Source organism: Streptomyces sp. CC224B (assembly GCF_030010595.1).
Lineage (GTDB): Bacteria > Actinomycetota > Actinomycetes > Streptomycetales > Streptomycetaceae > Streptomyces > Streptomyces longispororuber.
Genome location: NZ_JASCXL010000048.1, coordinates 1 through 57,671, shown reverse-complemented (window position 1 = coordinate 57,671; position 57,671 = coordinate 1). Strand labels below are relative to the sequence as shown.

39 protein-coding genes and 1 pseudogene are annotated in these 57,671 nt (G+C 74.5%); 36 read left to right on the top strand and 4 right to left on the bottom strand.

Annotated features, from left to right (window positions below; genetic code table 11):
• Nucleotides 1-137 precede the first annotated feature (137 nt).
• From QK440_RS20340 to QK440_RS20280, 13 genes are all read left to right on the top strand, one after another.
• The gene (locus tag QK440_RS20340; RefSeq protein WP_282794585.1) at nt 138-1,214 is read left to right on the top strand and encodes an NAD-dependent epimerase/dehydratase family protein; all 1,077 of its coding nucleotides are present in this window, start codon (nt 138-140) and stop codon (nt 1,212-1,214) included.
• Between the two features lie 91 nt (nt 1,215-1,305).
• Nucleotides 1,306-2,313: a glycosyltransferase family 9 protein gene (locus QK440_RS20335; RefSeq protein WP_282794584.1), complete on the top strand. Its 1,008-nt coding sequence runs from the start codon at nt 1,306-1,308 to the stop codon at nt 2,311-2,313.
• Nucleotides 2,314-2,356: 43 nt separating this feature from the next.
• A complete protein-coding gene (locus QK440_RS20330; protein ID WP_282794583.1) occupies nt 2,357-3,139 on the top strand; it encodes a DUF72 domain-containing protein in 783 nt (260 codons plus the stop codon).
• Between the two features lie 71 nt (nt 3,140-3,210).
• Nucleotides 3,211-3,726, top strand: coding sequence for a GNAT family protein (locus tag QK440_RS20325; protein WP_282794582.1), 516 nt, complete (start codon nt 3,211-3,213; stop codon nt 3,724-3,726).
• A 251-nt stretch (nt 3,727-3,977) separates the two neighbouring features.
• Nucleotides 3,978-4,124 carry a hypothetical protein gene (locus QK440_RS20320; protein WP_282794581.1) on the top strand — a complete coding sequence of 49 codons (147 nt, stop codon included), beginning with the start codon at nt 3,978-3,980 and terminating at the stop codon, nt 4,122-4,124.
• Between the two features lie 208 nt (nt 4,125-4,332).
• A complete protein-coding gene (locus QK440_RS20315) occupies nt 4,333-5,679 on the top strand; it encodes a helix-turn-helix domain-containing protein (RefSeq protein WP_282794580.1) in 1,347 nt (448 codons plus the stop codon).
• A gap of 137 nt (nt 5,680-5,816) precedes the next feature.
• Nucleotides 5,817-5,981, top strand: coding sequence for a lysine biosynthesis protein LysW (locus QK440_RS20310; protein WP_282794579.1), 165 nt, complete (start codon nt 5,817-5,819; stop codon nt 5,979-5,981).
• On the top strand, nt 5,978-6,844 hold the full coding sequence (locus QK440_RS20305) for a RimK family alpha-L-glutamate ligase (protein ID WP_282794578.1): 867 nt from the start codon (nt 5,978-5,980) through the stop codon (nt 6,842-6,844). The genes QK440_RS20310 and QK440_RS20305 overlap by 4 nt, the downstream gene beginning before the upstream one ends.
• Nucleotides 6,832-7,863 carry an N-acetyl-gamma-glutamyl-phosphate reductase gene (argC, locus tag QK440_RS20300; protein WP_282794577.1) on the top strand — a complete coding sequence of 344 codons (1,032 nt, stop codon included), beginning with the start codon at nt 6,832-6,834 and terminating at the stop codon, nt 7,861-7,863. Before QK440_RS20305 ends, argC begins: the two co-directional genes overlap by 13 nt.
• A gap of 19 nt (nt 7,864-7,882) precedes the next feature.
• Nucleotides 7,883-8,704 (top strand): [LysW]-aminoadipate kinase, encoded by an 822-nt coding sequence (locus QK440_RS20295; RefSeq protein ID WP_282794576.1) that lies wholly within the window; start codon nt 7,883-7,885, stop codon nt 8,702-8,704.
• Nucleotides 8,701-9,774 (top strand): M20/M25/M40 family metallo-hydrolase, encoded by a 1,074-nt coding sequence (locus QK440_RS20290; RefSeq protein ID WP_282794575.1) that lies wholly within the window; start codon nt 8,701-8,703, stop codon nt 9,772-9,774. The genes QK440_RS20295 and QK440_RS20290 overlap by 4 nt, the downstream gene beginning before the upstream one ends.
• A gap of 32 nt (nt 9,775-9,806) precedes the next feature.
• Complete coding sequence (locus QK440_RS20285; protein WP_282794574.1) at nt 9,807-10,742, top strand: transketolase; 936 nt, start codon at nt 9,807-9,809, stop codon at nt 10,740-10,742.
• Nucleotides 10,743-10,764: 22 nt separating this feature from the next.
• On the top strand, nt 10,765-11,727 hold the full coding sequence (locus tag QK440_RS20280; protein ID WP_282794573.1) for a transketolase C-terminal domain-containing protein: 963 nt from the start codon (nt 10,765-10,767) through the stop codon (nt 11,725-11,727).
• Nucleotides 11,728-11,743: 16 nt separating this feature from the next.
• Here QK440_RS20280 and QK440_RS20275 read toward each other — a convergent pair whose 3' ends face one another.
• On the bottom strand, nt 11,744-13,135 hold the full coding sequence (locus QK440_RS20275; RefSeq protein ID WP_282794572.1) for a DegT/DnrJ/EryC1/StrS family aminotransferase: 1,392 nt from the start codon (nt 13,133-13,135) through the stop codon (nt 11,744-11,746).
• Between the two features lie 216 nt (nt 13,136-13,351).
• Here QK440_RS20275 and QK440_RS20270 point away from each other — a divergent pair, with 216 nt between their 5' ends.
• From QK440_RS20270 to QK440_RS20190, 17 genes are all read left to right on the top strand, one after another.
• Nucleotides 13,352-15,136, top strand: coding sequence for a condensation domain-containing protein (locus QK440_RS20270; RefSeq protein WP_282794571.1), 1,785 nt, complete (start codon nt 13,352-13,354; stop codon nt 15,134-15,136).
• A 16-nt stretch (nt 15,137-15,152) separates the two neighbouring features.
• Nucleotides 15,153-23,129, top strand: coding sequence for a non-ribosomal peptide synthetase (locus QK440_RS20265; RefSeq protein WP_282794570.1), 7,977 nt, complete (start codon nt 15,153-15,155; stop codon nt 23,127-23,129).
• A gap of 43 nt (nt 23,130-23,172) precedes the next feature.
• A complete protein-coding gene (locus QK440_RS20260; protein WP_282794569.1) occupies nt 23,173-24,153 on the top strand; it encodes a helix-turn-helix transcriptional regulator in 981 nt (326 codons plus the stop codon).
• Between the two features lie 155 nt (nt 24,154-24,308).
• On the top strand, nt 24,309-24,521 hold the full coding sequence (locus tag QK440_RS20255; protein WP_282794568.1) for an MbtH family protein: 213 nt from the start codon (nt 24,309-24,311) through the stop codon (nt 24,519-24,521).
• A gap of 152 nt (nt 24,522-24,673) precedes the next feature.
• Entirely contained in the window at nt 24,674-25,417 is a 744-nt protein-coding gene (locus tag QK440_RS20250; RefSeq protein WP_282794567.1) for an alpha/beta fold hydrolase, read from the top strand.
• Nucleotides 25,418-25,427: 10 nt separating this feature from the next.
• Nucleotides 25,428-29,402 (top strand): non-ribosomal peptide synthetase, encoded by a 3,975-nt coding sequence (locus QK440_RS20245; RefSeq protein ID WP_282794566.1) that lies wholly within the window; start codon nt 25,428-25,430, stop codon nt 29,400-29,402.
• On the top strand, nt 29,399-30,679 hold the full coding sequence (locus tag QK440_RS20240; RefSeq protein ID WP_282794565.1) for an MFS transporter: 1,281 nt from the start codon (nt 29,399-29,401) through the stop codon (nt 30,677-30,679). The genes QK440_RS20245 and QK440_RS20240 overlap by 4 nt, the downstream gene beginning before the upstream one ends.
• A gap of 128 nt (nt 30,680-30,807) precedes the next feature.
• Nucleotides 30,808-31,779, top strand: coding sequence for an aspartyl/asparaginyl beta-hydroxylase domain-containing protein (locus QK440_RS20235; RefSeq protein ID WP_282794564.1), 972 nt, complete (start codon nt 30,808-30,810; stop codon nt 31,777-31,779).
• Between the two features lie 75 nt (nt 31,780-31,854).
• Nucleotides 31,855-32,631: a 2OG-Fe dioxygenase family protein gene (locus QK440_RS20230; RefSeq protein WP_282794563.1), complete on the top strand. Its 777-nt coding sequence runs from the start codon at nt 31,855-31,857 to the stop codon at nt 32,629-32,631.
• Nucleotides 32,632-32,710: 79 nt separating this feature from the next.
• A complete protein-coding gene (locus QK440_RS20225; protein ID WP_282794562.1) occupies nt 32,711-33,751 on the top strand; it encodes a hypothetical protein in 1,041 nt (346 codons plus the stop codon).
• 17 nt (nt 33,752-33,768) lie between these two features.
• Nucleotides 33,769-34,611: a fumarylacetoacetate hydrolase family protein gene (locus QK440_RS20220; RefSeq protein ID WP_282794561.1), complete on the top strand. Its 843-nt coding sequence runs from the start codon at nt 33,769-33,771 to the stop codon at nt 34,609-34,611.
• 100 nt (nt 34,612-34,711) lie between these two features.
• Nucleotides 34,712-36,511 carry a non-ribosomal peptide synthetase gene (locus QK440_RS20215; RefSeq protein WP_282794560.1) on the top strand — a complete coding sequence of 600 codons (1,800 nt, stop codon included), beginning with the start codon at nt 34,712-34,714 and terminating at the stop codon, nt 36,509-36,511.
• Between the two features lie 4 nt (nt 36,512-36,515).
• Nucleotides 36,516-38,291 (top strand): asparagine synthase (glutamine-hydrolyzing), encoded by a 1,776-nt coding sequence (gene asnB, locus QK440_RS20210; RefSeq protein ID WP_282794559.1) that lies wholly within the window; start codon nt 36,516-36,518, stop codon nt 38,289-38,291.
• A 96-nt stretch (nt 38,292-38,387) separates the two neighbouring features.
• Nucleotides 38,388-39,188: a phytanoyl-CoA dioxygenase family protein gene (locus QK440_RS20205; RefSeq protein WP_282794558.1), complete on the top strand. Its 801-nt coding sequence runs from the start codon at nt 38,388-38,390 to the stop codon at nt 39,186-39,188.
• Nucleotides 39,185-40,702: an AMP-binding protein gene (locus tag QK440_RS20200; protein ID WP_282794557.1), complete on the top strand. Its 1,518-nt coding sequence runs from the start codon at nt 39,185-39,187 to the stop codon at nt 40,700-40,702. The genes QK440_RS20205 and QK440_RS20200 overlap by 4 nt, the downstream gene beginning before the upstream one ends.
• A 253-nt stretch (nt 40,703-40,955) precedes the next feature.
• On the top strand, nt 40,956-41,129 hold the full coding sequence (locus QK440_RS20195) for a hypothetical protein (RefSeq protein ID WP_282794556.1): 174 nt from the start codon (nt 40,956-40,958) through the stop codon (nt 41,127-41,129).
• A gap of 352 nt (nt 41,130-41,481) precedes the next feature.
• The gene (locus QK440_RS20190; RefSeq protein WP_282794555.1) at nt 41,482-41,997 is read left to right on the top strand and encodes a hypothetical protein; all 516 of its coding nucleotides are present in this window, start codon (nt 41,482-41,484) and stop codon (nt 41,995-41,997) included.
• A gap of 31 nt (nt 41,998-42,028) precedes the next feature.
• Here the strand turns inward: QK440_RS20190 and QK440_RS20185 are convergent, their stop codons facing one another.
• Nucleotides 42,029-43,123 carry a LuxR family transcriptional regulator gene (locus tag QK440_RS20185; protein WP_282794554.1) on the bottom strand — a complete coding sequence of 365 codons (1,095 nt, stop codon included), beginning with the start codon at nt 43,121-43,123 and terminating at the stop codon, nt 42,029-42,031.
• A 493-nt stretch (nt 43,124-43,616) separates the two neighbouring features.
• On the opposite strand from QK440_RS20185, the gene QK440_RS20180 reads away from it, so the two are divergent.
• The 3 genes from QK440_RS20180 to QK440_RS20170 all read left to right on the top strand — a co-directional run bounded on the left by QK440_RS20180 (nt 43,617) and on the right by QK440_RS20170 (nt 47,261).
• On the top strand, nt 43,617-45,023 hold the full coding sequence (locus tag QK440_RS20180) for a DEAD/DEAH box helicase (RefSeq protein ID WP_282794553.1): 1,407 nt from the start codon (nt 43,617-43,619) through the stop codon (nt 45,021-45,023).
• Between the two features lie 258 nt (nt 45,024-45,281).
• Entirely contained in the window at nt 45,282-46,373 is a 1,092-nt protein-coding gene (locus QK440_RS20175; protein WP_282794552.1) for a hypothetical protein, read from the top strand.
• 24 nt (nt 46,374-46,397) lie between these two features.
• Nucleotides 46,398-47,261, top strand: a complete 864-nt coding sequence (locus QK440_RS20170) for a DUF3592 domain-containing protein (protein ID WP_282794551.1) — start codon at nt 46,398-46,400, stop codon at nt 47,259-47,261.
• Nucleotides 47,262-47,355: 94 nt separating this feature from the next.
• Here the strand turns inward: QK440_RS20170 and QK440_RS20165 are convergent, their stop codons facing one another.
• Nucleotides 47,356-49,272 (bottom strand): RiPP maturation radical SAM C-methyltransferase, encoded by a 1,917-nt coding sequence (locus QK440_RS20165; protein WP_282794550.1) that lies wholly within the window; start codon nt 49,270-49,272, stop codon nt 47,356-47,358.
• Nucleotides 49,273-49,618: 346 nt separating this feature from the next.
• Nucleotides 49,619-49,861, bottom strand: a complete 243-nt coding sequence (locus QK440_RS20160) for a ferredoxin (RefSeq protein WP_282794549.1) — start codon at nt 49,859-49,861, stop codon at nt 49,619-49,621.
• A gap of 406 nt (nt 49,862-50,267) precedes the next feature.
• Between QK440_RS20160 and QK440_RS20155 the strand changes: the two genes are divergently transcribed.
• The 3 genes and pseudogenes from QK440_RS20155 to QK440_RS20145 form a co-directional block, all read left to right on the top strand.
• A complete protein-coding gene (locus QK440_RS20155; RefSeq protein ID WP_282794548.1) occupies nt 50,268-56,663 on the top strand; it encodes a non-ribosomal peptide synthetase in 6,396 nt (2,131 codons plus the stop codon).
• A gap of 6 nt (nt 56,664-56,669) precedes the next feature.
• A complete protein-coding gene (locus tag QK440_RS20150; protein ID WP_282794547.1) occupies nt 56,670-57,452 on the top strand; it encodes an alpha/beta fold hydrolase in 783 nt (260 codons plus the stop codon).
• Nucleotides 57,449-57,671 (top strand): annotated as a pseudogene (locus tag QK440_RS20145) (hypothetical protein); the annotation flags it as partial. The gene QK440_RS20150 and the pseudogene QK440_RS20145, both read left to right, overlap by 4 nt.

The following is a 57,671-nucleotide window of genomic DNA, read 5'->3' as shown; positions in this document are numbered from 1 at the left end:
GGGCCGGGCCCACCCGCACCGACCACCGCGGTCGGACCGCCCCGCCCGGACCACCCCGCCCGCTCCGCTGCCACCCCTCTGTCCGTCGTCCCCGTCTGTCCGTCGTCCCCGTCGCCGGGGGAAGGAAGGACGCTCCCATGGGCTCCACCAGGACGTTCCCCGCCGCGCCCGCGGCCCGGCCGCCCTGGGGCCGCGCCCTGGTGACCGGGGGCGCCGGGTTCCTCGGCTCCCACCTGTGCGAGCGCCTGACCGGCCTGGGCGTCGCCGTCGACTGCGTCGACAACCTGTCGACCGGGCGGGCCGAGAACATCGCGCCCCTGGCCGCCCGCCACGGCTTCCGGTTCCTGGAGCACGACCTCACCCGGCCGGACAGCGTGGCCGCGCTGCCGGGCCCCTACGACCTCGTCCTGCACTGCGCCTGCCCCGCCGCGCCCGCCGACTGCCGGCGGCTGCCGCTGGAGACGCTCGACGCCGGCAGCGCCGGGACGCGCCACGCCCTGGACGTCGCCCGGCGCGACCGCGCGCGGCTCCTGTTCGCCTCCACGTCCGCCGTCTACGGGGACCCGCTGGTGTCCCCGCAGCGCGAGGACTACCGGGGCAACGTCGACCCGGTCGGCCCGGACAGCGCCCGCGCCGAGGCCCACCGGTTCGCCGAGGCCCTGGTCACCGCCCATGTCGCGGCCCACGGCACCGACGCGGGGATCGTCCGGCTCTTCGGCACCTACGGGCCCCGGATGCGCGCGGACGACGGCCGGCCGGTCCCCGCCCTCGTCGCCCGGGCGCTCGCCGGGGCCCCGGTGACCCTCGCGGGGGACGGGCGCAGGACACACTGCCTGTGCTACGTCGACGACGTGGTCGACGGGGTGCTGCTGGTGGCCGCGAGCCGCTCGGTGCGGCCCGTGAACCTCGGCGGCGGCGACGTCGTGACCGAGGCGGAGCTGGCCCGCCGGGTGATCGAGCTGACCGGCTCGACGTCACGCGTCATGTGCGTCGGCGCCGCCGACGGCGGGCCGCGGGACCACCTGCCCGACACCGGTCTCGTCCGCGAGCTCTTCGGCTGGGCCCCGGTGACCGGGTGGGAGGAGGGGCTCGAGCGGACCATCGGCCACCGCACCGGCCCGGCCCTGGACGGCGGGCCGGCCCCCGGGCCGTACGAGGACATCGCAGCGCGCTCGGCCGCCGCCGGGCCGGGCCCGGGGTGCCGACCGTGCTGACAGGGGTGCCGCGCAGGCGGTACGACCACGCCCGCCGCCCCTGCGGGCCCGCGCCGGGGACGGCGCCCGCAGGCCGGGGGGAGGGGTCCCGGTGAAGGCACTCGTGGTCTGCGGGGACGACTTCGGCGGCGTGCTCCTGGCCGGTCCGGCCGTCCGGGCCGTCGCCGCCCAGGCCTCCCCGGTGACGCTGATGACCGGGCCGCGCGGCGCGCCCGCCGCCCGGCTGCTGCCCGGCGTCGACGACGTCCTGGTGGGGGAGGTGCCCTGGGAGGGCGCCCGCCCGCCCGCCGTGGAGGACGCGGACACCGACGGCGTGGTGCGGCGCGTGCGCGAGGCGGCGCCCGACGTGGCGCTGATCCTCGCCCCCGACGGCGCGAGCCCCCTGCCCGCCGCGCTGCTGCTGCGGATGGCGCACGTCCCCCGCATCGGTGCCGCGTGCGACGAGCCCGCCGGGACCCTCCTCGACGTCCACCACCGGCGCCCGCCGGACCGGCACGAGGCGCGGGCCGCCCTCGACACGGCCGCCGCCCTGGGCTTCCTGCCCCGGACCGGGGACGACGGCCGGCTGCGGGTCCTTCCGACGCCGGACACCACCGCCCTGACCGGCAACGGGCCGTACGTCGTCCTGCACCCGGGGGCGGGCGCCGCGGCCCGCGCCTGGAGCCCGGACCGCTGCGCGGAGGCCGTCGAGCTGCTCGCGGACGCGGGCCACCGCGTCGTCGTCACCGGCGGCCCGGACGAGACCGCCCTCACCCGGCACGTCAGCGGGGCCACGGCCGTCGACCTCGGCGGCCGTACCGACCCGCGGCACCTGGCGGGAGTGCTGCGCGCCGCCGACGCCTTCGTCGGCGGCGACACCGGGGTCGCGCACCTGGCCGCCGCGACCGGCACCCCGGTCGTCTCGCTGTTCGCGCCGGTGTTCCCCGCGGAGCGGTGGGCGCCCTACGGCGTGCCCGGCGTGCTCCTCGGCGACCAGGGGGCCGCCTGCGCGGGCACCGGCGCCCGCCACTGCCCCGTGCCCGGCCACCCCTGCCTCGACGAGGTCACGCCCCAGGACGTGGTGAGCGCCGTGCACAAGCTCCTGAGGGCAGGCGCGTGACCGGCGACCGGCCCCGCGCGGGCACCCGTGCTTCGATGGCCGCATGCCCCTCTCCGTCGGCACCTCGGGATGGCAGTACAAGGACTGGCGCGGCGTGCTCTACCCGCAGAAGCTGCCGCAGCGGCTGTGGCTGGAGGAGTACGCGCGGGCGTTCGCGACCGTCGAGAGCAACAATGCCTTCTACCGGCTGCCCACGCGGGAGAACTTCGCCGCCTGGCGCGACCGCACCCCCGACGACTTCGTCATCGCGCTCAAGGCCAGCCGGTTCCTGACGCACGTCAAACGGCTCCGCGAACCCGAGGAGCCCGTGCGGCGGCTGCTCGACCACGCCGAGGGCCTCGGCGACCGCCTCGGCCCCGTCCTCCTCCAGCTCCCGCCCACCCTCCGGGCCGACCCGGCGCTGCTCGACGGCTGCCTGCGCTGCTTCCCCGCCGACGTGCGCGTCGCGGTCGAATTCCGCCACGCCTCCTGGTGGACCCCCGCGATCCGCTCCCTGCTCGACGCCCGCGGCGCCGCCCTGTGCTGGGCCGACGTCGGCTCGCGGCCCGTCGCGCCGCTGTGGCGCACGGCCGGCTGGGGCTACCTGCGGCTGCACTCGGGCCGCGCCCGCCCCTGGCCGCGCTACGGCAGGCAGGCGCTCGCCACCTGGGCCCGGCGGCTGACGGACACCTGGTCCGACGCCGAGGACGTGTACGTGTACTTCAACAACGACCCGGGCGGCGCCGCCATCGACGACGCCACCGCGTTCGCCGCCGCCGCGCGGACGGCCGGCGCGACCGTGACGCGGACCCCGCCACGACGGCCACCCGCACCGGACGGCGGGTGAGGCCACGCCCCGACGCCCCCCCTCGTAAATCCAGTTGAGGACCGCGGGCGCGCACGCGTACGTTACGTCCTGTGACGGAACCCTCACGGCCCCGGGGCGAGGGGCCCGACCTCCGGACCGACCTACCCGGGCTGGTCCTGCGGCCGCTGACGGTGGACGACGCCGACGCGTACTACGCCCTCCTCGACCGCAACCGTGACCACTTGGGCCGCTTCGGCGACTACCAGGCGGAGCGCCGCGCCACTCCCGCCTGGGTGCGCGCGCACCTGCGCGAGGACCCCGCCCCTGGCCTGCGCCACGGCATCCGCCTGCACGGCGAGCTGATCGGCCGGGTCGACCTGATCGCCGTCGACCCGCCGCGCTACGGCACCGGCTACTGGCTGGACGCCGCCCACCTCGGCGCGGGCCGCGCCACGGCCGCCTGCGCCGCCCTGTACGCGTACGCGGCCCGCGCGTTGGGCGCCACCGACATCTACGCGGGCGTCACCCACGGCAACCACCGCAGCGTCGCCCTGCTGACCCGGCTCGGCTTCGAGCCGGTGGCGGACTTCGCGGACTACACGCGCTTCCACTGGTCGCCCGCCTAGCCCCGGACGGGGGCACTCCACCGGTGCGGGCGGCGTCCCGGACGGTCCCACCCGTCCGTCTTGCCGCCAATTGCGGCCCGATGGGCGTTGTGCGCACCCCTCGCTTTGGTGCCGGAGGACTTGGTGAATGGCTCCGCCGGTGGATCCCGGGACGGGTGCCGACCATGCTGGAAGAGCGGAAGGGAAACAGCCGGACGGCATCGGCCGGGACTTTTCCGGTATTCCTCAGTCTGAAATTCCCAGGAGAATCCATGAAGTCTGTCCGCGCGTTCGTGGTCGCTGTCCTCTGCGCCCTCACGGTCGGCGCCGTCGCCGGAACCGCTGCCGCCGGCACCGCCCGCGCCGACTCCCGGCCGGCGACCGCCATCCTGCTCAACGGCGACAGCGGCTGGGGATGACCTGCGGATACGCAAGGGAAAGCCGGCTCGTGATGGGTTCCCGGAGCCTGCCACCGCAGGAGACGGAACGCGGAAATCGTACAGAGAGAGGGCGCCCGAATCCGTGAGCAACAAAGTGCGGGAAGCAGTCCGCGACATCTGTGACCGGGAAAGAGAACCGCTCGGACGGGCCGTGTACGGGGACCCCCACGGGGAGACCGGCCGGCGCGTGAACGGCGGTCCGCGCCCCGCCGGAAAGAAGCAGAACCCCAGACCCCCGCTGCGCGACCGCGCGGCCCGCGGCCGACCGGAGCAGCCGGCCCCGGCCCCGGCGCAGGGGAGCGCCGCAGCGGTTCCCTTCGCCGAGCTCCTGAAGCGCCATCGGGGCCGGTCCGGACTGACCCAGCAACAACTCGCGGACTTCGCCACGTTGAGCGTCCGGGCCATCCGGGACCTGGAGAGCGGCCGGGTGCGGCGGCCGCGGCGGGAGAGCGTGGGGCTCCTCGCCGACGCGCTGCGCCTCGGCGACCCGGAGCGCCTGCAACTGCACGCCGCCGGGGGAAGCCCGGCGGACCACCGGGGCGCGCTGTTCACGCTGCCCGCGCCACCCGCCCCGCCCGGCGCGCTGGTGGGCCGGGAGGCGGAGTTGCAGGTGCTGCTCGACCAGGTGACGGTGCACGGCCACCGCCTGGTGAGCGTGGTCGGCATCAGCGGCATCGGCAAGACGCACCTGGTCCTGGAGGCGGCCAGGGTGCTGCGTGCCCGGGGCCGGCGGGTCGTGTGGCACTCCCTGGCGGGGGACCGCCCGTGCTGCGGCGCGGCCCCGGCCGCCGACCGGGGCACCGGTGAGCCGCCGGCGGGCGCCACCGGCCTGACCGACGACATCGCCGGGGTGATCGGCGAGAGCCACGAGCTGCTGGTGGTCGACGGCGACGACGCTCCGGGGCCCGGCCGGGTGGACGTCGCCGCACTGCTCCGGCGCTGCCCGAACCTGAGCGTCGTGGTGACCGGCCTGGCGCCGCGCCACGTGCCGGGCGAGCGCGTACTGCCGCTGACGCCGATGGCCGTGCCGGAGGAGGCGCCGGACCACGACCACGCCCGGCTGAGCGAGGTCGCGTCCGTGGCGCTGTTCCTGTCCCACATGCGCCGCTCACGGCCGGGGTTCCGGCTGCGGCAGGACAACGCGGACGCGGTGGTGCGGCTGTGCCGACGGCTCGACGGCGTACCCAGGGCGCTGGAGTACGCGGCGGGCTGGTGCCTGGTGTACTCGCCGGAGGTCCTGCTGGCCCGGGCCGGCCGCGACGCGCACCTCCTCTCCTCGCCGGCGGGCTGCGCCTGCCAGAACCTGCTGCGCTCCCTGGCCCGCAGCGTCGACGTCGTGGCCGAGCGCCACCGCCACGTCCTCGCCGAGGTGGCGGACCGGCCGCACTGGACGGTCGCGGACATCGCCCACCTCGTCCCGGACCCGGCCGCCGCCCTGCACGCGCTGCTGATCCACGGCCTCGTGCGGCCGGCGGGCGCCCACCTGCCGGAGCAGTTCACGGCGCTGGAGCTGGTGCGGCTCCTGTACGCGTAGGACCGCGCCCCGCCCCGGGGCCCCGACGGCGGGCGGGGGCCTGGCCGTTGAGACTGCCGCTGGTTCTGCCTGTCGGGGCCCGGAACGGCTCTTACGTTCTACCCGTATCCCTTGGCGGCCGACGAAAGGAACGGGACATGGTCACCTGCCCCGAATGCGAGAGCGCGGTGGTTCCCGCCGGAACACCGGTGATCGGCGAGATCGTGGAGTGCGGTGAGTGCGCCAGCGAACTGGAGATCCTCACGCTGGACCCGGTACGCGCCGCGCTCGCCCCGGAGATCGAAGAGGACTGGGGCGAGTGAGCCGCGCCGTGCCCCTCGCCGTACTCGCCTCCCGGGTACGGGCCAGCGAGAAGAGCATCCTCGAAGCCCTCGGGCGCAGGAGGATCGCCCACCAGCACATCGACAGCCGTCAGTGGTGGCACCAGCTCGGCGACCGCGGCCCCCGCCCGACCGTCCTGAACAGGGAGATCGGGCTCGCCAGGGCGACGTACGCGGCCCACGCGCTGGAGTCGGCGGGAGCGACGGTGGTCAACTCGGCGCGGGCCACCGAGCTGTGCGGGGACAAGTGGCGCACCTCCGCGGCGCTGGTCGAGGCCGGGCTCCCGACGCCGCGCACGGCCCTCGCGCTGACCCCGGAAGCGGCGCTGACGGCCCTGGAGACCCTCGGCTACCCGGCCGTGGTCAAGCCCCTCCAGGGCTCGTGGGGACGGCTGGTCGCCGCGCTGCCGGACCGGCGGACCGCGGAGACCGTCCTGGAGTACGTCGCCGCACTGCCCTCGCCCCAGGCCCGGATCGTCTACCTCCAGGAGTGGATAGCGAAACCGGGGCGGGACATCCGGGTCGCCGTGGTGGGCGGCGAGGCGCTCGCCGCGACCTACCGGCGCAGCGAGGACTGGCGGACCAACGTGGCGCGGGGCGCCGTGAGCGAACTCTGCGCCCTCACACCGGACATCGCGAAACTCGCGGTCAGGGCCGCACAGGCCGTGGAGGCCGAGATCGCCGGTGTCGACCTGATCGAGGACGGGACGGGAGAGGTCCTCGTCCTGGAGGTCAACCACGGCGTCGAGTTCTCCGGCCTCCAGCAGGCCCTCGGTGACACCGTCTCCGTCGCCGACCGCATCGTCGACCACCTCCTGACGAAGGAAGACCCATGCTCCGCGTAGCGATCGTCGGGGCGTCCGGCTACATCGGCGGCGAACTGCTCCGCCTGCTGCACGGCCATCCGCGGGCCACGGTCGTGGCCGCCACGTCCGACCGCCTCGCCGGGCGCCGGGTCGACGGCCCGCACCCCAACCTGCGCTGCCACACGGACCTGAGCTTCGTCGGCCACGACGCCGTGGAGCACGTCGACGCCGACGTCCTCTTCCTGGCCGCCCCCCACCGGGAGACGATGGGAAGGATGGCCGGCTTCCTGAAGCTGGCCGAGACCGTCATCGACCTGTCCGGGGACTTCCGCCTGCGCGACCCCGACACGTACGCGTCGTACTACGGGGTCCCGCACGCCGCACCGCACCTCATCCCCGGATTCACCACCGGGCTGCCGGAGTGGCACCGCGCCGAACTGGCCGCCGCCGACCGGATCTCCGTGCCCGGGTGCATGGCCACCGCCGGCATCCTCGCGGTCCGGCCGCTGGCCGAGGCCGGTCTGATCGAGGGCCCGGTCCAGGTGGACGCCCGCACCGGGTCCAGCGGGTCGGGGGCCTCCGGCGGACCCGCCGCCGCCCACGCCGAACGCAGCGGCGCCCTCCGGGTGTTCGCCCCCTCCCGGCACCGCCACGAGGCCGAGATCGCCCAGGCCACGGGGCACACCGTACGGATGACCGCCACCGGCGTCGAGGCGGTCCGCGGCGTGCAGGTGGTGTGCCACGCGCGACTGGCGTCCGGCGCCTCGGAGCGGGACGTCCGGGCCGCGTTCCGCGCGGCGTACGAGGACGAGCCGTTCGTCCGGGTCGTCGCCCGGCGCCAGGGCCTGTACCGGCTGCCGGAGCCGAAGATCCTGACGGGCTCCAACCACTGCGACGTCGGCTTCGCGGTGTCCGCGGACGACGGCACCGCGGTCCTCGTCGGCGCCCTGGACAACCTGGTCAAGGGCGGCGCCGGCGGCGCCGTGCAATGCCTGAACGTCCGCTTCGGCTGGCCGGAGCGGACGGGACTCGAATTCCCCGGACTGCACCCGAACTGACGTGAGGTCGATCAAGCGCATGCGGGACATACTCGTGGTCAAGTGCGGGGGCAACGCCGCCGTACGGTCGGAGGAGATCTGCGCGGACGTCGCCGCCGCGCACCGCGCCGGCAGGCAGGTGGTCCTCGTCCACGGCGGTTCGGCCGACATCGACGGCCTCGCCGTACGCCTGGGAGTGCCTTCCCGGCGGCTCGTCGCCCCGGACGGGGTGTCGACCCGGTACACCGACGAGCGCACGCTCGAAGTGGTGCAGCTCGCGCTGGCCGGCTCCGTCAAACCCCGGCTCCTGACCGAGCTGCGCGCCCGCGGGGTGGACGCGGTCGGGCTGACCGGCCTGGACGCCGGGCTCCTCGTGGCCGCGCGCAAGCCGGCGCACCGGGCCCTCGTCGGCGGGCGCCGGGTCGTGGTCAGGGACGACCACAGCGGACGGATCGTCGACGTGAACGGCGAGTTGCTGTCCACCCTGCTCACGGCGGGCCTGCTGCCCGTGGTGTCGCCACCGGCCCTGGCCCGGGACGGCCGCGTGGTCAACACGGACGCGGACCGCGCCGCCGCGGCCGTCGCGGGCGCCGTCCGGGCGAGCACCCTCGTCCTGCTCACCGGGGCGAGGGGGGTCCTCGCCGACCGGCACGACGAACAGTCCCTGCTGCCGGTCTGCCGCGTTCCCCGCCGGGGCGCGCCCCCGGTGGTCACCGGAGGCATGGGCATCAAGCTGGTCGCGGCGCGCGAGGCGCTGCTTGCCGGAGCGCGCCGCGTCCTGATCGCCGACGGCCGGCGGCCGCATCCGGTGCGGGAGGCCCTGGCGGGCTCGGGCACCGAAGTGCTCCTGGAGGAAGAGTGACGACGCCGACGACGTTCTCCGACCCGGCCGCGGTCGACCTGCTCCACGGCATGCTGCGGATCCCCTCACCGTCGTACGCGGAGTCCGAGCTGGGCCGTTACATGGTGGACGCCATGCGCGGAGCCGGTCTCACCGCGCGGATCGACGCGGCGGGCAACGCGGTCGGGGAGATCCGGCGCGGCCCGGGGCCGACGGTGATGCTGCTCGGGCACATGGACACCGTGCCCGGGGACGTCCCGGTGCGCAGGGTCGGCGACCGCCTGTACGGCAGGGGCGCGGTCGACGCCAAGGGGCCGCTCGCCGCGATGATCTGCGCGGCCGCCGGCAGCACCGGCTTCCGCGGCCGGATCGTGGTCGTGGGCGCGGTGGAGGAGGAGACCTCGCTGTCCCGGGGCGCGGTGGAGATCCGCCGGACGCACGAGCCGCCGGACGCGCTGGTCATCGGGGAGCCCAGCGGCTGCGACACGGTCGTCCTCGGCTACAAGGGAAAGATCGACCTCCGCTACGAGGTGCGGTGCGAGGCGACCCACCCCAGCAACGTCGTGCCCAAGGCGTCCGAGCTGGCGGCCCGGGCGTGGACGGAGCTCCTGGACCTGCTCGGCCCGGAGGCGAGCCATGCCCGGTTCGACGCACCCGGCCCGACCCTGATGTCGATCGAGGGCGGACTGACGTCCGCCACCGCGGAGTTCAGCGTCCGCGTCCCCCCGGGCTTCGACACCGAGAGCCTGGTGGCCGCGCTGGCCGGGCGGACGGCCCCGGGCACGCTCCAGGTCGTCAACGCGGTGCGCGCCTGCCGCGTCGGCCGCAACGACCCCGTGGCGCGGTCCCTGACGGTCGCGATCCGCGCGCAGGGCGGCAGCCCGCGGGCGAAGGTGAAGACCGGCACCTCCGACATGAACACCCTGGCACAGGAGTGGACGACGCCGATGGCCACCTACGGTCCCGGCGACAGCAGCCTGGACCACTCCGACCAGGAACACATCCGGCTGCCCGAGTACCTGTTCGGCATCCGGGTGCTGACCCGGGCGCTGAGCGAGCTGGGCGAGCACTTCACCAGAGAGGGCCGATGAACCAGACGGGGCCGATGAAGCAGACGGGGCCGATGGACCAGACACGACCGATGGACCAGACAGGGCCGATGGACCAGACAGGGCCGATGGACCAGACACGGCTGATGGACCAGACAGGGCCGATGAGCGACGACCACGCGCGCAGGGCACGGGAACGCATCGTGCGCATGTGCGCCAACCCCGAAGGCGGCCACCTCGGCGGCTCGATGTCCCTGGTCGAGATCCTGGTGACGCTCTACCACGACGTGCTGCGGATCGACCCGCGGCTGCCGCGGGCGCCGGACCGGGACATCCTCCTGCTGAGCAAGGGCCACGGCGCGATCGGCCTGTACGCCGTCCTCGCGGGCCGCGGCTTCTTCCCCGAGGAGGGGCTGGCGGGCTACGGCACTCCGGACAGCCCCTTCACCGCGCACCCGAACCCGGCCGTGCCCGGGGTGGAGATGCCGACCGGCTCGCTCGGGCACGGGCTGCCGCTCGGCGTCGGCTTCGCCCTCGCCGCCCGCCTGGACGGCAGCGACCGGCGGTGCTTCGTCGTGCTCGGCGACGGCGAACTGCAGGAGGGCTCGGTCTGGGAGGCCGCGATGGCCGCCGGCGCCCAGGGCCTCGACCGGCTCGTGGCGATCGTGGACCGCAACGGGCTGCAGATCAGCGGCGACACGGAGGAGACCGTGGGCCTCGAACCCCTGGGGGACCGCTGGCGCAGCTTCGGGTGGACGGTGCGCGAGGTCGACGGGCACGACCCCGACCAGCTGCGAACGGCCCTGTCGGACGTCCCGCACACCCCGGGCCGCCCGCACACCCCGGGCCGCCCGCGCACCCCGGGCCGACCGACCGTCGTGCTGGCCCGCACGGTCAAGGGCAGGGGACTGCCCTACATCGAAGGCCAGGCCCGCAGCCACTACGTCCGGCTCACCGAGCGCGGGCACCGGCGTGCCCACGCGGCGGTGACGCGCGGCCGACGACCCTGAGACCACCCCGAACGGAGACGACATGTCCGTCGTGACAGCCGAACCCACCGCGCCGGAGCGGACCCGCGCCGCCCGGGAGGTGTACCGGGACGTCCTGGTCGAGCTGGTCGCCGAGGACGACCGCTACGTGTGCCTGGACAGCGACACCGGCCTGTTCTCCGCGACCTCGTGGGGCGGGGCCGCGCGGCGGTACCTCAACCTCGGCATCGCGGAACAGAACCTGATGGGGGTGGCGGCGGGCCTCGCCAGGTCCGGCCGTGTCCCCTTCGTCAACACCATGGCGACCTTCGCCGCCACCCGCGCGCTGGAAGCGGTGAAGCTCGACATCGCCTACAACGACCTGCCGGTGCGGATCGCCGCCACCCACGGCGGGCTCTCCGCGGGCCACCTCGGCTCCACGCACCACGCGCTGGAGGACCTCGCCGTCATGCGGCTGCTGCCGCACATGACGGTGCTCGTCCCCGCGGACGGCCCCGCCACCGAGAGCCTGGTGCGGGCCGCCGCCGAGCTGCCGGGGCCGGTGTACCTGCGCCTGGGGCGCGGCGCGACGCCCGACCTGGCCGCGCGGGAACCGGTGCGGATCGGCGTCGCGCAGTCCCTGCGCCGGGGCACCGACGTGACGCTGATCGCCACCGGACCGCACCCCGTGCTCGCCGCGGTCGAGGCCGCCGACGCACTGGCCGCCGACGGCGTCGACGCGGCCGTGCTCAACATGCACACGGTCAAACCGCTCGATGTGGAGGCGATCGTCACGGCCGCCACCCGCACGCGCGGCATCGTCACCGTCGAGGAGCACTGGGCGGCCGGGGGCCTCGGTTCCGCCGTGGCCGAGGTCGTGGCCGGCCTGGGCGTCGCCTGTCCCGTACGGCGGGTGGCGGTGGCCGACCGGTTCGCCGCCGGCACCGGCGGGCACCGCCACCTCCTGGCGCGCAACGGGATCACCGCCGCGGCGGTGGCGGAACAGGCGCGGCGGCTGCCGGCCTGAACCGCCCCCGCCGGGGTCACCGACCCGGGAACGCCGAGGACCACTCGGCGTCGGCGATCGTCGACGCGCGCTCCCAGTGCGGCGTGTGGGCCGCCGTCGTGGCGACGGCGGCCAGTGCGTCGCGGTGCTCCCAGACCTTCTCGAACGCGTCGGCGTACCGGTCGAGCAACGGCCCCGCGTCCGGGTGCAGATGCGCCTTCTGCAGGGCGAAGGAGTCGTCGAGGACCCGCAGGGTGGCCGGGAAGTCCTCGGCGCGGTAGGGGCGGTCCACGACGCCGGGCAGCGCCCACGGGTGGCCGCCGAACCCGCGCCGTTCGGTGAACACCCGCTGCGCGGGCAGCGGCTGGAGCTGGTAGGGCGCGGCGGGCACCCCCTCGGCGCGCAGGGCCCGCTGGACGGCGGCGCGCAGCGGGCCCGCGAACGCGTCGGCGAGGCCGAACGCGGCCGGGTCCACCCGGAAGCGCAGGATGTGCCAGGCGTGGGTGCGGTCGCGCGGGACCTCGGGCACCAGGAAGCCGGGGTGCGCGGCCAGCCGTCCCAGGAGCCGGCGGACGTTCTCCTCGCGGACGGCCGCCTCGGCGGGGAACCGCGCCAGACGGCTCCGCGTGAAGGCCGCCTGCACGGCGTTCGGCTTGCAGTTCCAGCCCAGCAGGTGCGCCACGTAACTGCGGTCGCCGTCGGCGGGGATGAGCTCCCCGAACTGCCGCAGCATGGTCGCCCTCGTCGCCACGTCCGCGTCGTCGGTCGTGACCAGGCCGCCCTCACCGCACGTGGCGAGGTTCTTGCTGACGTTGAGACTGAAGGTGTTCGCGGCGCCGACCGAGCCCACCGCCCGGCCCCGGTACCGCGCGCCGTGCGCCTGCGCGGCGTCCTCGACCACGGCGATCCCGTGCCGGGCGGCGATCGCGGTGATCCGGTCCAGGTCGGCGGGCAGGCCGTGCAGGTGGACCACGACGACGGCCTTGGTGCGGGGCGTGATCGCGGCCTCGAACGCCGCGGGGTCCAGGTTGAACGTGACGGGGTCGATGTCCGCGAACACCGGCACGGCCATGAGGTGCAGCGGGGCGATGGCGCTGCCGATGAAGCTCAGGGCGGGCACGACGACCTCGTCACCGGCCCCCACGCCCACGGCGCCCAGCGCGACCGACAGCGCCGCGGTCCCGTTGCTCACCGCCACGCAGTGCCCGGTACCGACCTGCCGCGCCCACTCCCGCTCCAGACCCGCGATCTCCCGCTCCCCCGACGAGGCGGAGGTGAACCGGCCGGACCGCAGGACCCGCAGCACCGCCTGCTCGTCCTGCTCGGTCACCATCGGCCAGGGCCTGATCCGCTGCCCCCTGGGCACGGCTCGGGCGCCGCCGAACATCGCGAGGTCGGCCACCGACCGGGCCGGTTGCTGGATTGTCACCGTTGAGCCTCTTCCCGCTGGGATTCCGTGGTTCCGTACGAACGTCGCGCCTGTCAGTGTCGGCGCCCGTTGTCGCGCCCGGCGGCAGTCGCACCGGCAATTGCGGCGCCCTTTCCCGCGGCCCTCCCGGTATTGCCGCCGCGACTGCCGCCGGCTCCGTCCGCCGCTCGATAGCTTCGTCCTCGATTCCAGCCCGGACCCGGAATGAGGGAATACGTGACCAGCCCTTTCGATGGACCGAATGCGGGGGACGCCGGGCGCGTTCCGGTCACCGCGCGCCAGCGTCTCCTGTGCGAACTGGTCGCCGACGTGCTCCGGGTGGGCGACGTACGGCTCGACGACGGCTTCGTGGCGCTCGGCGGCGACAGCATCATCGCCATGCAACTCGTCAGCCGGGCGCGGAAGGCCGGTCTGCGGATCACCGTGGGCGACGTGCTGGTCCACCGGGACATGGAGGCACTGGCGCAGGCGGCCACCCCGGTCGGCCAGGAGCCTGCGCCGGTCGCGGACAGCGGGGTGGGGCCGGTCGTCACCACCCCCATCGTCCAGTGGTTCCGGGAGCGCGGCGGCGGGGTGGACACCTACCACCAGCTCGCGGTCCTGCGGACCCCCGCCGGGCTGACGGAGGCGCGCCTGACCGCCATGGCGCAGGCCCTGCTCGACCACCACGACGCCCTGCGCCTGCGGCTGTCCGTGCGCGGCGGCTCGGGGGACTGGGCGCTGGAGACCCTGCCGGTGGGCTCGGTCGACGCGGCCCCGGCCGTCCGGCGGGTCGACGTGGCGCGGCGCCCCGAGGGCGAGTGGGCCGCGCTGGTGCGGCAGGAGTCCGACGCGGCACGCGACAGGCTGCGCCCGCGGGAGGGCGCCGTCCTCCAGGCCGTGTGGTGCGACGCCGGACCGCGGCGCCGGGGCCTGCTCGCGCTGGTCGTCCACCACCTGGCCGTCGACTCCCTCTCCTGGCGCGTCCTGGCCGACGACCTCGCGACGGCCTGGCGAGCGGTCGAGCAGAACGCCCCGATCGCCCTCGATCCGGTGCCGACCTCGTTCCGCCGCTGGTCCGAAGTCCTCGGTGAGCGGGCACGGGCGCGGGCCGGCGCCGCCGAACTGCCCGGCTGGCTCGACCGGTTGCGCCCCGGCGCCGCCCGGTTCGGCGACCGGGCGCGGGTGCCCGGCCGCGACCTGGAGAGCCGGGACCGGAGCTTCACCGCGTCCCTGTCGGCCGAGGTCACGGAGGAGCTCCTGACCACGGTCCCGGCGCTGTTCCACGCCGACGTCAACGACGTACTCCTCACCGGCCTCGCGCTGGCGCTGGACGACTGGCACCGCCGGCGCGGCACCGAGGGCGACGGCACCGCGCTGCTGCACCTGGAGGGCCACGGCCGCGAAGGCGCGCTCGGGGACCTCGACCTGTCCCGGACCGTGGGCTGGTTCACCAGCATGTTCCCGGTCAGGCTCGACCTCGGGGAGCTGGACCGGGCCGAGGTGGACGCCGCCGGGCCCGCCGTGGGCACCGCGGTGAAGCGCGTCAAGGAGCAGGTGCGCGGCATCCCCGACAAGGGAGTCCGCTACGGCCTCCTGCGCTATCTGAACCCCGACACCGGACCGCTCCTCGAACAGGCGGCCCGGCCGGAGCTCGTCTTCAACTACCTGGGCCGCTTCGCGGTCCCGGACGACACCGATTGGTCGGTCGTACCGGAGTACGGCACCGGCCTGGACGGCACCGGGCCCGGTATGCCCATGGCCCACAGCGTCGAGGCCAACGTGGCCACGGTGGACGGGACGGACGGTCCGGTGCTGCGGGCCACCTGGACCTGGGCCGACAGCGTCGTGTCCGAGGCGGACACCCGCGAGCTGGCCGCGACGTGGTTCCGGATGCTCCGGCTCCTGGTCACGCACGCCCGCGAACCCGGAGCGGGCGGACTCACCCCGTCCGACCTGACCCTGAGCTCGCTCAGCCAGCACGAACTCGAAGAAATCGAATCCGATCTGCGGGCGGTCTGAGGGAGTGGCACAGAACATGAGCCGATCAGTGGTCGAGGACGTCCTTCCCCTGTCGCCCCTGCAGGAAGGGCTGCTTTTCCACGCGTCGTTCGACCGGGAAAAGCACAGTCCCTATCTCGCGCAATTCGCGGTGGACCTCGACGGACCGGTGGACACCGCGCTCCTGAGGGCGGCCGCGGAAACCGTGCTGCGGCGCCACGCCACGCTGCGGTCCGGATTCCGCCACCGGGCGTCGGGTGAACCGATACGCGTGGTCCGCCGCGACGCCCGCCTGGACTGGCGGGAGACCGACCTGGGCGAGGAAGGCGACGCGCGGGAGCGGTTCGCCGAACTGACCGAGCGGGACTGGGCGCTGGGCATCGACGTCGGCGGATCGTCGCTGATCCGGTTCACCCTCGCCCGGCACACCGCCCACCGCCACCGGCTCCTCGTCACCGCCCACCACCTCCTGCTGGACGGATGGTCCTTCGCCCTGCTGTTCCAGGAGCTGTTCGCGGTGTACTCCCGCGGCGGCGGCACCGCCGGCCTGGCGCCGGTGCGCCCGTACCGGGACTACCTGGCGTGGCTGGCGCGCCAGGACCGGGACGCCGCGGAACGGCACTGGGCGGCGGCCCTGGAGGGGGTCGACGAACCCACCCGTGTCGCGCCCGCCGACTCCCGGACGGGACCGCCGCCCGAGGAGGTGGCGGTGCTGCTGCCGGCGGAGACGACGGCGCTGCTCACCGCGCACGCCCGGCACCACCACGTCCTGCTCAACACGGTGTGCCAAGGGGTGTGGGCCGTCCTGGTGGGCTCGCTCACCGGGAGCGACGACGTCGTGTTCGGCTCGACGGTCAGCGGCCGCCCGGCGGAGCTGACCGGCGCGGACTCGATGATCGGGATGCTCATCAACACGGTCCCGGTGCGGGTGCGCCTGGACCGGGCGGCCTCGGTCAGCGCGCTGTTCGAGCAGATCCAGGCGGGGCGTGCCGCGTCGCTCGACCACGACCACCTCGGCCTGACGGACATCCAGCGCCTCACCGGGTGCCCCACCGCGCTCTTCGACACCAACGTGGTCTTCGACAACTTCCCGATGCACGACTACAAGGTCGACTCGCCCGACGGCGACCTCGACGTCGGCGTCACCTTCCGCGACAGCGCGCACTACCCGCTGACCCTCGCCGTCGAACCGGGCGAGCGGCTCTCCCTGCGCCTGCACTACCGTCCGGACCTGTTCACCGCCGCCGAGGCGGCCGGCCTCGCCGCGCGCCTGAGGCTGCTCCTCGAACAGGTGGCCGCGGACCCGGACCAGCCGCTCGCCGCGCTGACCCTGCTCCCGCCCGAGCAGCACGAGAAGGTCGTACGGCAGTGGAACGACACCGCGGTCGAGCTGCCCGGGGTCACGCTCGCCGAGCTGTGGGCGGAGCAGGTCCGGCGCACACCGCACGCCACGGCCCTGGTGGCGCCCGACGCGCGCCTGACCTACGCCGAACTGGCCGCCCGCGTGACCCGCCTGGCGTCACGGCTCGCCCACGCGGGCGCGGGACCCGAGCGGGTCGTGGCCGTGGCGCTGCCCCGGTCGGTGGAGCTCGTGGTGGCGGTCCTCGCCGTGGTCGAGGCGGGCGCGGCCTACCTCCCGCTGGACCTGGACCACCCCGCCGGGCGGATCGCCGCGATGGTCGAGGACGCGGAGCCGGTCCTGGTGCTGACCGACGCGCAGGGCGCCGGCGCCCTTCCCGGCTCCCTGCCGAAGCTGCTGCTCGACGAGCCGGTCGCGCCCGCTCCCGCCCGGCCGGTGCCGCCGCGTCCGGCGCACCCCGCGTACGTCATCTTCACCTCCGGCTCCACCGGGCGGCCCAAGGGCGTCATGGTCCCGCACGCCGCCGTCGTCAACCGCCTGCTGTGGATGCAGGGGAAGTACCGGCTCACCGGCGCCGACCGGGTGCTGCAGAAGACCCCGGCCGGTTTCGACGTGTCGGTCTGGGAGTTCTTCTGGCCGCTGATCTCCGGCGCGACCCTGGTCGTGGCGAAGCCCGGCGGACACCGCGACCCCGGTTACCTCGCCGATCTGATGCGGCGCGAGGCGGTCACCGTCACGCACTTCGTGCCCCCCATGCTGCACGCGTTCCTCCAGGAGCCCGGTGCGGCCGGCTGCACGAGCCTGCGCCTGGTCGTCTGCAGCGGCGAGGCCCTGCCCGCGTCGACGCAACGCGCGCTGTTCACCACGCTCGGCACCGCCGAGCTGCACAACCTCTACGGCCCCACCGAGGCCGCCGTCGACGCGACCTACTGGCCGTGCCGCCGTGGCGACGACAGGCGTACGGTGCCCATCGGCCGGCCGCTGGCCAACGTGTCGGCGTTCGTCCTCGACGGCGCGCTGCGGCCGGTGCCGCCCGGGGTGGTGGGTGAGCTGTACCTGAGCGGGATCCAGCTCGCCCGGGGCTACACCGGGCGGCCCGCGCTGACCGCCGAGAGGTTCGTGGCCTGCCCGTTCACGGCGGGGGAGCGGATGTACCGGACCGGTGACCTGGTCCGGTGGACCGCCGACGGGGAGCTGGAGTACGTCGGCCGCGCGGACGCGCAGGTGAAGATCCGGGGCTTCCGCGTGGAGCCCGGCGAGGTCGAGGCCGTGCTGGCCGGCCACCCCGAGGTGGCCCAGGCCGCGGTCGTCCTCCGGGAGGACCGGCCGGGCGACCCCCGCCTGGTCGCGTACGCCGTGTCCCGCTCGCAAGGGCTCACGGGCCGGGAGCTGCGCCGGTTCGCGGCGGAGAGCCTGCCCGAGTACATGGTCCCCGCGGCCGTGGCCCTCGTCGAGGCCGTGCCGACGACGGTGAACGGGAAACTCGACCGGGCCGCCCTGCCGGAGCCCGACCGGACCGCGGGCGCCGCCCGGGAACCGCGGAGCCCGCGCGAGGAGATCCTGTGCGCGCTCTTCGCGGACGTGCTCGGGGTGCCCCGCGTGGGGATCGACGACGACTTCTTCGACCTGGGAGGGCACTCCCTCCTCGCGCTCCGGCTGCTCTCCCGGGTCCGGTCGGTCCTGGGCGAGGGGTTCGAGATCCGGGACCTGTTCGCCGCGCCCACCGCGGCCGGCCTCGCCCGGCTGACCGGGGCCGCGCGCCCGGCGCTGACCGCCCGCGCGGGCGCGGAGCCCGTGCCGCTGTCGTCCGCCCAGCGGCGGCTGTGGTTCCTGAACCGGATGGAGCGCGGCGAAGGGACGTACAACGTGCCCGTCGCGGTCCGGCTCACCGGGACGGTGGACCGCGACGCCCTGGCACAGGCGCTCGCCGACGTGGCGGAGCGGCACGAGAGCCTGCGCACGGTCTTCCCCGAGGAGGGCGGCGAGCCGCGCCCGGTGGTGCTCGACGCGGTCCCCGGGATCGAGGTCGTCGAGGTGGCGCCGCCCGGCCTCGCCGACGCCGTGGCCGAGCGGGTGCGGCACCGGTTCGACCTCACCGAGGACGCGCCCCTGCGGACCACGCTGTTCCGGCTCGGCCCCGAGGAGCAGGTACTGCTGCTGGTCGTCCAGCACATCGCGGCCGACGGCTGGTCCCTGCGCCCGCTCCTGCGGGACCTGGGCCTCGCGTACAGCGCCCGCCGGGAGGGGACCGCGCCCGCCTGGCCGCCGCAGCCGGTGCGCTACGCCGACCACACGCTGTGGCAGCGGGAGCTGCTCGGCGACGCCGAGGACCCGGCGAGCCTGCTGAGCCGCCAACGGGACTACTGGCGCGCGCAGTTGGCCGATCTGCCCGCCGAGCTGACGCTGCCGGTGGACCGGCCCCGCCCCGCGGTGGCGGCACACTCCGGTGGCACCGTGGCCGTCCACTGGGGACCGGAGCTGCACACCGGGCTGCTCGGCCTCGCCAGGTCCGCCGGCTGCACGCTGTTCATGGTGGTGCAGGCGGGCTTCGCGGCGCTGCTGACCCGGATGGGCGCGGGCACCGACATCCCCTTCGGCACCCCGGTGGCCGGCCGGTCGGACAGCGCGCTCGACGACGTGGTCGGGTTCTTCGTCAACACCCTGGTGCTGCGCACCGACACCGCGGGCGACCCCGCCTTCGCCGAACTGCTGCGCCGGGTCCGGGAGACCGACCTGGAGGCGTTCGCCCACCAGGACGTCCCGTTCGAGCGCCTCGTCGAGGACGTGCGGCCCGAGCGGTCGCTGTCCCGCAACCCCCTGTTCCAGGTCATGGTCCAGGTGCAGCACGCCGAGACCACCGCCCCGGACTTCGCGGGCCTCAAGGCCGAGCGGGCCCCGGTGGACTGGGACGCCGCCAAGTTCGACCTCAGTCTTGAACTGGTGGACGAACGCGACACCCAGGGCGCACCGGCCGGCCTGACCGGCTACCTGGAGTACGCCGACGAGCTGTTCGACCGGACCACCGCCGAACAGCTCGTGGCGCGCCTGCGGCGGCTCCTGGAGCAGGTGCTCGCCGCCCCGGACCGGCCGATCGGCGCCGTCGACGTGCTCTCGGCCGAGGAGCGGCGCCGCCTCCTGCCCGGGCGCCCCGCGCCCGCGCAGCAGACCACGTTCCTGCCCGACGCGTTCCAGGAGCAGGCCGCCCGCACGCCGGACGCGACGGCGCTGGTCTTCGAGGACACCGCGCTGACCTACGCCGAACTCGACGCGCGCGCCACCCGCCTGGCCCACCGCCTCGTGCGCCGGGGCGCGGGACCCGACCGGGTGGTGGCGGTCGCCCTGCCCCGGTCCGTGGACCTGGTGGTCGCGCTCCTGGCCGTACACAAGTCGGGCGCCGCGTTCCTGTTCGTCGACACGGCGTACCCGGCCCGGCGGATCGCCTACCTGCTGGAGGACTCCGGCGCCGCCCTGGTCGTCACCGACAGCGTGTCCGCCGCGTCGCTGCCCGCCCGCGACCCGGTGCTCGTCGACGCCCCCGCGCCCGACGACGCGCCCTCGGAGCAGCTCGGGACCGCGGTCACCGCGGACCATCCGGCCTACGTCGTGTACACCTCGGGGTCGACCGGCCGCCCCAAGGGCGTGATGGTGACCCACGGCGGGCTCGCCAACCTGCTGGCCTTCTACCGCGCGGAGGTCATCGCCACCGCCGAGCGGACCCGCGGCTCCCGGCGCTGCCGGATGGCCCTGACGGCGTCCCTCTCCTTCGACACCTCGGTCGTCGGCCTGCTGTGGCAGGCAGCCGGCCACGAACTGCACCTCATCGGCGACGACACCCGCCGCGACCCCGCCGCCATGGCCCGGTACCTGGACCGGTGCGGCATCGACGCCCTCGACGTGATGCCCAGCTACGCCGAGGAACTGATCCGGCAGGGGATGCTCGACCCGGCCCGCACCCCGCCCGCGGTCGTGATGACCGGCGCGGAGACGGTGGGCGAGAAGCTGTGGGCACGCGTCCGGGAGACCGAGGGCCTCACGGTCTACAACATCTACGGGCAGACCGAGACCACGGTGGACAGCTGCTTCTGGTCGTCGGACGAGAGCGACCGGCCCCTGATCGGCCGCCCGATCGCCGGGGTGGACGTGTTCGTGCTCGACGAGGGACTGCGGCCCGTACCGCCGCGCGTGGTCGGCGAGCTGTACGTCGCGGGCGCCCAGGTGGCGCGCGGCTACGTCAACCGTCCCGGACTGACCGCGGAACGGTTCGTGGCGAACCCGTTCGACCCGGGCCGGCGCATGTACCGCACGGGCGACCTGGTCCGGTGGACCGGCGACGGCGCGCTGGAGTTCCTCGGCCGCGCCGACGACCAGGTCAAGATCCGCGGCTTCCGGGTCGAACTCGGCGAGGTCGAGGCGGTCCTGGCCCGCCACGAGGGCGTCGCCCACGCGGTGGCGGTCCTGCGCGAGGACCACCCCGGGGACAGGCGCCTCGTCGGATACGTGCTCGCGCGGGACACCGCACTCGACGCGCGGCGCCTGCGCGACTTCGCACGGCAGCACCTGCCGGACCACATGGTGCCCGCCGCGGTCGTGGTCGTCGACGAACTGCCGCTGACACCCAACGGAAAGGTGGACAGCGCCGCGCTGCCGCGCCCGGCGTACCCCGTCGGCACCCGGCGCGCGCCGCGCGACCTCCGCGAGGAACTCCTGTGCGGCCTGTTCGCGGACGTGCTCGGCCGCGAGACGGTGGGGATCGACGACGGCTTCTTCGACCTCGGCGGCCACTCCCTGCTGGCGGTACGGCTGAGCAGCAAGGCGCGCTCCGTCCTCGGCGTGGAGCTGCCGGCCCGGCTGCTGTTCGCCACCCCGACCGTGGCCGGCCTCGCGGAGAGCCTCGACGGCATGCTGCCCGCCCGCCCGCCGCTGCGGGCGGCGGACCGCCCGGACGCCCTGCCCCTGTCCTACGCCCAGCAGCGGCTGTGGTTCCTGAGCCGCTGGGAGGAGACGGGCACCAGCTACAACCTGCCCGTCGCCCTGCGGCTGACCGGGCCGTTGGACAGCGGGGCCCTCGCCCAAGCGCTCTCCGACGTCACGGACCGGCACGAGAGCCTGCGGACGGTCTTCGTCGAGCAGGGCGACCGGCCGGTGCAGTCGGTGCTCGTGCCGGGGGAGGCCCGGCCGGAGCCGGTGCGCCACGAGGTGTCCGAGGCCGACGTCGAGGCGGCGGTGCGCGCGGCCGCGGACCACCGCTTCGACCTGGCCGCGCAACCGCCCCTGAACGCCCACCTGTTCGCGACGGGCCCGGAGGACCACCTCCTGCTCCTGGTGTTCCACCACATCGTCTGCGACGGCTGGTCGCTCGGACCGCTCCTGCGCGACCTCTCCACCGCCTACGCCGCCCGCACCCGGGGCGAGGCCCCCCGGTGGGGCGCACTGCCGGTGCAGTACGCCGACTACGCGCTGTGGCAGCGGGACCTGCTCGGCGGTGAGGACGACCAGGACAGCCTGCTGTCCCGTCAGCTCGGCCACTGGCGGGCCGCACTGGACGGCCTGCCGGTGGAGCTGGCCCTGCCCACGGACCGGCCCCGGCCCGAGACGAGCGACTTCGCGGGAGGGTCGGCGGCCGTCGTGTGGGGCCCCGAACTCCACCGCGCCCTGCTCGCGCTCGCCAAGGAGCACCACTGCACCCTGTTCATGGTGCTCCAGGCCGGATGCGCCGCTCTGCTCAGCAGGCTGGGCGCGGGGACGGACATCCCGATCGGCACCCCGGTGGCGGGCCGCACGGACAGCGCGCTCGACGACGTGGTCGGGTTCTTCGTCAACACGGTGGTCCTGCGGACCGACGTCTCGGGCACCCCCGGCTTCGCGGAGCTGCTCCGCCGCGTCCGGGCCACCGACCTCGCGGCCTACGAGCACCAGGACGTCCCGTTCGAGCGGCTGGTCGAAGCGGTGAACCCGCCCCGCTCGCCCGGCCGCCACCCGCTCTTCCAGGTCATGGTCCAGCTCCAGCACGCGACCGACGGGCCCGCGTTCCCCGGGCTGCGGGCGGCCGAGTGGCCGGTCCCGTCGACCACCGCGAAGTTCGACCTGGTGATCGACGTGGAGGAGCGGCTCGACCGGGACGGGGCACCGGCCGGACTCTTCGGCGCCCTGACGTACGCGACCGCGCTGTTCGACGCCTCGACGGGGGAGCGGCTCGCGGACGGCCTGCGCCGTCTGCTCCAGCAGGCCGCCGAGGACCCGGAGCGGCCGATCGCCGACCTCGACGTACCCCCGGTCCAGGACCGGCGGGCCCCCGCCGCCACCGGGCACCCGGCTCCGGCGCGGGACGCGGCACCGGCCGTCGCCGGGCACCCGGCTCCGGCAGGGGACGCGGTACCGGCCGCCGCCGGACCGCGTACGGCGCACGAGGAGGTGCTCGGCGAGCTGTTCGCCGCGGTGCTCGGCCTGGACTCGGTCGGCGCCGACGACAACTTCTTCGCCCTGGGCGGGCATTCGCTGCTGGCGACCAAGCTGATCTCCCGGGTGCGTTCGGCCCTGGGGCTCGAACTGCCGGTCCGCGCGTTCTTCCGGTCCCCGACCGTCGCCGGGGTCGCCGCGTACCTGGCGACCGCCCGGCCCGCCCGCCCGGCGCTGCGGCCGGCCACAGCGCGCTGACCGCAGGGCGTACGGACACCGACACACCTGGGAGACGGACCCCATGCTCACCATGTTCGGACTGGAACTGACGGAAGAAGCGGTGTACCGGGAGACGCGCACTTCGCCCGCGCCGGACGCCGAGGCGATCGCCCACCGGCTGGCCGTCGCGCCGGACCTGGTCCGCGCCTGCCTCGACCGGCTGCTCGAACTCGGCCTGGTACGGCACTCCTTCGAGGTGCCGGGCGGTTTCACCGCGGTCGACCCGGTCCTGGGCCTGCGGCAGTCGCTGGCCGGCCAGCACGAGGAGCTGATGCGCCGGCAGCGGCGGCTCGCCGAGACCCACGCCGAGGTCGTCGGCCTGCTCATGTCCGGGGCGTCCGGTCTGTCGGGCAGGGCCGAGCAGGTCGAGCGGCTCCTGGGCAGGGACGAGGTGCAGAGCCGGGTGGACCGCCTGGCCGGGGAGGCCACCCGCGAGGTGCTGACCTTCCGGCCCGGCGGCGCGCGGTCGGCGCCGGAGCTCATGGCGTCGCGCCGGAACGACGCGGCGCTGCTGAGCCGCTCGGTGTCGATCCGGACCGTCGGCACGGACACCGGCTCCTACGACGCCGCGACGCTGGCCCACGTGCGCTGGCTGACCGGCAACGGGGGCCAGTTCCGCGCCTGTGCGGCCGAGCTGCCGCACCTGACCCTGGTCGACGGCGCGGTCGCCCTGGTCCCCGCCGACCCGCGGGACCCGGCGGCGGGCGCGCTCCACGTGACCGACCCCGGCCTCGTCACCCCGCTGCTCGTCCTGTTCGAACAGACCTGGTCGTCGGCCACCCCGCTGGACGCCGTCCGGCCCGCGGCGGGCGACGCCCCGAGCGGCACGGAACTGGCCCTGCTCGGGCTGGTCGCCCAGGGGTGCACCGACGCCGCCGCTGCGGCCCGGCTCCACATCTCCCACCGGACCGCCCGCCGCATCATGGCGGCGCTGATGGAGCGCCTCGGCGCCCGCAGCCGTTTCGAGGCCGGGGTCAAGGCCGCCCGGCTCGGCTGGCTCTGACCGCCGGGGTCGGGCCGCCCGGCCCCGACCGCCGCCGTCGAGGCCGCCCGGGCCGCCTCCGACCGCCGCCCAAGCCCACCGCACCACCTCCCACCCCACGCACGCCGCTGGCCGGTCCTCGACGTCCGGCCCGGCCCCCTGGAAAGGACACCTCCGTGCGCAACCCCTTCGACGACGACAACGGCTCCTACCTCGTGCTGGTCAACGCGGAGCGGCAGCACTCCCTGTGGCCCGCGGCCATCGACGTGCCCGCCGGCTGGTCCACCGCGTTCGGCGCCGCCACGCGGACCGCGTGCCTGGACCACGTCGAGGAGCACTGGACGGACATGCGGCCCGCGAGCCTCGTGGCCGCGATGAACGGGGCCTGACCGATGGCAGCGAACGCCACCGGCACCCCCGGGGCCGGGCCGATACCCGCCGGGGCGTCCCGGTGAACGGCGTACGGGACACTACGAACCGCGGACGGGACACTGCGAACCGCGGACGGGACACTCCGAACGGCGTCCGGGACACCACGGTGGTGCCCCTGCACCGGGCGCCGGGCGCCGGGCGCACGCTGGTCGGCCTGAGCTTCTTCGGCGGCGGCACGGCCGCGTACCGGCCCTGGACCACGAGCATGCCCGCCGGGACGGACCTGGTCGTGCTCTGCTACCCCGGCAGGGAGGGGCGGTTCACCGAGCCCTTCGCCCGGGACTGGGACGAGCTGGCCGACGGCGTCACCCGGGCGCTGTCCACCGCCGGCCTCGGCCCGTACGTCCTCTTCGGGCACAGCATGAGCGGCTGGCTGGCCTTCGACGTGGCCGCCCGGCTGGAGCGGGCCGGGGCGCCGGGGCCGGACGCGCTCGTCCTCTCCTCCTGCAACGCTCCCGACCGGGGCCTGACCGACAGCGAACGCCTCCCCGCCCACCAGGACGGCGACGACCGCATCCTGGAGTGGATGGGCACCTACGGCCTGCTGCCCCCGCACGTCCGTGACGACGACGACCTCACCGAACTGGCCGTTGAGCTGATGCGGGCCGACATCGGCGTCCGGGACACCTTCGCCTACTCCGGCGCCACGGTGACCGTGCCGCTCCAGGTGTTCACCGGTGCCGACGACCCGCTGATCGGCGCCGACGCCGGCGCCCGGTGGAGCGGCCTGACCTCCGGCCCGTACCGGCACGACGTGCTCGGCGGCGGCCACTTCTACACCCCGGAGATCTGGCGGGCCCTGCCGAGCCTGATCCGTCCCGCCCGTCCCGCCGCAACCGGCTCCGCCTCCTGAGGAGTGACCCGTGCCCCCCGTGTCCTACGCCCAGCGCAGGCTGTGGTTCCTGAACCGCGTGGACGGCCGGTCGGCGGTCTACAACTGCTCGCTCGTGATCCGGGCGAGAGGCGACCTGGACCGCGCCGCCCTGGCCGCGGCGCTCCGCGACCTGGCCGACCGGCACCACGTCCTGCGCACCGTGTACCCGGCGGTCGACGGCGAACCCGTGCCGCGGGTGCTCGACCGGCGGCCCGAGCTCGACGTGGCCGGGTGCGAGGAGGGACCCCGGCTCGCCGAGGCGCTCTCCGCCACCGTCGACCGCGGCTTCGACCTGACGACGGAACTCCCGGTCCGGGCGGCGGTGTTCACGGTGGCGCCGCGCGAACACGTCCTGGCGCTGGTGCTGCACCACATCGCCTGCGACGAGTGGTCCTGGCAGCCGCTGCTCGACGACCTGGCCACGGCCTACGCGGCCCGCGCCGCGGGGCGGGCGCCGCGGTGGGAGCCCCTGCCGGTCACCTACCAGGACTACGCGGTGTGGCAGCGCGAACTCCTGGGCGACCAGGGCGACCCGGAGAGCCTGCTCGCGACGCAGCTCGCCTTCTGGCGGGAGCGCCTCGCCGGGCTGCCCGCCGAGCTGGACCTGCCGTACGACCGCCCGCGCCCCGCGGTGGCCGACCACCGCGGGGACTGGGTGCCGCTGAAACTCGACGGCGAACTGCACCGCCGCCTGCTCGCGGTCGCCGCCGACCACGGGTGCACCACGTTCATGGTCCTGCAGGCGGGCCTCGCGGTGCTGCTCTCCCGCCTCGGGGCCGGGACGGACATCCCGATCGGCACCGCGGTGGCCGGGCGCCTGGACGAGGCGCTGGAGGACGTGGTGGGCTTCTTCGTCAACACCCTGGTGCTGCGCAGCGACGTGTCCGGTGACCCGACCTTCAGCGAGCTGCTGCACCGCCTGCGGGACGCGGACCTCGCCGCCTTCGACCACCAGGACGTCCCCTTCGAGCGGCTGGTCGAGGACCTGAACCCGGAGCGGTCCCTGGCCCGGCACCCACTCTTCCAGGTCATGCTGACCCTGTCCCGGGCCCAGGAGGGGACGCTGTCGCTGCCCGGCCTGACCTGCGTCGAGGAGCACCTGGACGGGAAGGTCGCGAAGTTCGACCTGTCCGCGGACTTCCGCGAGCACCACACGCCCGACGGGGACGCCGCGGGCATCGACGGCGCCCTGGAGTACGCCACCGGCCTGTTCGACCGGGCCACCGCCGACCTGATCGCCGACGCCCTGCCCCGGCTCCTCGGACAGCTCGTGTCGGCCCCGCACCGCCCCATCGGCGAAGCCGACCCGCTCTCCGCCGAACACCGCCACCAGGTCCTCGTCGCGTGGAACGACACCGCCGGGCCCGCGCCGTCGGCCACCGTGCCGGAGGTGTTCGCGGCGCAGGCCGCGCGCACACCGGGGGCGACCGCGCTGGTGTGCGGGACCACGCGGCTCACCTTCGCCGAGCTCGACGACCGCGCCGACCTCCTCGCGCGCCGCCTGCGCGCCGCGGGCGCCACGACGGAGCGGCTGGTCGGGCTCGCCCTGCCCCGCTCCGCCGAGTCCGTCGTGGCGATGCTGGCCGTCCTCAGGACCGGCGCGGCCTATCTGCACCTCGACCTCGAATACCCGCCGGACCGCATCGGGCACATGCTGCGGGACGCCGCGCCGGTCGTCGTCGTCACGGACACCGCGACCGCCGCGGCCCACGACTTCGGCGCGGTGCCCGCGCTGTTCGTCGACCGGACCGGGACACCGGCCGGCCCCGTGGCCGACGGCCCGAAGTGCCGCGTCCTGCCGTCCAGCGCGGCGTACGTCATCTACACGTCCGGCTCCACCGGCCGCCCCAAGGGCGTGCTGACGCCGCACTCCGCGCTGAGCAACCTGTACGCCTTCCACCGCGACGGGCTGATCGCGCGGACCGAGGCCACCACGCGCCGGCGGCTGCGGTCCGCCGTCACCGCATCGCTGTCGTTCGACACGTCGTGGGAGGCGCTGTTCTGGATGCTGGCCGGACACGAACTCCACGTGGTCCGCGACGACGTACGGCGCGACGCCGACGCGCTGACCGCCTACGTCCACACCGCGGGGATCGACGTCCTGGACGTCACCCCCACCTACGCGGAGCACCTGCTCGACGCGGGCCTGCTGTCCGGACCCCACGTGCCGCCGGTGCTGCTGCTCGGCGGGGAAGGCGCCGGACGGACGCTGTGGACCCGCGTCCGGGAGGCGTCCGGCACGCGCTGCCTCAACCTCTACGGCCCCACGGAGTGCACCCTGGACGCGCTGTGGTGGGACGCCGCGGACAGCCCGCACCCGCTGATCGGCACGCCGGTCGGCAACACCAGGGTCTTCGTGCTCGACGAGCGGCTGCGCCCCGTCCCGCCCGGGGTCCCCGGTGAGCTGTACGTGACCGGGCCCGGCCTGGCCCGCGGCTACGTGAACCGTCCGGGCGCGACCGCCGAACGCTTCGTCGCCTGCCCCTTCGCCGCGCCCGGCGAGGCGGGCAGCCGCATGTACCGCACCGGCGACCTGGTCCGCTGGGACCACCGGGGCAGGCTGGACTACCTGGGCCGCATCGACGACCAGGTCAAGGTGCGGGGCTTCAGGATCGAACTCGGCGAGGTGGAGGCCGCGCTGGCCCGGTGCCCGGAGGTGGCGCAGGCCGCCGTGGCCGTGCACGGGGCCGCCGGGGGCGACAAGCGCCTCGTGGGCTATGTGCAGCCCGCGCAGGACCGGGCGCCCGACCCGCGCGACCTGCGCAGGCACCTGTCCACGGTCCTGCCCGACCACATGGTCCCGGCCTTCCTCCAGGTGGTCGAGCGGCTGCCGATGACGCCCAACGGAAAGCTGGACCGGGGCGCGCTGCCGCCCCCCGACCTCACGCACCGCCCGGCGTCGCGCGGCCCTCGCGGACCCTACGAGGAGGTCCTGTGCACCCTGTTCGCGGAGGTGCTCGGCCTGGGCCGGGTCGGCGCCGAGGAGAGCTTCTTCGACCTGGGCGGCCACTCCCTGCTCGCCACCAGGCTGCTCGCCCGGGTGCGGACGGTCCTGGGCGGCGACCTCACCGTCCTGGACCTGTTCCAGGCGCCCACCGCGGCCGGCCTGGCGGACCGGCTCGCCGCCGGCGCGCGGCACGACCCGCTGTCGCCGCTGCTGCCGCTGCGGACGGGAGCCGGCCGGCCCGCCGTCTTCTGCGTCCATCCGGCCGCCGGCATCGGCTGGAGCTACGCGGGCCTGCTCGGCCACCTCGACGCCGACATCCCCGTCCACGGCCTCCAGGCGCGGGGCCTCACCGACGCGGCGGCGACGGGCCGGCCCTGGCGGGACATGGTCGAGGACTACGTGGAGCGGATCAGGTCCGTCCAGCCCGAGGGGCCCTACCGCCTGGTCGGATGGTCCTTCGGCGCCGTGGTCGCCCACCTGATGGCCACCGAGCTGCAGGCCGCGGGGGCCCGCGTCGACCTGCTCGCCCTGCTCGACGGCTACCCGCCCGCCGCGGTACCCGGCTACCGGCCCCTCACCGAGGGCAGCTCCGAGGCGTACACCGAGCTCCTGGAGTCCTTGGGGTACGACCCGCCCGCGTGCGGCGGGGGACCGCTGGGCCCCGACGACTACGAGCGGGCGCTCCGCCGGCCGGGCAGCGCGCTCGAACGGCTGACCCGGCCGGAGGCCGCCGCCCTGGCCCGGGTGTTCGTGGACAACGACCGGATCTACGGGGAGCTGGAGCCCCGCACGTACCGGGGTGACGCGGTGTTCTTCTCCGCCACCGAGGGCAGGCCGCAGGACGCGCCCGCGCCGGAGTCCTGGCGGGACCACGTGACCGGACGGCTCGACGTGCACGAGATCGCCTGCGCCCACGGCGAGATCACCCGGCCCGAGCCGATCGCGCGGATCGGCGCCGTCCTCGCCGCGGAACTCGCCCGCCTCGACGGCCCGCGGGCCGCGGCGGGACAGCGATGACCGGCGAGCCCCGACCGGGCGCGGTGTCCGGGCGCGCGTTCCGCCTGTTCTGGCTCGGGGAGACCACGAGCCTGTTCGGCAACGGCATCGCGGTGGTGGCGCTGCCCCTGGTCGCCGTCCTCACCCTGCACGCGGACACCCTCGTCGTGGGACTCCTGACCTCGGTCGCCTACCTGCCCTGGCTGCTCCTCGGCCTGCCCGCGGGCGCGTGGGTGGACCGGCTGCCGCGCCGCCCGGTGATGCTGGTCTGCGACGCCGTCTCCTTCGTCGCCTTCGCCAGTGTCCCGGCCGCGGCCTGGGCGGGCGTCCTCACCATCCCCCACCTGCTCCTGGCCGCCTTCGCCGGCGGGTGCGCCAACGTCTTCTTCACCACCGCGCAGCGCGCGTACCTGCCGACGCTGCTCGGCGACGAGGAGCTGCTGGCCGGCAACGCGCGGCTGCAGGGCAGCGAGTCGACCGCCGAGGTCACCGGACCCGGCCTGGCCGGCCTGCTGGTGCAGGCCTTCGGCGCCGTCACCGGGCTGCTGGCCAACGCGCTGAGCTTCGTGGTGTCCTGGCTCTGCCTGCGGGCGATCCCGGCGACCGAGCCGCCGCCCCCGGCGGTCCGGCGGCGGCGCCTGCGCACCGAGGTCGGCGACGGCCTGCGGTTCCTCTTCCGGGACCCCGTCCTGCGTACCCTCGCGCTGTTCAGCGCGGTGTCCAACATCGCGCTGACCGGCATGAGCTCCATCGAAGTGGCCTTCCTGGTGCGGACGGTCGGCGCCGGCGAGGCCGTGGTCGGCGCGGTGCTCACGCTGTGCGGCCTCGGCGGCCTCCTCGGAGTGCTGGTCTCCCCCCGGGTGTCCCGGCGCTTCGGCACCGCCCGCGCCGCACTGCTCTGCCAGGTGGCCGCCGCACCCTTCACCCTGCTCTTCCCCCTGACCGGCCCGGGCGCCGGACTCGCCTTCTTCGTCGTCGGCGGTGTCGGCGCCGGCGCCGGAGTGGTCGCGGCGAGCATCATCACCGACACCTTCCGGCAGCGGTACTGCCCACCGGACCTGATCGGGCGGATCAGCGCGAGCACGGCCGTGATCAGCTTCGGCGCCATCGCCGTCGGCGGACTGCTCGGCGGCGCGCTCGGCTCGGTGTCCGGTGTCCGCCGGACGCTGTGGATGATGAGCGGGCTGCAGGTCCTGTCGACGGCCGTTCTGCTGTTCAGCCCGATCCGCACCATGCGCGATTTCCCGGAATCCACGCGCGTGAATTCCTTGGAAGCCGCCGAAAAGGCCATGTCCTAAAGAGTCCTGGCCGTTTCCGCGCACCGCGAGAACCTTTTCCCGGAGTTGCGCGGACGTAGGATATCGACAGCAAGGCACAAGCGAACGAAGCTCATTGAAGCGAGGCTTTCATGCAGGAGAGCGGATCCTTGCGGAATCTCCCGGCGGCGGTCATGCTGCGGGACGACCTGGACATCGACCGGCTGAACGCGGATCTCGCGGAACTCGGGAACTCCGAATTCTGGGCACGGCAGCGGTCCTTCGAGGACGGCGTCGTCGGCGAGGAGTCCGACGTGGACTGGAAGGTCCTCTCGCTGCGCGCGCCGAACGGGGACGTCCGGCGGACCGACCCCGGCGGCCCGGGACGTGACGGGTTCGCCGACACCCCCCTGATGGCGAAGGCCCCCTACCTCGGACAGGTCCTGGCCGAGCTGGGTACCGAACTGCGCAGCGTCCGCCTGATGGCCCTGGCCCCCGGGGTGTCCGTCGCGGAGCACTCGGACACCCCGATCGGCCTGCCCTACGGCTACGTACGGCTGCACATCCCCCTGGTCACCAACCCCGGCGCGGTCCTCGTGGTCGACGGGGTCGAACAGCGGTGGCAGCCGGGCACGCTCTGGTACGCCGACTTCGACCGGCCGCACTCCGTGCGCAACACCGGTGACCGGGCCAGGATCCACCTGGTCGCGGACTGCGCGACCAACGACAGGCTGCTGTCGCTGTTCCCGGAGAGCTTCCGGGCCCTCCTTCCGGCCAGCGACATCGCCTACTACCGGCCCGTGTTGCCGCTGACCGGGCCCGAGCTCGACGAGTTCGGCTGCCGCTTCGCCGTCCCGCTGTCCTTCATGGAGTGGGGCCTGCAGGTGGTCGACGACGAGGAGACCGACCTCGTCGCCGACGTGGCCGCCGAGGACGGCGGGCTCGTGCTGCGCGTCGCGGGGCGCGCGCCGGTGGAACTGCTGCACCTGGGCGCCGGCGAGTTCCGGCTGCTCGGCTGGAGCGAGGAGCGGCTGCTCCGCCTCGACCTCTTCGACGACAACCCGCGGGTGGAGCTCTCCACCCGGTGCGGACGCCGGCGCCAGGTGGTCGTCCGCCCGGCCCACCGGCTCGCCGCGGCCTGACGGCCCGGCCCGTCGGCCACCGCAGCCCCCCGAAGCCCCGCAGCCCACCCTTTCCGACTACCGCTTGGGACAGTCATGCAGACGCTCACCGAAACGACCACCCTCGTCGAGCACGGATTCGCCCGCTACGACCTCGCCACGGAATTCGGGATCGCCGAATCCGACGCCGTGTTCCAGAACCTGCGCGCCGAATTCGCCGACCTGCCGCCGGACCCCTACGCGACCGAGGCGGGCCGCAACCGCCGCTACGCCCGCGGGGTGTTCCTGCCGTGGTCGCGGGAGTTCACGTGGATACCGGACACGCACATCGGCGAAGAGGGCTGGATGAACGGCTACTACCAGGCCGACCACAACCCCGAGTACGTCGGCGTGGTCCGCAAGCTGCCCGCCATGACGGAGACCGCCAGGAACAACCCGATCATCCACGACATCCTCTCCTTCGACTTCGCGCAGACGCGCTGGTCGCAGGACGACGCGGCCTTCCCGCTGCACGTCGGGGTGCACCTGATCAAGCTGGCGGTGGACGACCCCGGGCACGAGGCGATCTCCTCGCCCAACGAACTCCACCAGGACGGCGAGCCGTTCGTCTTCGCGCACCTGGTGTACCGCAGCAACGTCGTCGGCGGCGTGAACGTGATCGCCCCGCCGAAGTACCGGGGCCGACTGCCCGCGGACGTGCCCGCGGGCGAGGCCCTGGCCGAGTTCGAACTGACCGGGCCGCTGGAGTCCTACGGCGTCACCGACGAGAAGGTCAGCCACTACGTGTCCCCCATCAGGCGCGGGGCCGGACCGGAGACGGGCGAGCGCGCGGTCGTCCTGGTCGACTTCACCCCGATGCGGCAGCACATCTGAGCCCGCGCCCCGCACCACCCGACTGTTCGTGTGTACGTCCGTGTGTACGTCCGTGCCGAGCCGAGGAGGGCGAAGGCCCATGACAGACAGCCGATCCCGGGCGATGTCCGAGATGGAACTGCTCGACTGCACCTTGCGCGACGGTGCCTACGCCGTCGACTTCGAGTTCGACGAGGACTTCGTGGCGGAGCTCCTCGCCGGACTCGACGAGACCCCGGTCGCCCGGGTCGAGATCGGTCACGGGATCGGTCTCGAGGCCGAGCGGACCGGCATCAAGGCGGGGAACATCGACCACTTCGCCTGGTGCGACCTCGCCCGGTCGACGCTGTCCGCGAAGCCCTGGGGCATGTTCGCGCAGCCCGGCTTCACCCGGCCGGCGACGATCCGGCAGATGTGCGACCGCGGGATGTCCTTCGTCCGGGTCGGGGTGGAACCGGAGCGCGTCCAGGAGCACCTGCCCTACCTCCGCGAGGTCGCGGACGTCTGCGGCGAGGTCCACCTCAACCTGATGAAGTCCAGCGCCACACCGGTCGACCGGCTGCTCGGCATGCTCGACGGCGTCGGGCCGGAGATCGCGGGCGTCTACGTGGTCGACTCCTACGGCGCGATGACCCCCGAGACCGTGGAACGGTACGTGGGCGCGGTCGCCGACCGGTACCCGGTCGTCGGCTTCCACGGCCACGACAACCTCGGCCTGGCCAACATCAACACCGTCACCGCCTTCCGGGCGGGCGCCACCCTGCTCGACGGGACGCTGAACGGCATCGGCCGCGGCTCGGGCAACGCCGCCACCGAGTCCCTCGCCGCGATCAGCAACCTCCTGGGCGAGGACCGGTTCGCGTACGAGGAACTGGCCGCGCTCGCCGAACTGTGCCGGGTCAACATGCGGGTGATCGGGCAGGGGCGCGCGATGCAGGTCCTCGGCGCGGTGATCGGCATCCACTCGGGCTTCTTCCCCCTGGTCGAGGAGCTCGCCGTCAAGTACCGCACCGACCCGGCCCGGCTCATGGAGACCGCGGTCGGGGTGGCGGAGGAGAGCCCGCGAGCGGCCGACTTCCACGCGGCGGCGGCCCGCATCGCCGACGGCGAGAGCCCGCGCCCACTCCAACTGGCGAACTGAAAGAAGGGGGCGACGCCATGAAGCTCGCCAAGAGCGGCACCGGGCAGGACGTCCTCGTGGGCGTCGACGACCGCTGGCTCCCGCTGCGGGAGATCGGCGGGTACGAGGGCCTCACCCGCATCGGGGACCTGCTCGCGGACCGGCGGTTCGGCGACCTGGAGGCCCGGGCCAGGCAGCGGGCGGCCCGTTCCGAAGGCCCCGGCCCCGGCCCGGACCTGTCCGGCGCGGCCACCGTCGCCGACGGCGACGCCGTCATCTGGGGCGCCGGGCTCAACTACCGGCGCCACTCGGACGACCTGGAGACCGAGCAGCCCGCCTCCGGCCCCGGGTCGTACCTGCGGCCCGCGTCGTGCCTCGTCGGCAACGGCGGAACCATCCGGCTGCCCGCCCAGTCGCGGCGGGTGACCGCCGAGGCGGAGCTGGGGCTGGTCGTCGGCACCCGCTGCAAGGACGTCCCCCGCGGCGACTGGCGGTCCGTCGTCGCCGGGGTGACGGCCGTCCTCGACATGACGGCGGAGGACGCCATCCGCGAGAACCCCCGCTACATCCCGTGGGCCAAGGGGTTCGACACGTTCTGCAGCATCGGCCCGGCCCTGGTGACCCTGGACGAGTTCCCCGGCGACAGCCTGGACGCGATCCGGATCTCCACCGTCAGGAACGGAGAGGTGGTCGCGGCGGCGACGCCGCGCGACATGAAGTACGACCTGGGCTTCCTGGTGGAGTACTTCACCATGGGCCGGACCCTCGCACCGGGAACGGTGATCTGCACCGGCACCCCGGGCGCCGTCCCGATCAGCCCGGGGGACACGGTGCGGGCCGTGGTCGAGGGCGTCGGCACGCTCACCCACCCGGTCGGCTGAACCCGGAGGCGGGCGGGCCCGCCGCGGTCCGCCGGGAACGCCCCTGCTGTCTCACGTCCGTACGGCCCTGCGCGTCGGCGGCGAGTGGAACTGGAGTCACATGTCCCTGATACACGGATTCGAACGCGCGGTACGCGAGCATCCCGACGGCGACGCCGTGCGCACGGCGGACCGGACGGTCAGCTACCGGGAGTTCGACAAGCTGACCCGGATGTGCGCGGACGACCTGGGCGCGGACGTCGCACCCGGCGCGTTCGTCGGGATCGAGGCGGCCAAGGGGCTCGGCGCGATCACGGCGATGGTCGGAGCGCTCCGGGCGCGACGCCCGTTCGTGTTCCTCGACAGCCGCGACAGCGTGGCGTCGAACGCCGCGAAGGTCAAGCTGCTCGGCGTGCGCCGCCTGGCCCGGTCGCGGGACGACGGCGACGTGTACCTCACCGACGTCCCGGAGGCCTGGTGCCCCGACGGACCCCGTCCCGCGCACGGGCTCGCCGACGTCGAGGGCGAGCTCTGCTACGCCATCCACACCTCCGGGTCGACCGGCGAGCCCAAGTGCGTCCTGGTGCGCCCGGGCCCGCTCGCCGCAGTGGTCCGGGACCACGTCGAGCGGCTGTCCGTGGGGCCGGGCGCGCGGACCCTGCAGTTCGCCCGCCTCACCTTCGACGGGTGCATGACCGAGATCCTGTGGACCCTGACGGCCGGCGCCTGCCTCGTGGTCCTGGACGAGGCACGCCTGGCGCCGGGCACGGAGCTGCGGGACACCCTGGAGCGGTTCGGCATCACGCACCTCAAGACCACCCCGTTCGCGCTGACCGCGACGGAGCCCGGCGGCGCGCTGCGGCTGCGCCACGTGATCAACGGCGGCGGGGCCTGCCGCTCGGCGGTGGTCGCCAAGTGGTCCGCGGTGGCCACGCTGCACAACGCCTACGGCGCCACGGAGACCACGGTGTGCAACCTGCTGACCGGCCCGCTCGACCCGGCGCGGTGCCGTGCCGGGGTGCCCCTCGGCGACCTCGTGGGCGACGGCGCGTACCACCTGCGCGACCTCGGCGAAGAGGCCGCGCCCGCGGGAACCGGCGGCCCGGTGCGCCGGGGCGAGATCGTGATCACGGGGCCCGCCGTGGCCGCCGGATACCTGACCGACCATGGCGTGCGGCCGTTCGGCCCCGCGGGCGACGGCACGGAGTACCGGACCGGCGACGTCGCCGAACTCCGCGACGGTGAGCTGTACTTCGTGGAGCGCCTGGACCACCAGGTGAAGCTCCGCGGCTACCGCCTGGACCTCGGCGAGATCGAGAACACCGTGTGCCGGGCGGAAGCCGTCGTCGAGGCGGTGGTGACCGTGGAGTCGCACGACGGCGCGGGAGGCACCGCGGACGGCACAGCGGCCGGCACACCGACCGGCGCCGGGGGCGACGCACCGACCGGTGCCCGGGCCGACGCACCGACCGCCGCCGGGGGCGATACACCGGCCGACACCGGGGGCGACGCGCTGGTCTGCTACTACCTCGGCGACGCCGACCCGAGGGACCTCCGCCGCCACCTCGAAGGCGCCCTGGACCCGTACAAGGTCCCCTCGGTGCTGCACCGCGTCGAGGCGCTGCCGTACACCCCGAACGGGAAGGTCGACCGCCACGCTCTGCGGGGCCTCCGCGCCCGCGACGAGGGCGCCGCGTCCACCCCCGTGCAGCAGGTGCTCACCCTCGTGGGCCGCCTCACCGGGATCGACGACGCCGTCCTCGACGACAACTTCTACGCCCTGGGCGGCGATTCGGCGTCGACGCTGCGGCTGGTCGCGACGTTGCGCGAGCTGGGCTGGCTGGACGCCGGGGTGCGCGACGTGCTGCGCGCGCGGGACCTGCGCGCGCTCACCGACCAGTTGCCGCAGCGGAGCGTGTAGCGCGATGTGCGGCCTGTGCGGAACCTACGCGCCGGACGGCGGCCTCGACCGCACCGTCACGGCGACCATGCACTCCCGGCTCACCCACCGCGGACCCGACGAGACCTACTCGCTGAGCACCCCCGTGCTGACGGCGAAGCTCGCCCGCCTCGGCATGACCGCGCTCAAGGACGGCTGGCAGCCCGCCGAGGACGGCGGCGGACGGTTCGTCGCCGTCACCAACGGCGAGATCTACAACGCCGACGAGCTGCGCGACCGGCTCGGCCTGGCGCGGGCCGCCAACCGCGCCGACGTGGCGGTCGTCCCCGAACTGTTCGCGCGCCACGGGCCCGCCGGGCTTGCCCTGATCGACGGGCAGTTCGCCACCGCGATCCACGACCGCGTCGAGGGCACGCTGCACCTGGGCAGGGACCGCTTCGGTGTCAGCCCGCTCTACTACACCGAGGCGGACGGCCAGGTGCACTTCTGCTCCGAACTCGGGCCCCTGGTGCGCTCGGTGCCGGGCACCTGGCGCCTCGACCTCGGCGCCGTCGACCAGTACCTCCAGCTCGGCAACATCGTCGCGCCGCGCACCCTGGTGCGCGACGTCCGCGCCGTGCCGCCCGGGACCGTGGTGCGGTTCGGCGGCGGCGGATCCGAGACGGTCCGCTACTGGCGGTACGGCGAGTTCGTGACGGACGGGCCCGCGGTGACCGCGGAGGAGCTCCGGCACGGGGTGCGGCAGGCGGTACGCGACCGGCTGCGCGGGGACGTCGAGATCGGGGCCTGCCTCAGCGGCGGCTTCGACTCCTCCACCCTGGTCGTGGAGGCCGCCGCGGCCGTGGACAAGCCGCTGCGCACGTACTCGGTGGTGTTCGGCGACGCCCTCCTGGACGAACACCGCTTCCAGCGCGAGGTGGCCGGTGCCGTGGGCAGCGAGCACCGCGAGATCCCCTGCCTCCGCGAGGACGTCACCGCCGGGTTCGAGCAGATGGTGCGCCGCTGCTGCTACCCGCAGCGCGAGACGTACAACGTGGCGGCCCTGATGCTGTCGCGCGAGGTCCGGTCGAGCGGGCTGAAGGGCGTGCTCTCCGGGGAGGGGGCCGACGAGCTGTTCTTCGGCTACGACTCGTACGCGTTCGACGGACTCGGCCGTTCGCCACGACCGGGCCGCGCGGAGAACGAGAGCGCCTGGGGCCGGGCCGACTTCTCCTGGGAGGTCGACTGGCGGCAGGTGGACCGCCGGCGGGCGGACAGCCTGACGCCGGAGAGCGCCGAGGCGCTGGCCGGTCAGGAGTTCTGGAGGGACAGGCTGGTTCCGTTCACCGACAGCGAGGCCGCGGGGCTCACGCCGATGCAGATGCGGTCGGTGGCCGACACGTCCGTGCAACTGGGGAGCCATCTGCTCGGCGACCACGGCGACGCGATGCTGATGGCGCACTCCGTGGAGGGCCGGTACCCGTTCCTCGCAAATCCCGTGGTCGACCTGGCACTGCGCGTCGGCGACGACACCAAGGTCGTCGACTTCGAGGGAAAGGCGTGCCTCAAATCGGCGTACGCCGGCGTCGTCCCGGAGACCGTCCTGCGCCGCGCGAAGCAGGGGTTCACCGCGCACGGCCTGTCCGCCCTCGCCGACGACCGCCTCCTGGCCGGATGGCGCGACCTGGTCGCGGGCAGCGGGGTCTTCCGTACGGACGCACTCGAACGGCTCGCGGCCCACGGCGCCGTGAGCAAGGGCGACACGCGGCTGAGCGTGATCAGCATCAGCATGGTGATCGACGAACTGGGCCTCCGCGTGTGAGGACGCGGCCCTGCGCGCGCCGCCCTTCCAGGGACAGCAATCTTCAACGCCTTAACGAGACCACGGCAGAGAACACGGCAGAGAGGTCATCGAGTCATGCTCACCGAAAGCCAGATAGCGGAGTACCGCTCCCAAGGGTTCCTGCTCGTCGAAGACGCCTTCGACGCCGACGAGATCGCCGCCCTGCGGAACGAGGTGGCCGGCCTCTACGCGACCGAGCACCCCGGGCGGATCTTCGAGGAGGACGGCACCACGGTGCGGGGCATCCACGGCTGCCACACCACGGGAGCGCTCTTCTCCCGCCTTGTGCGGCTGCCCGAGCTGCTCTCCGCGGCGGAGGAACTCCTGGAGAGCAAGGTGCACGTGTTCCAGTGCAAGGTCAACGCGAAGCAGGCGCTGCGCGGGGAGGTCTGGCAGTGGCACCAGGACTACAGCGTCTGGGGCGCCAAGGACGGTATGCCGGAGCCGCGGGCGGTCAACGCCGCGGTGCTCCTGGACGACGCGACCGAGCACAACGGCCCGCTCCTCGTCGTACCCGGTTCGCACCGGAACGACGCGATAGCCCCGTGGCGCCCCGGCGCCGAGGACGCCTCCGGGTGGGAGGCCGACCTGTCGGCGAGGCTGGAGTTCGCCCTGGACGCCGAGCAGATGGCCGAGGTGACCGCGGAGTCGGAGATCCGGTCCGTCGTCGGGCGTGCCGGAAGCCTGCTGTTCTTCCACCCCTGCATCGCGCACGGCTCCGGCGCGAACATGTCGCCCACCGACCGGACCATGGCGTTCGTCAGCTACAACAGCGTCGACAACGAACTGCGCGACGTGCCCCGCCCGCGCCCGGAGTTCGTGGCCTCGCGCGACTACCGTCCGCTGGAGCTCGTCGACGGGGGCCTGATCGCATGAGCGGCATCGAAGGGTCACTGATCCGGGCCCTGGCCGACGCCCTCGACCGGCACCGGGACGCGGTGGCGGTCGTCGACGGCGGCGTCGCCCACACCTACGGCGAACTCGACGACGTGTCCGCCGAGATCGCCGGCGGCCTCGCCGCACGCGGCATCGGCCCCGGAGACGTGGTCGACGTGCACGCGACGCGTTCGTGGTCCCGGTGCGCGGCGGTGCTGGGGGTCTGGCGCGTCGGCGCCGGCGTCCTCTCCATCGACCCGGCCATGCCGCCCGCCTGGACCACCAAGCTGGTGCGGAGCGCCGACTGCGCCATGGTCCTGCGGGCCGACGAGTGCGCCCCGGTCGGGGCGGGGGTCGCGGAACACACCTTCCGGTCGATCCGGGGACCGAGGCGCGCCGAGGTCGCGACCGGCCCGGTCTGCTACGTCATCCCCACCTCCGGGTCCACGGGCGAGCCCAAGGCCGTCGCGGTGCCGCCGGTGGTCCTGGCGGACCTCGGCGCCTGGCACGTCCAGCGGTGGAGCCACGACCGCCCCCCGAACACCCTGCACATGTCGTCCATCGGCTTCGACATGGTGTACGAGGACACGGTGGCGACCTGGCTGGCCGGGGCGACCCTGGTCGTGGTGAACGACCACGACCGGCTCGACCCCTTCACGCTGCTCGACATCATCCGCGAGCACGACGCCGCCCGGCTCTTCCAGCCGGTGGTCGGACTGCACGGACTGGCCGCCGCCGCGTGTGCCGCGGGCGGGACGCCACCGAGCCTGCGGGAGATCTCGGTGGCGGGCGAGCAGTTGGTGATCAACGACGAGGTGCGGCGGTTGTGCGCCGGCGGCCTCACGCTGGTGAACCAGTACGGTCCGAGCGAGACCCACGTGGTCACCCAGTACCGGCTGACGGGCGACGTCACCGACTGGCCGGACCGGCCGCCCATCGGCACCGCGGTCGTCGACGCGGAGCTGCTGTGCCACGTCGACGGACGGCTGCGCCCGTTCGCGCCCGGCGAGACCCGGGAGCTGGTCATCGCCGGGAACTGCGTCGGCATCGGGTACGCCGGTGACGAGGCGCTCACCGCGCGGAAGTTCCGGGAGCTCGAGCACCGGGACGGCGGCGTGCGGCGCTGCTACTTCAGCGGCGACCTGGTCACGTTCGACGGGGCCGGGTTCCGCTTCGTCTCCAGGCTCGACGACCAGCTCAAGGTGAACGGCTACCGCGTCGAGCCGGGGGAGGTGGAGTCCGTGATCGCCGGGGTCACCGGGGTCCGCCGGGCCGCGGTCGTCGGGGTCAAGGTGGCCGCGTCCACCCAACTGGCCGCGTTCTACACCCTCGTGCCCGGCGCGGAGGTCGATCAGGAGGACCTGCTGAGCGCGTGTGCCTCCCGGCTGCCCCGGTTCATGGTCCCCAGACACTTCACGGAGCTGGACGCGCTGCCGTCGACGCGGAACGGGAAGATCGACCGGGCGACGCTCAGGGAGTCGTTCCGGGAGCCTTCGATGAGCCGTGGCGGCTGAGGGCGCCGGACGGCCACGGCAACCATGACAGCCGCTACGGCCAGGGCAACCATGACGGCCCGTGTCGTCAGGGGTTGAGGCGCTTCGGGTGTTTCGTCCACCCCCCGCTTTGGTGCCGGAGAACTTGGTGAACGGTGCCCGCGGTGGTTTCCGGGGCGGACGCCCACCACTCTGGAGGAGCGGGAAGGGAACGGCCGGACGGTACCGGCCGGGACTTCTCCACCATTCCTCACTCTGCGTCCCAGGAGAAGTCATGACGTCTGTCCGCGCGTTCGTGGTCGCCGCTCTCTGCCTGCTGACGGTCGGCGCCGCTGCCGGAACCGCTGCCGCCGACACCGGCCGTACCGACACCGGCCGTACCGACACCCGGACGACGTCCTCCATCGCGCCCACCGGCGACAGCGGCTGGGGCCGCTTCCAGGGGTGACCCGCGGGTGGGGGCGGGCGCCGGCGACGGCCCCGCCGAGCGGGAGGAGCGACCGCGCCCGGCCCGGCGGAGCCGCGCGCCCGCCGAACCGGGCCCGGCGGGCAGGCTGAATATACGGCTGCCGGGACCGGCACCGGGGCGGCAGAATCCTCGCCACGGGCAGGCTGCCGGGCCAAGGCCACGGCCAAGGCCGCGGTGTCGGTTCAAGGCCAAGGCCAAGGCCGAGGTGTCGGATCAAGGCCGCGGCCGCGGGCGCCCAGGTGGCCGCCGCTCCCTTCCCCGGTGTGTCCGGGAGCCCTGCTACACCTCATCCACCCCGCATCGCCCGGACGTGCGGCGAGATCGGAGAACCGTGCCCGGAGAGCGAGGCCTCAGCCAGCCGATGCAGTCCTTCGTCGAAGAGCTGGCCTTGTGCGTGGCGGCCAACGGGACCAAGGGGCCCGCCCTGCTGTGGCCCGAGGACCCCACGACCCTGTCGGCCCTGCTCGGCCTCGGCCGGCCGGCCGAGCCCGAGCAGGGCGCCGGTCCCTCCGTGCGGGGCCGGCCAGGCACGGAGGAACTGGCGGCGGCGCTGGGCCGCAAGTTACATCTGCGGGTGCGCTACTCCTACCGCTTCCTGGCGGCCGGTTCCCACGTCGCGGAGGGCGGGCCGCGGGGCGCCGAGTCCACGGTCACGGTCCTGGAAGGGGCCTGCCGCTGCGTCCTGTCGCGCATCGGTGAGGACCCGGCACCCGGCCCCCCGCACCCGCTGGGCATGCGGCTGCGTTCCGGCGGCACCCTCTTCGTGCCCCGGGACCACACCTACCGGCTGTCGGAGGTCCACGTCCCGACCACCCTGCTGGAACTCCACCTGGAGTGCCTGGACTGACGGCCCGCGCCCCCGCGGGACGGCCACCGGATCAGGCCGGGGCCGCCGTGCCCTCCGCCCCCGCCCCCGAGCGGACGCCGTCCTCACCACCCTCGTCATCACCATCGTCATCGTCATCCAGCAACCCCCTCGCCGACACCGCGACCCCGGCCTGGAAACGGCTCTGGACGCCGAGCACCTGCATGATGTCCGCGATGTGCTTGCGGGTCGTACGCAGCGACATGCCGAGGCGCCGCGCGATGGTCTCGTCCTTCAGCCCGGCCGCCAGCAGCCGCAGGATGGTGCGGTCCAGGTCCTTGGCGACCGCCTCCAGGCCGTCGGCGGCCGCGTCGGAGAACGGCTGGGCCTGCGACCACATCTGCTCGAACAGCTCGTACAGGAAGTGCACCACCGACGGCTCGCGCACCACCACCGCGCCCAGCCGGTCGTTGCGGTTGGCCATGAACGCCAGTTCCCGGTCGAAGATGATCACGCGGCCGACGAGCTGATGGGCGGTCCGGTACTCGCCGCCCAGCGCGCTCATCGTGGCCACGTACGCCTGGCTGGGGCTGTTGAACCGGGCGGTGTGGTGGTAGAGGGTGCGCATCCGCACCCCCCGGGCGAGGAGCTGGCTGTCCCGGAGCAGGGCGTCCTGGAGCACTTCGGGCGGGCGGGTGCCGCCGGGCTGCACGGTGACCATGTCCTCCCGGCACTGCTCGGCCGCCCGGGTCAGCGCGGCCCGCACCTGGGTGAGGCCGGGGATGGCCTCCACGTCCCTGAAGGCGCCGTTCCGCCCCTCCTCGTAGTCGGACGCCAGCCGGGCGAACTGGTCGCGGAAGACGCGCAGCCGCGTCTGCTGTTCCGCGATGGCCCGCTCCACCGGCGCGGTGGCCACCGAGGCGACGAGGTGCGGGTCGACGGCCCACAGCCGGTCGTCCCCCTCCTCGCCCCGCTGCACCAGGCCGACGCGGACGAGGTAGTCCACCGCACCGCGCACCGCTCTCTCGCCGACCCCCGTCTCCTCGGCCGTCCGGACGGGATCGAGCTGGCCGTGCAGGGCCAGCCAGCGGTAGACGGCCACCACCTCGGCACTGAGCGTGTCCTCCACGGTTAATACGTCGTCACCATCGGTCTGCCGCGTGCCCATCAGTCCTCCAGGTCCCTGCCCGTAGCGGTGGTCGTGCCTGCGGTCGTCGATCAGCTTCTGTGCCTCTGTGCCTCCGAAGAGCCGGAGGCAGGGGAATCGGTTGCTCCACGAGCCCGAGGAGGCACCCCCACCCACACCAGCCCCCCGACCCCGACAGCACGCCCCCTCTCCCACCGCGGCCCCGCCGCCACGATGACACGCCGGCGCACCCACCCCGAGGCGGCGCAAGCCCCGCCAGCGTACGGACCCGCCGACACGGAGGGCCGGGGTCCGCTTGGTTCACCCCGGCGATGTGCCATCCCGTGACGGATGAGGGGCCCGGGTGGGTGTCCGGGCTCGCGAGCCACATGTGCCAGGGCCCGGGCGGGGTGTCCCGTGCTAACGTGGGGTGTTTGCGGCGTGGCCGTGTCGGTGCTCCGTTCGGTGTTCCTGGCCGGTGGCCGCGTCCCCGCCGCGCCTTCCTCGGTACGGTCCCTTCGGAGGAAGGCTCTCTGTGAGCGAATCAGCACGTGCCGATGCCCGGCAGCAGGACCACGCGTCCGAGGCGCGGGGCCCCGCCCCGGCGTCCTTCGCCGGCCTTGGCCTGCCGGCCGCGGTGCTGCGCGTGCTCGACGAGCACGGTGTGACCGTGCCCTTCCCCGTCCAGGCGGCGACGCTGCCGAACGCGCTCGCGGGACGGGACGTGCTGGGCCGGGGCCGCACCGGGTCCGGCAAGACGCTCGCCTTCGGCCTGGGGATGCTCGCCCGGACGGCCGGGCGGCGCGCGCAGCCCAAGGAGCCGCTGGCGCTCGTCCTGGTGCCCACCAGGGAGCTGGCACAGCAGGTCGGCGAGGCGCTCACCCCGTACGCCGAGGCGCTGCGGCTGCGGCTCGCGACCGTGGTGGGCGGAGTGTCCATCGGCCGGCAGGCCGCCGCGCTGCGGGACGGCGCCGAGATCGTCGTCGCCACGCCCGGTCGGCTGCACGACCTCGTCGAGCGCAAGGGCTGCCGCCTCGGCCGGGTGCGCGTCGCGGTCCTCGACGAGGCCGACCAGATGTGTGACATGGGGTTCCTGCCGCAGGTCACCGAGATCCTGGACCAGGTGCGTCCCGACGGGCAGCGGATGTTGTTCTCCGCCACCCTCGACAGCGACGTCGACCAGCTGGTGCGGCGCTACCTGCGCGACCCCGCCGTCCACTCCGTGGACCCCTCGTCCAGCGCGGTCTCCGCGATCGAGCACCACGTCCTCGTCGTGCACGGCCCGGACCGGTACGCCGTGGCCACGGAGATCGCCGCCCGTGACGGCCGCGTCCTGTTGTTCCTCGACACCAAGCACGGCGTCGACCTGCTCACCCGGCACCTGCGGGCCCACGGCGTGGCCGCCGCGGCCCTGCACAGCGGCAAGGCGCAGCCGCAGCGGACCCGGACGCTGGCCCAGTTCAAGGACGGGCAGGTCACCGCGCTGGTGGCGACGAACGTCGCCGCACGCGGCCTGCACGTCGACGACCTCGACCTCGTGGTCAACGTCGACCCGGCCACCGATCCGAAGGACTATCTGCACCGCGCGGGCCGCACGGCCCGGGCCGGTCGCTCCGGCACGGTCGTGACGCTCGTCCTCTCGGGGCAGCGCCGCGAGACGAGCCAGGTCATGGCGGACGCCGACGTCACCCCCAAGGTCACCAAGGTGCGGTCGGGGGAGGCGGAGCTGAGCCGGATCACCGGTGCGAGGGCCCCCTCCGGGAAGTCTCTCGACGAGGGCGCGGCCGGAGCGCGCCCCAAGAACCACAACGCCCCGTTCCGCGGCCTGGGCAGCACCAAGGACGCGAAGGGCGGCTCCGGCGGCAGGCCGTCCCGCAAGGGCGGTGAGGCCCGCAAGCTCGCGGAGGCCCGCAAGGCGGCCCGGGTGCGGCGCGGCGGCTGAGCCCGGCTTCCCGGACCGCCCTGCGGCGCTTCAGCCCTGCGGCGCTTCCGGTCGGCCGCGCTTCCGGTCGGTGGCGCTTCGGCCGCGCGGGCCCGGGCTGCCGGGGCGCGGGGTGCCCCGGGACGGTGTGCCACAGGGCGGCCGAAGTGCGGCTGCCCCGCCGGGACCGGAAAGCCCTCGGGAAGCGGTCAAAGGGGCGACCGCGAGGGTGGTGCACACGTCTGTCGTCCGTTCCCCGCGGCGTGCAGAATCGGCCGCATGACGATCACCGCGGGCGCGCCGCCCACGCACCACACGCCCGCAGGACTCGCCCTGGGGTTCCTGACGGGCGGTGTGATCGGGGCGTCGCTGACCGCCTTCGTCAGCGGATGCGTCGTCGAGAAGGTGGCGCTCGTCGTCACGGGGCTGGCGCTGCCCGCGGTCTACGGCCTGGGCTTCTTCCTCCTCACCCTGCCGCGCCGCGCCCGTGAGGCCGCCGTCGCACCGCGCACGGCGCTCGCGATGATCGAGAGCCTGGAGGCCGCCGGGGGTGAGGCCAGCGACGTACCGGTGCGGTTCGACCTGACCGTCGCGCCGGACGACGCGCCCGCCTACCGCGTCGAGATCCGGCAGGACGTCAACGTCGTCGAGCTGTCCGACTACCGGCCCCGCGGCGTCGTGGTGGTCACGTACCCGCCGGACCGGCCGTGGAAGGCGCGGATCGTGAAGCGGCCCACGCCGGAGTGGGAGGAGCGGGCGGCCACGGAGCACTTGGACTCGGTGCCCGGCCCCGCCATGAGGAGCGAGGCCCCGGAGAGCCTGGCGGGCGGTCTCCTCACGCTCCTCGGGCTGCTGCTCGGCGCGGCCGCCGTGCTCCTGCTGTTCCGCGCCGACCTGTTCGGCTCCGACGGGAGCGGCACCTCGCGGGAGCCGTCCGTCTCGTCCTCCTCCTCCTCGACGTCGTCGACGACCACCGTGACGTCGGCGACCGGTACGGTCACCCTCGGCCCGGGCCAGTCGATGCTCGACCGGGGCGAACTGCGCAGGGCCGTCGAGTCGTTGACGCGGGGCGAGGGAAGGCGCCGGGCGCTCACCGTCGTCGTGCAGGACCGCCTGCTGACGGTCGTGTTCTCTCCCACCGGCGTGCGGGGCGCCGGGTTCGACCCGCGTTCCCTGCCCTACGATCGCGTGCCCGCGCTGGTCGAGAAGGCCCGGGCCGCTCTCGGCGTCGACCCGACGCGGAGCTGGCAGCTGACGGCCGACGGCGTCAGCGGCTCGCTCACCCTCAGGGTCGTGGTGACCGGAGAGGGGGGTACGGCAACGCTGGAGGCGGACGGGCGGGGCAAGGTGCTGCGGGGCAGCGGCAGTTGACCGGGCCGGCAGGAGGAGGGGCGCATGGGGTGGGACGAGTTCTTGGTGCTGTGGTGTGCGGTGTGGGGGGCGGTGGCGGTGGCCGGGTACGGCATGTCGCTGGCCGGGGTGACCAGGGCGCAGCGGACGGTCCGGCTCACGGGGCGGATCGAGCGGGTGCGGGAGCCCCGTCACGGCGGGTCCCGGGCGGGCGGGATATCGGTGGTCGTCTCGTACCGCGATCCGGCCTCCGGGCAGGAGGTGACGGTGACGAACGAGGGTGAGCGCGGCGAGGTGATCACCGCGGCGTGGGAGGGCCGGGAGGTCGGGATCAGCCACCCGCGGGGCAGACCGCACGCCTACCGGTTCTCCACCCTCCCCGAGCAGGCCAGTCGTGGCCTTGGCGGGCCGAACTGCGCGCTCTTCCTGGTCTACGCCGGGCTTGTGGCCCTCGCCGCGGTGGACCGGGGGTGGCCGTGGGCGTTGATCGGCTTCGGCGGGCCGGGGGCGGTCTTCGCTGCCGTCCACCTGCCCGGGACGGTACGGGCCAGGCACGACCGCGTCGGCAGGCTGGCCGCGATGGAGGCCGCGCGAGGGCGGATCGTCGCGGTCCTGAGGGACGTCACCGTCGACCAGGACGACGGCCACACCTCGACCACCCTCACCCCGGTCGTCTCGTTCACCACCCGCGAGGGTACGGCCGTCACCGCCCACTGCACGGCACACGTGCCGGACCCCGCCCGCGCGTACGGCCGTGACGTCACGGTCCACCACACGCCCGCCGATCCGTCCGATTTCACGCTGGACCGCGCGGCCGAGCAGCGCTCGCAGAACCTGGACGTGGTGGTCAACGTCCTGGCGATCATGGTGCTGGCGGCGACGGCTGTGGTGGGAGCGGCGCTGCTGTGAGGCGCGGCGCCCCCGGCGGCCCGTCCCGGCGCGGCGCCACGAGCCGGGCCCCAAACCTGTCGTGGCCCTGCGCCTCCCCGGGCCGTCGCGCCGGTCACAGGCCGAGGATGCTGAGGGTTTCCGGCCGGCGGTCGGTGTCCTCGTCGGCCTCGGCCTCCGCGGCGGCCGTCTCCGTCGTGACGAGGCTGATGACGGTGCCGCTCTCCTCGAACAAGATCTTCCGGTCGGCCAGTTCGGCAAGGCGCGCCCGCACCTGGTCGATCGGGACGCCCAGGTCGGAGGCCAGCTTGGCGGGGCGGGCGGGGGACGTGAGCCGTCGCAGCAGCGCCTCGGTCCCGGGTTCGACCGGGATCCATCGGCGGGTGCCGAACCGGGTGTCGAGCACGCCGGGGTCTCCGGCGCCGTCGGCCGTGAGCACCAGGCGGGGCGGGGTGTCCTGCTGCCAGGCGGCGTGCCAGGCGTCGGTCAGCTCACGCAGCTTCGTGATCCACTCGATGGACTGGAGCTGATACGGCGCGAGGTTCTCGTCGACGAAGAAGTAGGCGAGGTCGTGGAGCTGCTCGTCCGGCACCACGGGGTAGGCGAGCCGGTAGAACTCCAGGGGCTGCAGGGCGAGTCCGTACTCGTCCCGCTTGGTGAAGTACGGGCTGTACCGGTCGAAGCGGACCAGGAAGGTCCCGTCGGGCGGCGGCAGGTGGACCAGGTTCGGCAGGTCCGTCGCGTACTTCCGGTAGACGTCCTCCTCCTCGCCGGGGAAGCCGATGAGCAGGTTCCACACCGGAACGACGTCGTACCGCAGGCACTTCTGGAGGAACTGGAGGTTGAGGAACGACGTGGTGCCCTTGGCCATGAGTTTCAGGGTCGAGGTCGCGAGGGCCTCGATGCCGGGCTGCACCTCGCGCACCCCGGCCTGCGCCATGGCGCGGAAGTCGCGGTCCGAGATGGGCACCTTCACCTCGTAGAAGAGGCGCGCTCCGGGCGGCGTCCTGAGGTGCGGGAAGACGTCACGCGGGTAGTTGCGCGGCATGATGTTGTCGGTGCCGTGGAACGCGGTGCACCACGGGTGGTATGTGAAGAGCCAGTGGAGCTGTGCCAGCGCCTTCTCGGGGGCCATGGCGCGATATCCCATGCCCAAGCCGTTGAGCCCGCAGAACGTGCAGTGCGAGCGCTCTCCCCACCAGCAGCCGCGGGACGTCTCGAAGTAGAGCGTGGGTTCGTCCGTGCCGCCGCTCGCGCGCAGGGCTTCCTGGGAATCCTGGAACTTGTCGACGAAGCTCTGGTACTCCGGCTGTACGTAGTCGTCGATGTCGCAGTCCCGGCCGATGGCGCGGCGGAATCGGTCGACGCTCACATTGTGCCTGGTCATCACTCCGGGGATGGCCTCGGCCCGTTCGGGTTCGCCGTCGAGCAGGCGCCGGACGAACTCGGGAAAGGTGTGCAGGGCGGGCCCGGAGAAAATGAAGTCGAGGGCGGGTATCCGCTCGGCGAGGACCGCACCCATGGGGGCTTCGCAGTTGGCTCCGCCCATGATCGTGGTGACCTCGGGATTCCGCTGCTTGATCAGCTGCGCAAGGGCGATGCTGGGGATGCTCTGGGAGAACATGGAGGTGAAACCGACGATGTCGGCCGTCGCGAGGCCGTAGTCGTCGATGACGCCTTCGCAGAAGTCGCCCAAGCGGTTTCGTATGCGCAGCAGATGGGACCGGAAATCGCCCGACCGTTCGTCGGCGAAGTAGCGCTGGAAGTAGTCGGTCGTGTTGTCGTCGGAGTCCGGGAAGGCCAGGTTGCGAAAGAGCCACTCGCCGATTCCGGTGGTCAGGTTGTCGTATTCGTTGGCGAGCCGGTTGTATTCACCGGCGCCGAACGAGAGCGCGAAGTCGATGTTGACGTAGCAGATGTCGGTCCGCACCGAATCGCCGAACGCGCGCTCGGTGTGCGCGGCGAGCTGACTCAACGCCACCGACGGGCGGTACCAGTCGGCGAACGGCATGTTGACCAGGGCGATCCGCATGGTGCTCTCCTTCTCCGTGCTGGGTCGGAGCGTCCTGCCGGTCGCTCGGGCCGTCACGCCCGTGTCGCGCCGCGCCTCGCCGGAGGCCGCTCCCTCCGGGCGGAGGCGCGGCGAATCGACCAGGGACGACGGATGACAGGAGAAGCGCGAACGACGCGGCCGGATCATGGGACAGCAGGTGGCCATGCGAGGCTTGCAGATGCCTTACCGGGGTGCAAGGAGCGCACAGGAATGTGCGGGGAATGCCTGGCTGACGCCTTCTGACGGTATGCCTTCACCCTGCCGCGCGCCGTCATCCGGCCTTTCGGGGCGGAGGGAATGGACGGGTCTGATCCCGGAGCGCGGGTCAGTGTTCGCGGGGTGCGATCACGGTGCCCGTCCGCTCGTCCCGTACGAGGATTGCCTCCGCCGGACAACTCTCGCTCGCTTCGAGTACGAGATCGTTCTGCCCGACGCGGGGGCGGGTCGGCTGCGCGCGGTTGTCGACCAGCTGGAAATAGTCGGGTGCGATGCCCTCGCACATGCCGGACCCCATGCAGAGGGAGGTGTCGACTTTCACGCACCAGGGTTCCTTGCTCGGCGCTGTCATGTGTGCCCTCCTCCGGTTCGTGACACCCTGTGCCGCCGGTGCCGCGGGAGCTGTTTCACCGTCACGGCGGCCTTGATCGGGCATCGTTCGCATTACGTGAATGCCAGCATGACGGGCCGTCCAGCATAGAGATGTCCTGGTGCCAGGACATTAATCCGAACGTGGTGGGAAGTTCGGCCCGGGTACGGCGCTTGACCTCATAGTGCCGAGGTTGGACAGTGGGGACGCCTGAGGGCCGGGCCGCCGGATGAACGGCTGCCACCTTTATCGACTCCGGAGGGCTTCGGCTGCCGGAGATTTTCTTTGCGGACGCCCCTGGAAAGGGGTGCCTTTTCGGTTCGGCGAGACCGCGTTCGGCCGTGCCTCGATATGACTCATTCTCTGGTGCGTTTCCTGTGGTGGGGTGATGGACGTGCGAGAACCGGTGGGCCTGGAGCGGTCGCCGAGCAGGGCCGCCGAGTCGACCGCACCCGGCCTGGACGTGACGGTCCCGACCCTGGTCGACCGCTGGGCCGCGCAGACCCCCGAGGCCGTGGCCGTGGCGTGCGGTGACGTCCGTCTGACCTACCGGGACCTCGTCGACCGGGCGGACCGGCTCGCGCGGGCCCTGGCCGGGCGCGGTGTGGGGCCGGAGTCGGTCGTCGCCGTGGTGCTGCCCGCGTCGGCCGGCCTGATGGTGGTCCTCCTGGGAGTGCTGAAGGCCGGTGCCGCGTACCTGCCGATCGATCCGGACTATCCCGCCGAGCGGGTCGCGTTCATGCTCGGCGACGCGCGGCCGGTCCTGGTGCTGACCACGGAACAGGCGTCGGCCCAACTGCCGCGCACCTGCCCCCACGTGACGCTCGGCGACCTCGACGGGCTGACAGACGCCGTCGACGCGACCGGCCTCACCGGCCCGGCCGCCGCGGGCCGGACCGCCCCCGCCACGTCCGCGCCCACGCCCGCGCCCACGCCCACGCCCACGCCCACGACACCCTCGTACGGGACGGCGGCCCGCCACCCCGACCAACTCGTCTACGTCATCTACACGTCCGGGTCGAGCGGTGTGCCCAAGGGGGTCGCCGTCACCCACCGGGCCCTGGTGGCCTTCGCGACCGACCGCGTCTGGCGCACGGGGACGCAGGAACGCGTACTCCTGCACCTGCCCCTGGCCTTCGACGCGTCGGTGTATCCCTTGTGGGTGCCGCTGATCAACGGCGGCCGGCTCGTCGTCAGTACCGCGCGGGAGCTGACGCCCGCCACGCTGGCGGCGATGGTGGCCGACCACGGGGTCACCGCGGCCATGGTGATCAGCTCGGTGTTCAACCTGCTGGTCGAGGAGGACGCGCACTGCCTCGCGGGCATCCGTGAGGTGGTCGTCGGCGGGGAACGCGTCTCGCCGCCCTTCGTCCGGCGTGCCCGGGCCGCCTGCCCCGGCACCGTCTTCGCGAACCTGTACGGACCGACCGAGACGACGGTGTTCGCTACCGCCCACGTGGTGGCGCCCGCAGCGCGCTCGGACACACCGGCGGAGACGGGCATACCAGCTGAAGCGGGCATACGGGATGAAGTGGGCGTGCCGGGTGATGCGGAGCCCGTCGTCGAGATCGCCGGGGAGGTCCCCGTCGGGCGCCCCTTCGAGCACATGCGGGCCTTGGTGCTCGACGAGCGGCTGCGGCCGACGCCGCCGGGGACGCCCGGCGAGATCTACCTCGCGGGCGTCCAGCTGGCGCGCGGCTACCTGAACAGGGCCGGGCTCACCGCCGAACGGTTCGTCGCCTGTCCGTACGGGCCCGCCGGCGCACGCATGTACCGCACGGGCGACCTGGGGTTCAGCACCCCGGACGGCACGCTGGTCTGCCAGGGCCGGGCCGACGACCAGGTGAAGGTGCGGGGGTTCCGCATCGAGCTGGGCGAGGTCGAGACGACCCTCCTCGCCCACCCGGCGGTGGCCCACGCGGCGGCGGCCGTCCACGGCGACGACGGCCTGGGCAAGCACCTGGTGGGTTACGTGGTGCCCGCCGGCGGCCCGACCGCGCCGGGCGGTGCCGAGGCGGAGCGGCTCGGGGAGTTCCTCGCGCGGCGCCTTCCCGGACACATGGTGCCCTCGGTGTTCGTGACCCTGGACCGGCTGCCGCTCACCCCGAACGGAAAGCTGGACCGGGCCGCCCTGCCCGCGCCGGAGTTCGGCACCGGCGCCTACCGCGCTCCCGGCACCGCGCGCGAGCAGGTCGTCGCCGAGGTGTTCGCCGAGGTGCTCGGTCTGGAGCGGGTGGGGGCCGACGACGACTTCGTCGCCCTGGGCGGCGACAGCATCCAGTCGATTCAGGTGGCGGCCCGCGCCCGCGTCCGGGGCCTCGCGCTCGACGTACGGGAGATCCTCCAGCGGCGCACGGTCACCGCCCTGGCGACGGCGGCGTCCGCCGACGGGCGCGGCGAGGCCGACGGGAAACTGGAGGAGCTCGAAGGCGGCGGAGCGGGGTGGATGCCGCTGCTGCCCGCGGCACGGTGGATCAAGGACAGGGGAGCCGGGTTCGAGCGGCTGACGCAGGCCGTCGTCCTGGAACTCCCCGAGGGCATCGGCCGGGACGGTCTCGTCGCCACGGTGGCCGCCGTCGTCGACCGGCACGACCTGCTGCGGGCCCGTCTCGTACCGGACGGAGTGGTCGTCGAGCCGCCGGGCCGGGTGGACGTCGGCCGCCTGGTCCGGCGGGTCGCGTGCGACGGGCGCTGGGACGAGGAGAGCTGGCACCCCCTGCTCACGTCCCACCTCCAGGCGGCAGCACGCGAGATGGACCCCGGCCGGGGCCTGCTGGCCGCATGCGTGTGGTTCGACCCCGCCGCGGGGCCGGGCCGCTTGCTGCTGGTGGTGCACCACCTGGCCGCCGACGGGGTGACCTGGCGGATCCTGATGCCGGACTTCGCCGCGGCCTGGAAGCGGATACGGGCGGGGGAGCGGCCCGCGCTGCCGCCGGTGGCCACCTCGGCGCGACGCTGGGCGCACGCGATGGCGGACGCCGCGTACGCCGAGGCGCGCGTGGCCGAACTGCCCTACTGGCGCTCCGTCCTGGAGGGGCCGGACCCGGAGTTGGGAGCACGGCGCCTCGACCCGGCCGTCGACACCATGGACACCGTGCGGCAGGTGCGGGTCTCGCTGCCGCCCCACGTCACGCGGACGCTGCTGACCGCCGTGCCCTCGGCCTTCCACGGCGGCGTCCACGACGGCCTGCTGACCGGGCTCGCCCTGGCCGTCGCGCACTGGCGCCGGCGGCGGGGCACGGACGAGCGGTCCCTGCTGCTCCGCCTCGAAGGCCACGGGCGGGAGGAGAAGGAGGTCGCACCGGGTGCGGACCTGTCCCGCACCGCGGGCTGGCTCTCCAGCGTCTTCCCCGTACGCCTCGACCTGGACGGGGTCGACGTGGCGGAGGCCTTCGCCGGGGGGCCGGCCGCGGGCACGGCCCTCAAGCTGGTCAAGGAGCAGTCGCGAGCCGTCCCCGGCAAGGGCATGGGGTACGGGCTGCTGCGCTACATGAACGGCCGGACCGCCCCGGCGCTCGCGCCCTACCCGCTCGGCCAGGTCGGGTTCAACTACCTGGGCCGCTTCTCCGCCGCCGACCTCCCCGACGACCTGCGCGGCCTCGGCTGGACGCGCACCGGTGACCGCGCCGAGCTGGAGACCCTCGCGGCGCTCGACGCCGGGTGCAACCCCCTCATGCCCGCGCCCTGCGAGCTGGCCGTCACCGCCACGGTGGCCGACGACGCCGACGGGCCGCGCCTCGCGGCCACGTTCGCCGCGCCGCGGGGCGTGCTCTCCCGCGCGGAGGTGCGCGAGCTGGCCGGCCTGTGGCGCACCGCCCTGGAGGGCCTCGCCCGGCACGCGCACGCACCGGGCGCCGGAGGCCTGACCCCCTCGGACGTGCCGTTGGTCACCGTGACGCAGGGCGAACTCGACGCGTGGGGCCAGGAACACCCGGGCCTCGCGGACGTATGGCCGCTGACCCCCCTGCAAGCCGGGATGGTGCACCACACGACGCTCGCGGCCGCGGGCTCCGGGACCTACCACGTCCAGCTCGTGATCGGGGTCCGCGGCGCGGTCGACGCCCCGCGGATGCGCGCGGCGGCCCGCTCCCTGCTCGACCGGCACCCGGCCCTGCGCACCGCGTTCGTGACGACGGAGGCGGGGGACCGGGTCCAGCTGGTCGTCGCGCGCGCCGAGGCCCCGTGGCGCGAGGTCACGCTGCCCGACGACACCGCGTTCGAGGCCTTCCTGGCCGAGGAGCGCGGCGAGCCCTTCGACCTGGCGGGCCCTCCGCTGCTGCGGTGGACCCTCGCCCGCGTCGGCCCGAGCCGCGCCGAGCTGATCCTCACCGCCCACCACGCCCTGTTCGACGGCTGGTCGGAACCGATCCTGGCCCGAGACCTGCTGCGCTCGTACGGCGGGGACAGCGCCGTCGCGGAGCCCCGGTCCTTCAAGGACTTCCTGGGCTGGCTCGCGCGGCGGGACGGGGAGCGGTCGGCGCGGGCGCACGCGGAGGCGCTCACCGGGCTGAGCGAGCCCACGCTGGTGGCCCCCGCCCCTGTCCCCGACCTGGCCCCCGCGCCTGACCCGGCCACCGCCGTTCCCGCGGCCACCGACCCCACCGACCCCGGCGAACTCGACGTACCCCTGAGCGACCGTGACGCGGACACGCTCGCCCGGCGCGCCGTCGAACTCGGCTGCACCCTCAACAACGTCGTGCAGGCGGCCTGGGCGGTCGTGCTCGGCCGGCTCACCGCGAGCACCGACGTGGTGTTCGGCGGCGCGGTGTCCGGCCGGCCCCCAGAGGTGGACGGCGTCGAGTCGATGGTGGGGATGTTCCTCAACACCGTTCCGGTGCGGGCGAGGTGCGGGCCCTGGCAGACGCTCGCCGAGGTGGCGGCGGGGGTGCGCGCCCACCAGAACGGCCTGCTCGGCCACCACCACTGCGCCCTGCCGGACGTGCACGAGGCCGTGGGGCTCGACGTCCTCTTCGACACCCTCGTCGCCTTCCAGTCCCATCCGCCCCTGCGCCCGGAGATCGCCGCGGCGGGCGCCACGGGAGGACTGGACGTCACGAGGTGCCGGTCCGTCGGCACGTCGCACTATCCGCTGGTCGTGTACGCGGACCAGGACCACCGGCTGCGGCTGCGGCTCCAGTACCGGCGCGGCGCCTTCGACCGGACCGCGGCCACGCGGGTCGCGGACGCGTTCGGGTGCGTGCTGCGGGCGTTCGCCGACGACCCCCGCCGCTCGGTCGCCTCCGTGGCCGTGACGGAGCCCGGCGTGACGGTCCCGGACACCCCGGGCCCGGCACGGCCGGCCGCCCCCGCGCACCGGGCCCCGGCCGTGGACCTCTTCGCCCGGCGCGCGGCCACGGACCCCGACGCGGCAGCCCTGATCACCGACGGGTCCGCGCCGACCTGGCGAGACCTGAACGACAGGGCGGACCGCCTCGCGCGGCGGCTGCGCCGACGCGGCCTGGGACCCGAAGCCGTGGTGGCCGCCTGCTGCTCCGACCCGGCCGACCGGGCCGTGGCCCTGCTCGCCGTGGTGAGGAGCGGCGCCTGCCTGCTGCCGATCGACCCCGGTGACCCGCGGGCGTGGACCGCCGCCGTCCTGGCGGACGCCCGCCCGCGCGCCCTCGTCGCGGACCCGGCGGCCGCCGCCCTGACCTGGCCGGGCCTGACGCCGATACCGGTCGACGCCCCCGGCGACGACGGGCCGGACCCCGCGCCCGTTCCGGGCGACCCGGCCCCGCCCCGTTCCGTCCGGCCGGAGCACCTCGCCTACCTCCGCTACGGTCCGGACGCGGCGGCGCAGCCGTACGCCGTGGCCCTCACCCACGCCGCCCTGGCCGACGGCGCGCCCACGGCAGGCCCCGGGGCGGGTGCCTGGGACCCGCTGCTCGGCCTGTGCCTCGGCCGCACCGTCGACGTGCGGCGCGACGCACCGCCGCCGGACGCCCCCTGCGCGAAGCACGCGGAGGCCGTGGAGCACGCGGAGGCCGTGGAGTCCGTCCACGTCCGGCTGCTCGGCCCCACCCTCGCCCCGGCCGGGCCGGGCGCCGTGGGGGAGCTGTACCTCGCCGGGGAGTTCGCCCGCGGCCTGCACCGGCGCCCCGGGCCCAGCGCCGGGCACTTCGTCGCCGACCCCTACGGGCCGCCCGGCTCCCGCATGCTCCGTACCGGAGTACGCGCCCGGCGCGGCGCCGACCACCGGATCGAGCCCCTGGGCGACCGGGCGCGGACCGAGGCCACGGCGGTGGAGACCGTGCTGCTGTCCCACCCCGAGGTGGCCGGAGCGCTCGTGGTCACCGACGGACACGGGACGACCGGGACGACCGGGTCCACCGCGTACGTCGTCACGGTCGACGGACGTCCGGTGTCCACGCACGAGGTGCTCGACCTCGTCGTCCAGCGGCTGCCCGCCCGGGTGGTCCCGCTCGGCGTGACGCGGGTCGAACGGCTGCCGTCCGGCGCGGCCGGGGCCGCCCGCCGGCCGCGGCGGGCCGCAGCCGGCCGCAGAGCGCCGCGCGACGAGCGAGAGACCACGCTGGTCAAGCTGTTCACCGAGGCGCTCGGGCACGACGGACTCGGCATCGACGACGACTTCTTCGCCTGCGGCGGCAACTCCCTGCGGGCGACCAAGCTGATCAACCGCATGCGCGCCGAGATGGGGGCGCAGGTGTCGCTCCGGACCGTCTTCGCGTACCCGACCGTCGCCGAGCTGGCCGCGCGGTGGACGACCGTCGCCACGGCCGGCCGCCCCGGGCTGCGCCGGGTCACCGAGATCCCTGAGGAGTAGCCGCGCATGAGTGTCGACATCGAGGAGCTGGTCCCGGAGAGCCCCTACGTCTGGCGGGCGCGCAGGCCGGGGCACCGGCGGCGGCTGATCTGCTTCCCGCACGCGGGCGCGGGCGCCGCCGCCTACACGGCCTGGGCCGAGCGGCTTCCCGCGGACGTCGAACTGGTCGCGGTGCAGCTGCCCGGCCGCCAGAACCGGATCACCGAGGAGCCCTTCACCGAGGTCGGCCCGCTGGTCAGGGTCCTGGTCCACGCCCTGCGCGCCGTCCTGGACGGCCCGGTCGCCTTCTTCGGCCACTCCTGCGGGGCCGCGCTGGCCTACGAACTCGCCCAGGCGCTGCGCGCGCGGGGCCACCGGGGCCCCGAGCAGCTCTTCCTCTCCGCGCAACCGGCGCCGGGGCAGACCGGCGTACGGCAGCTCCACGAGCTGCCGGACGACGCGTTCCGCGCCGAGATCATCCGGCTCGGCGGGACCGAGGCCGAGATCCTCGCCGACGAGGACGTGATGGGCTCCCTCCTGGCCATCCTGCGCGCGGACTTCGCGCTGTGGGAACGACACCGCCTGACCGCGGGGCCGCCACTGGAGTGCCCCCTCACCGTGCTCGCGGGCACGGCCGACCCCCGGTCCCCCGTGGAGACCCTGAGCGCGTGGTCGGCGTGCACCACCAAGGACGTCACCACCCGGCTGTACGAGGGCGGCCACTTCTACTTCCTGGACGAGCTGGCCGACGTGGTCGCGTACATCGGCGAGCGGACACTGGCCCCGGCGACGGATGGGGGAACGACATGACGCACGTCGACGGGCCCGGCCGGCACGACCAGGCCGACCGGCCCTCCCCAGGCGGTCGGTTCGCCCGGCCCGGTGCGCTCGGACAGCTCGACGAGGAGGCCCTCGTCCGCGTCGCCGACGCGGCCCGGCGGCTCCCCAGCGTCGCCGACGCGGCCGCGGTCGCCCGCAGGACGGCAGGACCCGCCGCGCCGCCCGCGCCCGCCGCACCCGGCCCGCCGC

What these genes read in the sequence shown, in the direction of transcription:
- QK440_RS20340 (WP_282794585.1), top strand. Translation starts at nt 138, where the DNA reads ATGGGCTCCACCAGGACGTTCCCCGCCGCGCCCGCGGCCCGGCCGCCC.
- QK440_RS20330 (WP_282794583.1), top strand. Translation starts at nt 2,357, where the DNA reads ATGCCCCTCTCCGTCGGCACCTCGGGATGGCAGTACAAGGACTGGCGC.
- QK440_RS20320 (WP_282794581.1), top strand. Translation starts at nt 3,978, where the DNA reads ATGAAGTCTGTCCGCGCGTTCGTGGTCGCTGTCCTCTGCGCCCTCACG.
- QK440_RS20310 (WP_282794579.1), top strand. Translation starts at nt 5,817, where the DNA reads ATGGTCACCTGCCCCGAATGCGAGAGCGCGGTGGTTCCCGCCGGAACA.
- argC (WP_282794577.1), top strand. Translation starts at nt 6,832, where the DNA reads ATGCTCCGCGTAGCGATCGTCGGGGCGTCCGGCTACATCGGCGGCGAA.
- QK440_RS20295 (WP_282794576.1), top strand. Translation starts at nt 7,883, where the DNA reads ATGCGGGACATACTCGTGGTCAAGTGCGGGGGCAACGCCGCCGTACGG.
- QK440_RS20285 (WP_282794574.1), top strand. Translation starts at nt 9,807, where the DNA reads ATGGACCAGACACGACCGATGGACCAGACAGGGCCGATGGACCAGACA.
- QK440_RS20280 (WP_282794573.1), top strand. Translation starts at nt 10,765, where the DNA reads ATGTCCGTCGTGACAGCCGAACCCACCGCGCCGGAGCGGACCCGCGCC.
- QK440_RS20265 (WP_282794570.1), top strand. Translation starts at nt 15,153, where the DNA reads ATGAGCCGATCAGTGGTCGAGGACGTCCTTCCCCTGTCGCCCCTGCAG.
- QK440_RS20260 (WP_282794569.1), top strand. Translation starts at nt 23,173, where the DNA reads ATGCTCACCATGTTCGGACTGGAACTGACGGAAGAAGCGGTGTACCGG.
- QK440_RS20240 (WP_282794565.1), top strand. Translation starts at nt 29,399, where the DNA reads ATGACCGGCGAGCCCCGACCGGGCGCGGTGTCCGGGCGCGCGTTCCGC.
- QK440_RS20230 (WP_282794563.1), top strand. Translation starts at nt 31,855, where the DNA reads ATGCAGACGCTCACCGAAACGACCACCCTCGTCGAGCACGGATTCGCC.
- QK440_RS20225 (WP_282794562.1), top strand. Translation starts at nt 32,711, where the DNA reads ATGACAGACAGCCGATCCCGGGCGATGTCCGAGATGGAACTGCTCGAC.
- QK440_RS20220 (WP_282794561.1), top strand. Translation starts at nt 33,769, where the DNA reads ATGAAGCTCGCCAAGAGCGGCACCGGGCAGGACGTCCTCGTGGGCGTC.
- QK440_RS20215 (WP_282794560.1), top strand. Translation starts at nt 34,712, where the DNA reads ATGTCCCTGATACACGGATTCGAACGCGCGGTACGCGAGCATCCCGAC.
- asnB (WP_282794559.1), top strand. Translation starts at nt 36,516, where the DNA reads ATGTGCGGCCTGTGCGGAACCTACGCGCCGGACGGCGGCCTCGACCGC.
- QK440_RS20205 (WP_282794558.1), top strand. Translation starts at nt 38,388, where the DNA reads ATGCTCACCGAAAGCCAGATAGCGGAGTACCGCTCCCAAGGGTTCCTG.
- QK440_RS20200 (WP_282794557.1), top strand. Translation starts at nt 39,185, where the DNA reads ATGAGCGGCATCGAAGGGTCACTGATCCGGGCCCTGGCCGACGCCCTC.
- QK440_RS20195 (WP_282794556.1), top strand. Translation starts at nt 40,956, where the DNA reads ATGACGTCTGTCCGCGCGTTCGTGGTCGCCGCTCTCTGCCTGCTGACG.
- QK440_RS20185 (WP_282794554.1), bottom strand. Translation starts at nt 43,123, where the DNA reads ATGGGCACGCGGCAGACCGATGGTGACGACGTATTAACCGTGGAGGAC.
- QK440_RS20175 (WP_282794552.1), top strand. Translation starts at nt 45,282, where the DNA reads ATGACGATCACCGCGGGCGCGCCGCCCACGCACCACACGCCCGCAGGA.
- QK440_RS20170 (WP_282794551.1), top strand. Translation starts at nt 46,398, where the DNA reads ATGGGGTGGGACGAGTTCTTGGTGCTGTGGTGTGCGGTGTGGGGGGCG.
- QK440_RS20165 (WP_282794550.1), bottom strand. Translation starts at nt 49,272, where the DNA reads ATGCGGATCGCCCTGGTCAACATGCCGTTCGCCGACTGGTACCGCCCG.
- QK440_RS20160 (WP_282794549.1), bottom strand. Translation starts at nt 49,861, where the DNA reads ATGACAGCGCCGAGCAAGGAACCCTGGTGCGTGAAAGTCGACACCTCC.
- QK440_RS20155 (WP_282794548.1), top strand. Translation starts at nt 50,268, where the DNA reads ATGGACGTGCGAGAACCGGTGGGCCTGGAGCGGTCGCCGAGCAGGGCC.
- QK440_RS20150 (WP_282794547.1), top strand. Translation starts at nt 56,670, where the DNA reads ATGAGTGTCGACATCGAGGAGCTGGTCCCGGAGAGCCCCTACGTCTGG.